Source organism: Flavobacterium erigeronis (assembly GCF_054075165.1).
Genome location: NZ_JBSKGP010000003.1, coordinates 461372 through 519042, shown reverse-complemented (window position 1 = coordinate 519042; position 57671 = coordinate 461372). Strand labels below are relative to the sequence as shown.

The window sequence follows — 57671 nt, the reverse complement described above, 5'->3', positions numbered from 1 at the left end:
TGCCCATATTTCTTTTATTGATGAAGACAGACAGTGGTTTAAATCGGAGATTGGAATAGGCGTTTCTGAGGTTCCTCGAGAAATCACTTTCTGTAATTATACTATTTTAGATACCAAAATTGTAGAGATAAACGATACACATTTAAACGATCGTTTTAAAGACGATCCCAATGTTACCGGAGGTTTTAATGTGCGATTTTATGCAGGAGTTCCGCTTACAACGCCAGATGGTTATAACATCGGAACTTTATGTGCGATTGATCACGTAGTTAAAGAACTGAATGAAAATCAGCGAAATGCGCTTTCTATTATTGCCAAACACGTTATCGCGCAATTGGAATTAGGCACAAAAAACAATCAGCTTTATGTTCAGAGAAAAATTGCAGAACGTGCTGTTTTGGCAAGAGACAGTTTTTTGGCCAATATGAGTCACGAAATCAGAACGCCTTTAAATGCAATTACTGGTTTTACAGATTTACTTGCGCAGACAGAACTCGATGATACACAGCGAGATTATATTGAAAGTGTGCAGATTGCAAGCGAAAATTTACTTCTGATTGTAAATGATATCTTGGATCTTTCTAAAATGGAATCAGGAAATTTATCTATTGAGAGCGAGCGTTTTAATCTGAAGAAAACCCTCAAACACGTTTACAATTTACTGAAAGTAAAAGCACAGAAAGATGTAGAATTTAATCTGTTTTTGGATGCCGAAATGCCCGATATGGTAATTGGCGATCAAGGGAGGTTGAATCAGATATTGGTAAACCTTATTGGCAATTCGCTCAAATTTACAAGTGAAGGAGAAGTAACCGTTTCTGTAAAGAAAATTGATGAAACGGAAGAAGATTATTCGCTTAAATTCTCCGTAAAAGATACTGGAATCGGAATTCCAAAAGATAAACTCGAAACTATTTTTGAACGTTTTACTCAGGGCGAAGAAAGTACAACACGAAAATTTGGCGGTACGGGACTCGGTCTTAATATTGTAAAACAGCTTGTTGAACTTCAAAAAGGAGAAGTTCATGTAAAAAGTACTTTAAACCGTGGTTCTGAGTTTTTCTTTGTTCTTTCGTATAAAAAAACAGATTCTGAGGAGACAGTTGTAAAAACAGTTTCTAAAAATGATTTAGGGAACCTTAAAATTTTGCTTTGCGAAGACAATGTTTTAAACCAAAAGCTCGCAAAAAGCGTAATTAATAATTTTGGGTTTGATTTGGATATTGCGCAAAATGGAGAAGAAGGCATCGAACTTTTATCTAAAAACGAATATGATCTGGTTTTAATGGACTTGCAAATGCCTATTAAAGACGGTTATCAAACCACAGAATACATTAGAAATGAGCTGAATTCGAATATTCCGATCATTGCGATGACGGCGCATTCTTTAGTGGGAGAGCAGGAGCGTTGCTACAAAGTTGGAATGAATGCTTATGTGCCAAAACCGTTTAAACAGTCGGTTCTTTTAAAAGCTATAAAAACCGTAATGACGCCAGATAGCGATGCGCACCAGAAAAGAATTTTGGATATGTCTTTTTTGGACGAAATGGCATGCGGAGATCCTGAATTTAAAAAAGATATGATCGATCTTTTTGTTGAAAAAATTCCGAATCAGTCGGCGCAGTTGGCAGAAGCTTTTAAAAATACCGATTATGAAAATGTCAAAAAACTGGCGCATAATATGAAATCAAGTATGGATATTTTTATGCTAAATGATTTGAGCGACTGTCTTACCATTATTGAAGAAGAAGCCTTGAAAGGAAAATTTACAGCCGAAACATTAGATAAAATGAATATTTTCAGCTGTGGAATTGATGAAGTCGTTAAAATTTTAAAAGAGCTATGATATAAGGGAAATAAGCAATAGCTTTACAATATATGACGTTATAATTTTAAATGTCCCCAGATAAAAAAATAAAAAATGAGAATTATTGTAGCCGAAGATAATGATATCCTACGCAAATCATTATCTTTTTTCTTAGAGTCGAAAGGATTTAATGTTGACCAGTTTTCTGACGGAAAAGAAGCTCTTGAAGCAATCGAAAAAGAAAACTATGACTTAATATTAACCGACATAAATATGCCAGGTGTGAGCGGAATGGAAATTACGCAGCATGTCAGAGAGAATCTTAAATCTGATATTCCTGTCATTATCCTGACTTCTTCGGGCGTTGAGCAGACCGAGCTTGATTCTTTTGACATTGGAGCAAACGAATTCATTGCCAAGCCTGTGAGTCCGGCCGTACTTTTAGTAAGAATCAATAAACTGCTAAAAACCCGAATCTGATGAAGTTTATCTATTATTCTATTTTTCTGCTATTTGTTTCTTCCGTTGCTATTGGACAAGAAATCAATATTGACGAAACTTTGGCAAATGTAAAACGCGAAGTTGAAAAAGAAAATTACGATAAAGCCTTATCGCTTATTGAACCTCTGCGCGCCAAATATCCAGAAAATGAAGATATACAAACGTATGCCGGACGCATTTACAGCTGGAAAAAAGATTATAAAACAGCTATAAAAATACTGTCTCCAATGGCAGACCGAAATAATCCGAATCCAGAAGCTTTACAGGCACTTGTAAACATTTATTTTTGGACAGAAGATTATGAAAAATGTATCAATTACTGCGACAAATATCTTGCTATTGATCCAAAATCGGTTGATGTTTTGAGGATTAAAGCGACTTGTCTGGAAAAACTAAACCGAGATCGGGAAGCGTTAGATTTAATAGAAAAATCAGCTTATATCGATAATAGCACACAAGCTTTCAGAGGAATCCGTACGCTTATAGGACGTAAGGCAAAAAATGCAGTTTCAGCTTCTTACCTCAATATTTCGACCTCAGATCCTGGACAATCTCCGTTTCATTATGGTTATGTGGAGTATTCGCATAAATTCAGCAAATCAGCAATTGTCGGAAGGGCAAATATTGGAAATGTCAGAAATGAAACCCAAATGTTATTTGAAACCGATTTTTATCAGACCTTTTCAAACAAAAGCTATCTGTATGCCAATGCAGGAGTTTCAACAGGAGAAACCATATTTCCTGTAGCCAAAGCAGGTTTAGAATACTATTTTGCTCCGCAGAAAAAGTTCGATTTTTCGCTTGGAGGAAGATTCATGCATTTTGAAACTGACGATATTACATTGCTTACAGGTCAAGTCGCTTATAACGCTGGAATTTATAGTTTTGCCTACAGACCGTATTACGATATTTCAAACGAATTGTTTTCTCATGTTTTAAGCGTTCAGTGTGTAAACGAAGAAAAAGAACGTCTTATTAGATTGGAATTGCAATACGGAAATGTTCCGTATTTGTATCTGTACAATAGCTTTACACAGCCTTTAAAGGCTTATCGAGCAGGAATTCAGTATCAGCATCGTTTTGGCGATTCCTTTTTTGTACGACCGATTTTTCTTTACGAATACGAAGAATATATACCTGGAGAATATAGAAATAGATTTAATATACAGTTTATTGTAACGAAACGTTTTTAAGATGACAGAAATCTGGGAACTATACAAAAGCGGTGGTTGGGAAGTGCCTTTTCTCACTTTCTCCATTTATCTGTTTGTAGCAGCGTCATTCATCCTATATCTTATTATTGTTGCCAGCAGAAACAGCAAAATAAAAAAAGAACGGTTGAGAAAAGAATACAGTGAAATGATTGACAAAGTAATGTCGGCTGTTATTTTTGAAGATGTTTCGTTTTCTAAAATCAAAGAAGACAAAAATTTTCTGGTGCTTTTTGATACTTCTTTTTTCAGAGAAGTTTTAACCGAATCACTAATCAATTTGCATAAAAATTACGAAGGCATTTATGCGCAGAAACTGGAACAGTTTTACAAAGATTCTCATTTAGTAAAAATTTCTTTTAGAAAACTTAAAAGTTTAAGGTGGGAAGAAAAATGTCAAGGAATTACAGAGTTGGCAGAGTTTAATATTAAAGAAGCATTTGTTCCAATTGTAGCCTGTTCTAAAGCCAGAAAAAAAACATTAAAAATTGTTGCAATAAATGCCGGTATCAAACTTGAAGGAACTCGGAGTATCAGATATTTAGTGGAGCATTCTGACCCGATTGACGATTGGATGCAGCTGAATATTATTGCCGCTTTTAAAAAACACGATATTGGCGATACCGAAGGAATAGAACATTTATTGGAGTCACAAAATACGACTGTAATCACGCTTGGATTAAAGCTCATAAAAGAGCTGAAGTTATCGCAGAAAGTTCCTCATGTAGCGCAATTGGCAGCTCAGACAACCAATACCATTATAAAATACGAAGCGCAGAGCATTTTGCAGACCTTAACAGCTTAAATTTAAGAAAATGACATTTTTTAATCCTGAAATAACATGGTTTTTGGATGTATATATACTCCTAATACTTGGTTACGCCATACTAATCATGTCTTCTTATTTAATCTTGGCTTATCTTTCTACAAAAGAGCTTAGAAGATATCTCAAACGCAACAGTTTTGTTGATTATGAAGTGCTTTTAACGAGCGAATATGCTCCAAAACTGTCACTTATTGCGCCTGCTTACAATGAAGGTTTGACAATCGAAGAAAATGTAAAGTCGCTGCTTTCGCTAAATTACAATAACTATCAGGTAATTGTGGTAAATGACGGAAGCAAAGACAATTCGATGGAAATTCTCACCAAAACATACGATCTTGTTTTAACCGATTTGGATTTTCATCCAAAAATTGAAACCAAAAAGATTAGAGGAATTTATACTTCTAAAAATGCTGCATTCAAAAAACTGATTGTTATTGACAAAGAAAATGGAGGTAAAGCCGATGCGCTAAACGTTGGACTGAATATTGCTCAAAATCCGTATGTGGTTTGCATTGATGTCGATTGTATTTTGGATAAAGATTCGCTTTTAAAATTGGCAAAACCATTTTTAGAATCGTACGGAAACCGAATTATTGCAACGGGTGGAGTGGTTCGAATTGCGAATCAATGCATCATCAAAAACGGACGTTTGGTCGAAGTGAATGTTCCAGATGTAATGCTGTCGAGAATTCAGGTTTTAGAATATCTAAGAGCGTTTCTTTTAGGAAGAATGGCTTGGGGAAAACTAGACGGATTATTGCTTATAAGCGGTGCTTTTGGTGCTTTTGATAAAGAAATAGCTATACTTTCTGGCGGTTACAGTACCAAAACCGTTGGTGAAGATATGGAACTTATCGTGAGAATGCGCCGTTATATGCTGGACAACAAACTGCCTTATTCGGTAAGTTATATTCCAGATCCGCTTTGTTGGACAGAAGCGCCAGAAGATTTCAAGATATTCAAAAAACAGCGCTCCCGCTGGATGAGAGGAACCATAGAAACCTTAAGCATTCATCGCAGAATGTTCTTGAATCCGAAATACAAATTGTTAGGAATGCTCAGTGTTCCGTATTGGACCTTATTCGAATTTCTAGCACCTGGAATCGAATTTATTGGTCTTCTCATAACGGTCGTTTTTATCGTTTTCGGATTGCTGAACTGGCATTTTTTCTTTTTACTGCTGTTTTTTGTGTATTCCTTTGCGGTTTTCTTTTCGGTTATTGCGCTTTACAGCGAAGAAAAAACGTACCACAAATACCCCAAACAAGCTGACTTTTTCAAACTTTTAATGGCGGCTTTTATAGAACCTTTCTATTTCCATCCGCTTACGGTTTACGCGGCTATAATTGGCTACAAAGAAAAAATTATGGGAACCAAAGGCTGGGGAGAAATGACTAGAAAGGGGTTTACTAAGAAGGAGTAGAGAATTAGATAATTTGTCAATTTGATAATTAGATAATTTGAAAATTGAAATTCTATAAAATTGATTTCACGCAGATTTTACAGATCTGAGCAAATTATTTTAAATCTAAAAAATCTTTGTAGATCTGCTAAAATCTTTATTTAATCTGCGTGAAACAAACTTTGCGCCCTTCGACTCCGCTCACGGTGACAAAAAGGAGAAAACTTTGCGCCTTTGCTCCCGATAGCTATCGGGATTGCGCGACTATATTACAAACGTTAGACGCACTGCAGTGCGTCTCTACATTCAATCTTTGAGAAAAAACTTAGCGCCTCAGCGTCTTTGCGAGAAACAAAAAAACATCTTGCGCTCTTTCTCATCAAGCAAAGCTCTTTAAAAAAAACCTTCGCGAACTTTGCGGTAAAAAAACAAACGATAAAATCTTTATTTTCGTAATATGAAAATCGAACTGAAAAAATCTTCTTTTCTCGAAAAGGAAATCAACGAACCTTATTATTACATTATAATGTTTGATGGAGAAGCCGTTTTTTCTGTTGATCTCACGGAATACGAATGCAAAGGAAAATGTCTTTTGTTTTTAACGCCGTATCAGTTATTGCAATGGAAAAGTTCTACAGCACCTTTCATTAATTCTTTAAATTTTCATGGAGATTTTTACTGCATCGAATACCATAAAAAAGAAGTAGCCTGTAACGGAATTTTGTTCAACGATATCTATAGCGAACCTTTTGTAACCGTTTCTGATTTTATTTTCGAAGAAATCACCAGCATTATAGAAAGAATGAAAAGAGTAGAAGACTCCGAATTGGATTATGACAATTCGATTCTAAAATCGTATCTACAAGTTGTTTTGGCATTGAGCAGTAAAGAAAAACAGCTGAAAATGTCGCCACAGATTCAGGAATCTATTGGAAATGCTGATATTCTGAAGTTTCAGCATTTGTTGGACACGCATTTTCTACAAGCCAAAGAAGTTGCTTTTTATGCTTCTAAATACAATCTGAGCGTGAACACTTTCAGCAAAAGAATCAAAAAACATTTCGGAAAATCGCCTTCACAGCTTATTCAAGATCGGATTGTTTTGGAAGCCAAGAAACTGTTGCATTTGACTACTAAGACCATAAAAGAAATCGCAGACGATCTTAATTTTGAAGATGAATTTTATTTCAGCAGATATTTCAAGAAAAGTGTTGGCATTTCACCAAAAGAATTCAGAAAAGAAGTTGGCATTTCTATCGTGGCAAAATAGTCCATGAAAACTCCTTTAAATCCATTTTTATCCAGACCGCGCTAAAGTAATTTTGGTATGTATTTAAAACATAATCAAAATGGAAAAATTTATAAGATTTATAGCTGGTGGACAAAACAATTTCATTCACTTTTTAAGAATTGCCATATTCATTGTAATGGCATGGATCGGCGGACTTAAAGCCTTTAAATATGAAGCAGACGGGATTGTTCCGCTTGTCGCGAATAGTCCGTTTATGAGTTTCTTTTATAAAGATGCTAATACGAAAGTCGTTAAAGAAGACGGAAAAACAGTAAAAGCTTATACACTTTACAAAAATCTAGAAGGCAAAACGGTAGAGAAAAACATCAAATGGCATGAAGCCAACGGAACGTATATTTTTTCGTATGCGTTAGGAACTGTAATTGTAACAATAGGATTATTGGTTCTTTTAGGAATCTGGTTTCCGAAAGCAGGTTTTTTAGGCGGAATTCTAACATTCATAATGGCATTTGTAACCTTATCATTTTTAATTACAACACCAGAAGTTTACGTTCCAAATCTGGGCGGAGATTTTCCGACACCGCAATTTGGGTTTCCGTATCTTTCTGTTGGTGGGCGTTTGGTTCTCAAAGACATCATCATGATGAGCGGCGGATTGATTGTAGCTTCAGACAATGCAAAAGAAATTTTGAAAAGATTTTATGCTTAATTGAAATAAAAAAAGCTGTGCAAGATTTTAAACTCGCACAGCTTTTTATAAAATGTAAAATGAATTATTCGTATTTTAAATATTTTAAAACATCTGCTTTTGTTGCCTGATACGCTTTCGCTAAAACAATGATTAAAGTAAGTGCCAATAAAAAAGCAAAAGAAATTAAGAAAGGCAAAACAGGAATTTCGATTCTAAAAGCAAAATTATTCAACCATTTTTGCAAAAAAATATAAGCTGGAACAATAGCGATTAAAAAGCCAATTATGCAATACAAAACATATTGTTTTGATAATTCTTTTAGCAGAACATTGGTGTCTGCGCCTAATGTTTTTCGAATTGCAATTTCTTTCATTCTTCTTTGAATCGAATATGAAGCCAAAGCAAACAATCCAAACAAAGCAATAAGAATTACAACAACGTTTAACAAAGAAAAAAGATTCTTTTGCTTGACATACGATTCATAACTTCGAGCATATTCCTTATCTACAAAATCATATTGAAACGGATATTCGGTATCGATTTTTGTTTTCCAAAATTTTTCGATTTCAGCAATGGAAGTTTGAATCTGATCTGCTTTTAATTTGACATAAACGCGATTCATTTCATTGGCCATATCCAAAGATTTTATGTGGTAAAAAGTAATGGGCGGAACATCAACTTCTGGGCTTAACAGATTAAAATCTTTTACTACTCCGATAATTGTCATTTTTTGATTTCCAATTTTAATCTCTTTTCCAATTGGGTCTTTAACCTGCATTAAACTCAATGATTTTTCATTGATTAAAACTGAATTAATAGTATCTGAAGCTATATTCGGACTAAGATTTCGACCTTTTATCACTTTTATATTGAGCAGATTGAGCATGTCATAATCAAGTCCGATAGCTTTTTGTTTGAAAAGCACATCTCGATACCAAATTGGCCATTGCGAATCATCAGCTCCATCAAAAGAAAGAAGACCAGTTGAAACATTCTCGACACCTTTTATCTTTTGCAATTCCTGTTTTATCGTATTGTATCTTTCGAAAATGTTCTTTCCAGCATTTTCTCCCTGATAATAGGAAGAAGGTAGATTTAACGAAATTGCCATAACCTGATCGCCTTTAAAACCAAGATCTTTATTGTTTAAATATTTAATTTGCTGATAGACAATTACAGAGCCAATAATAAAAAACGAAGCAATCGAAAATTGCAGAATCAGCATTCCGTTTCTTATCCAAACACCGCTTTTGCTTCGATTATAATTGCCTCTCAAAATTTTTAGAGTCTCAAAATTAGCGACATATAACGCGGGAAATATCCCAGCAAATAAAATGGTTGTGATAAAAACGAATATTAATTGAAGATAAAAATGGCTTTCGACTATTTTTAAATCTTTCTCCAAAAAAGAATTATAGTAAGGAAGTGCAATTTCGACAATCATTAAGGCTAGCAAAACCGAAAACGCAGTCATTAAAATGGTTTCAAAAATGAATTGCAAAACAATATTCTGTTTTGAAGCGCCCAAAACTTTACGAACTCCAACTTCTTTAGCTCTTTTTATCGAATTGGCTGTTGCCAAGTTGATGTAATTGACAATTGACAAAATAAGAATCAAGACCGATAAACAGGCCATAATAACCAAAAACTGATAATTTCCTCTTCCTTCAGGATAGCCATCGGTTACAGAATGTAATCTTGCAGACGAAAGGGGTTCCATAACAACTTTGAAACTTCCCATTTTTTTGATCATTTCAGCAGGTGTAAAACCAGCTTGTTGAGCAGCGCTCACAATAATCTCGTCGTAAAAGACCTGATCTAGCATTTTTCGGGTCGATTCTACTTTTGATGGATCTTTTAGTTTTACTAATACTTTTAAAACAAAAAGGCCAGGATTTTTAGCAGGATCTACTAAATCTTTCATTCGATTTATCACGATATTTGGCGCAATAGATGAATTTCCAGGAATGCGGTATACACCTTGAATAGTAAAGGTAGACTCTAAACATTTGATTTGTTTTCCCACAGGATTTTTATTCCCAAAAAAGCGTTCTGCAAGCTTTTCTGAAATAGCAATACTGTTTTCGTCTTTTATAGCCGATTTGGCATCCCCACAGATAAATTCAAACGGAAAAAGAGAAAAGAAATCTTTTTCGGCATTGATGATTTTATCTACAAATTCCTTTTGTCCTTTGTAAATCACTTTGTCTTTCTGATACCATTCGTCTGCGTAAACAACAGTTTCTACATTAGGATCATTTTGTAAGTGAGGCTTAAGGCGTACAGGATTATTTGCAGTTACAGGCATATCGCTTAATTGCGCCAATACCTGATAAACATTGTCTTTCTCAGGATTCCAAGAATTGTAATTGTGTTCGTCATTCCAATAAAGAAGTGCGAAAATCAAACCTGAAATTCCAATTGATAATCCGAGAATATTGAGAGCAGTAAATAGTTTACTGTGTTTTATTTGATAGATAAATATATTGATCCAGTTTCTTAACATCTATTCGTATTTTAAGTATTTTAGAACATCTACTTTGGTTACTTGGTAAGCCTTTGCTAAAACAATGGTCAGCGTTAGAAATAACAATGACACAAAAGCAACTAAAAAGGGCAGGAGCGGAATATCAATTCGAGAAGCAAAGTTTTCAAGCCATCTTTGCATCAATAAATAAGCAGGAATAATTCCGATTAAGAAACCAATTATGCAAAAAACTACGTACTGTTTAGACAATTCTTTCAGTAAAGTATTTGTTTCTGCTCCAAGCGTTTTTCTGATGGCAATCTCGCGTAATCTTCTTTCCATAGAATAAGAAGCGAGAGCAAACAATCCGAAAACGGCAATTAAGATGACGACAACATTCAGTAAAGCAAATAAGTTTCTTTGATCTTCGTATTTTTTATAAGTGCGAGCAAAGTTTTTATTTACAAAATCAAACTCAAACGGATATTCCTGATCGACTTTGGCTTTCCAGAATTTGTCAATTGCCGCAATAGTTTCGGGCATGTTTTCTGGTGATATTTTGACAGAAATAAATCGCATGTAATTTTCCATCCATGATACCGATTTAATGTGAAAGAAAATCATTGGTGCCACATTATATTCGATTCCGATATAATGGAAATTTTTGACTATTCCCACCACTTTATATTTCTGACCGCCAAAAGTGATTTCCTTATTTACAGGATCTTTTTCCATAAGCGTTTTCGCAGCAGTCTCATTCAATAAAGCGCTCGAAATAGTGTCTGTTGCCAGTTTAGGGTTTAAATCTCTTCCTTTCAATATTTTGATTCCCAATAGATCGAGTTCGCCAAAATCAACTCCCATTTGTTGCGTAATGACTTCTTTATTTGATTTGTAATGAAGTCCTTGCCAAGAGTTTTCATTGCTTCCGATAGAAAATAATCCCGCCGAAACCGCTTCAACACCTTTGATTTTTGAAAGTTCCTGTTTGATGGTTTTATATCTGTCATACTGATTTTTTCCTTTTATAGGCCTGAAAACGATATCCATAACTTGTGAACCATTGAAACCTAAATCTTTGTCAATCATGTAATTTACCTGTTTGTGAACAATAAACGACCCTATTATAAAAAGCGTGGCAATCGAGAATTGTAAAACTAGCATTCCGTTTCTAAGCCAAACCCCGCTTTTGCTTCGCGAGAAATTGCCTTTCAATACTTTAAGCGTTTCGAAATTGGAAATATATACCGCTGGAAAAACTCCTGAAACGACAATTACAAAGAAGAAAATTAAAATGAGCTGCAGGTAAAACTGAGTTCCAATAAGTGTAAGATCTTTGTTTAAAAATGCATTATAAAACGGTAGTGAAAGCTCGACGATAACTAAGGCTAACAATACAGCAAATAAAGTCATCAGAGTAGTTTCAAAAACAAATTGTGCAATAATCTGGTTTTTTGAAGCGCCCACTATTTTACGCACACCCACTTCTTTTGCTCTTTTTACTGCATTTGCCGTTGCCATATTAATATAGTTGACAATTGACAATAGTAAGATCAGGATTGATAATCCCATTATTATTTTTAAGAACTGTAAATTGGCATTTTTTTCTGGAAAAGCATAATTTCCTTGATAAAGTCTTGACTTTGTTAGTGGCAAAAGTCTCGCTTTTATTGGGTCGCCATATTGTTTGATGAATTCATCCAGCGGAAGTCCAACTTCTTTAGCCTGTACTTTATAATTTTTTTCAAGAAAAATATGATCTAGATTTTTGATTACGGCAGTAGTATCGTTCTGTTTTTTAAGCTTAAACATTAATCCGTAGCTAAAGCCCCAATTATCTTTATCCTTTTCTAATTCATCTTCAATTACGGGAGTAACAAGAGCTGGTTTTACAGACGATCTATCTGGTATTTTATATACTCCGCGAACCACAAAAATCTGATCAGCATATTTTACTTGTTTGCCCATCGGATTTTCATTCTTAAAAATCTTAGCAGCGGTCTCTTCTGAAAGTACCATGCTGTTTCGATCATGAAAAGCTGTTTTAGCATTTCCTTTAATAAATTCAAACGGAAAAAAAGAAAAGAAGCTGCGTTGGGCTGAAAAGATTTTGTCAATTAATTCAATTTTTCCGTTATACTGAATTGTTTCTGTTGTATAATTGTTTCTGAAATAGCAATATTTGTCCAAATAAGAAGTAGATGCATTTAGCGTCGGACCCGTAATAGGAGAGTTTGTTGTCCAGATATTTCCTCCTCCAAAATCATTCATTACAATAAAAACTTTATCTTTCTCAGGATTCCATTTGTCATAAGAATGTTCGTCGTTCCAGTATAGGATCGCAAAAATTAAACCTGCAATTCCGATACTTAAGCCTAATATGTTCAGCACAGTAAAGAATTTGTTATTCTTTACGTGATAAATAAATATGTTTGTCCAGTTTTTAAGCATGATCTTAGTACTTAGAATTTACCAAAACATCTACATTTCTATGATTTGCTTTTTCAGACAGTATAGCACCATCTTTCATAAAAATGGTTTTTTGAGAGAAAGAAGCATCATAATCAGAGTGTGTTACCATTAAGATTGTCGATCCGCTGGCATGAAGATCGGTTAGCAATTCCATTACTTCATTTCCGTTTTTACTGTCCAGATTTCCTGTTGGCTCATCGGCCAAAATAATTTTCGGATTATTGATTAAAGCTCTTGCAACGGCCACACGCTGTTGTTGTCCTCCCGAAAGTTGCTGCGGAAAATGTTTCAATCTGTGAGCGATTCCTAAAATTTTAGCCATTTCATTTACACGAGATTTTCTTTCGGCAGAAGGAACATTGTTGTAAATCAAAGGCAGTTCGATATTATCAAAAACAGATAATTCATCAATTAAATTGAAATTCTGGAAGATGAATCCGATGTTTTCTTTTCTAGCCTGAGATTTTTGTTTTTCTTTCAAACCAACCATTTCTTGGCCAAGAAGCTCGTAACTTCCGCTCGAAGCGCTGTCCAGAAGTCCAATGATATTCAATAACGTCGATTTTCCGCTTCCTGATGGTCCCATAATAGAAACAAAATCGCCTTGATTGATAGTTAGTGAAATTTCGCTTAAGGCGCTGGTTTCTAATTCCTCAGTTCTAAATACTTTTGAAAGTTTTGTAATGGTAATCATAATTGACTGTTTTAATTTTTGATTGATTTCTTTTAAAATTTTTATGCCTTCGGAAAATGCAAGAAACAAGTCTGAAAATTAAGATAAAATATTTTCAAATTATCGTTATTTATTTTGTTATTTGTACTTCCGAAAGCTGTTAATTATTAATGATTTACAAGTTTTAATGTGATTTTCGTGCCAATAAATTAAACCTTCTAAATGGCTTATTTTTAATGGTTTGTTTTTCGAAATAAAATTGAACTGTCCATTAATGGACACCTTTCGTCCAAAACTGAACAATAATGAAAAAGACCAACGCCTCTATTTTAATCATCGACGATCAGGAAGACATACTTTTTGCCTCAAAAGTCTATCTGAAAAAGTATTTTGAAAACATTTATACGCTCAATAATCCGAAAAATATTGTCGAATTATTGTCTAAAAATGCCATCGATGTCGTTTTGTTAGACATGAATTATAGACTGGGTTTTGAAGATGGGAGAGAGGGTTTGTATCTGTTAAAAGAAATCAAAACGCTTTCGCCAAAAACAGTTGTGATTTTAATGACGGCTTTTGGAAAAGTAGAAACGGCTGTCGAAGGCTTAAAATCGGGCGCTTTTGATTATATTTTGAAACCTTGGGAAAATAAAAAATTGTTGGAATCGGTTAAGCAAGCCGTGGATAAAGCCAGAAAAGAACAGAAGAAAACCAAAGAAGTCGAAATAAAAGACGAATTTTTTATTGGTAATTCTGAAATAATAAAAAAAGCCTATTCTTTGGCCAATAAAGTAGCAAAAACAGACGCCAATGTTCTGATTTTGGGCGAAAACGGAACAGGAAAATTTGTTCTCGCACATCATATTCATACACAATCGGAAAGGAAAAATCAGCCATTTGTTGCGGTAGACTTGGGTTCTTTAAATTCTAATATTTTCGAAAGTGAATTGTTTGGTTACGCCAAAGGTGCTTTTACCGATGCCAAAAGAGATACTGCCGGACGTTTTGAAATGGCGCAGAGTGGGACTATTTTTTTAGACGAAATAGGAAATGTTCCCCTTCATTTGCAATCGAAACTGCTTCAAGTTATTCAAACCAAAACGGTGACGCGATTGGGCGAAACAAAAGTAAGACCTCTAAATGTGCGAATTATTACGGCAACCAATTTAAATTTGAAATTAGAAGTTGCCGACAAAAACTTCCGCGAAGACTTGTATTATCGCATAAACACGATGGAAATTATTTTGCCTCCACTAAGGGAAAGACATGGAGATAAAATTCCGCTTGCCGAATATCTTTTGGATAAAATGATTGAAAAATATAGCCGAGACGAAATTACTTTTGATAAAAAAGTTTTAGAACAAATCGAAAAACACGCTTGGAACGGAAACATACGAGAAATGGAAAATAAGATTGAACGCGCCGTTATTCTTTGTGAAAACAATACGATTACCGTTTCTGATTTGGATTTGGAAATCATAACGCCTTATGACGAAAACGCAGATGATATTCAGCTTTCTTCGGTTGAAAAAGCTACAGTGGAAAAAGCACTTCTTAAAAACAATAATAATATTAGCAAAACTGCCGAAGAATTAGGCTTATCAAGAGGCGCGCTGTACAGACGTTTAGAGAAATTTAATATCAATATCGGCTAACTATGTTGAGGACTTTACAAACTTATAAACTTCTTTTCCTACGGTTAATTTTTATCGTTGTCGGGATTGAATTGTCGCTTTATTTCTTCCGAATTGGTTTGTTTTTCACTGGAATATTTGGACTGTGTATGGTTTTTCTGCTGGCGCGCGAAATGTATTTTTATGTTCGAAATCTGGTTTTGGTTTACAATAAAACCATTTCTTCGATTTTGCAGGATGATTTTAGTTCCGATTTTTCGAAACATAAATTTAATAGCACCTACAATGATTTGTTCACTTTGTACGAAACAATGAAAAGTAAACAAAATGAGCAGGTTACGAGAGATATTATTTACCGTTCGATTTTAAACAATATTGAATCTGGCGTTATTATTTTGCAGAAACAGGAAGCCGATTGGAGTATTTTTTTAATGAATGATTATTTTTCGAGTCATTTTAATGTGTCGAAAGTTTCGAAATGGAAATATCTGAAAAATCAATTGCCGGCTTTATGCGAAATTATTGAAGAAGATGATTTTCATGAAATCAAAACGTCAATCGAAATTAGTATTGATGAACAGAGCAAACAGACTTTTGTTTTGCAAGCTTCGCGAACCGAGATTTTTGGACAGGATTATTTTATTGTTCTGTTAGATTCGATTCAGAATGTCGTAGAGAAAAAAGAAAAAGATGCGTGGATTAATTTGATGAAAGTGATTTCGCATGAGTTGCTGAATTCCATAACGCCAATTCGTTCGATCTGCCAAAATCTCGAAGATTTAGTAGAGCAGGATTCGCTTTCGACAGAAGATTTAGAAGATATCAAACACAGTGTGCAAACCATGCTGAGACGAAGCGATCATTTGCAGAAATTTGTCGAAGGCTATCGAAAATTGGCAATGCTTCCGTCTCCTAAAAAAGAAAAAGCAGATCTACAGCAACTGATTGAAAACGGTATTCAAATTATGAGTCCGCTGTTTAAGAAAAATAATATAGAAGTAAGAAATACGGTTGCTCAAAATTATTGGATAAATGTTGACTCGCAGCAGACCGAACAAGTGCTGATTAATTTATTGACGAATTCGATTTATGCGGTAGAAAACAATGCTTTAAAGCAAATTTCGATTTCGGCGGAAGCCAAAAACAATCGCATTTTTATTCGAATTACAGACAACGGAAAAGGGATTGAAAAAGAAATTGAAGATAAAATTTTCCTTCCTTTTTTCACCACGCGAACAGAAGGCGCGGGAATTGGACTGACTTTATCTAAAAATATCATAGAAGCACACGGCGGATATATTTCGCATAAAAACGAAAATGGAAAAACAACTTTTGAGATTTGTTTGATTGAGGATTGACAGAAATTCTATTAAAAAAACGTTTTTATAGACAGCTATTATTTTTTTTTTAAATTTGTGAAGAGGAGCTGCCAAATAGACTCTCCTAAAATAACGATATTACAACCATGAGTACAGATTCAACTTCTACAATAGCTTCTACTTTTCTTCAAGATTTAAAAACACAAACAGCTGATTCTCATAAGAAATTAGAAGAACTTCCAGTATCTAAATCGATTATGTCGCCAGAGATGAAGATCGAAGATTATACTTATTATTTGAGTTTAATGCACGATGTTCACAACGATACAGAAGGACTTATTTTTCCTTTCTTTTCTAACCGTTTAGAAGATTTAGAGCAACGAAGAAAGAAACATCTTATAGAAGAAGATCTTATTTTTCTGAATGCACAAAAAACGAATTCTGAGAAAGTTTTTCAAAAAGAAATAACTTCAGTTCCTTTTGCTTTAGGTGTTTTATATGTAGTTGAAGGTTCTACGCTAGGCGGAAGATTTATTTTGAAAAATGTATCTAAATTTCCTGAATTGTCTGGAGAACAAGGAGTTTCTTATTTTAATGGCTATGGCGACAAAACGGGAAGCTTCTGGAAATCTTTCTTAAGTTTCTTGGCAGATTATGAGCAAGAACACAATTGTAGAGAAGAAATTATCGAAGGAGCAATTTTTGCATTTGACAGCATTTATAATCATTTTGCAGCAAAGTAATACAATGAAGATTAAAGATATAGTTAACAGGGATCTTGTTACTTTAGACAATTGTGAAAACGAGCCCATACATATACCTGGAAAAATTCAGCCTCATGGCTTTTTGTTGGGAATTACCTCAGGATGGATTATTGATTTTTGTACAGAAAATATTTCCTCCTTTTTTGATTTGGTTCACACGCAGGTTTTAGGCAAACCTTTTGCAACCATTTTTAGTACAACTTGTCAGGAAGAAATCTCAGACTATATCAATGGCGATGAAATAAAAGATGCTTTCCCTCTTGAAATAGATTTGCTCGGAAAGCTATTTCAAATCAACATACATAAAAGCGGCGAAACGTACATTTTAGAAGCCGAAGCTCTTTTTCCCGATAAAGAAAAACTGGCCGATGTGTACAAACAGACGATTCAGTTTGTTAGTCAAATGAACAAAACTGAATCGCTAAAAGAGCTGTGCGCACTTGTAGCACAGGGAACACGTGAAATAACGGGTTATGACCGTGTAATGATTTATCGTTTTGACGAACAATATAACGGAGAAGTTTTTGCAGAAGATTGCAGAGAAGATTTAGAGCCGTTTTTAGGACTTCATTACCCACATACCGATATTCCGGCGCAGGCCAGAGAATTATATATCAAAAACGAGCTTAGGCTTATTGTAGATATCAATTATGAGCCAGTACCGATTTTTACTGTAGATGATAAAGAAGGGAAAAATTTAGATTTAAGTCTTTCGATCCTTAGAAGTACATCACCAATTCATGTGGAGTATTTAAAAAACATGGGCGTTGGTGCCACACTTACAATCTCGCTAATCCATCACGGAAAATTGTGGGGATTGATAGCCTGTCATCATTATTCTGAAAAAAATATTTCGCCAGAAATTCGATTAGCCGCAAAATTGCAGGGTCAGTTTATCACTTCTCAAATTGATATCAGACAATCGAATGATGAGAATGTTAGTGCCCAAAAAACAATTCTGGCACTGGAACATATAACGGCAAAAGATTTTGAAATTTCGCAACAAGCATTAGAAACGATTGTTAAAGTACCCCAACTATTGGAGCTATGCAATGCGGCGGGTGTATCTATTGTTTCCAGAGACAAAATTTATAAAAATGGGTTAGTGCCTTCAGATGAGCAGATTATCAATCTGTTAGAAGAGATTCAGGCTCTTAATAATGAGACTTTTTCTACCAATAAACTCATTGACTTTTTTCCTGAAATAGCTAATAATTCGTCGGTTGCAGGGATTATTTATCATTCTGTTGGAAATAATGATCATATTATCTGGTACAGACCCGAAACCATTTCAGAAATTAATTGGGGAGGCGATCCTGAAAAAAGTATTATTAAAGATGCTAACGGACTTCATCCAAGAAATTCTTTTGACATCTGGAAACAGATTGTAAAAAATCAAAGCAGTCCGTGGAAACCGTACGAAATTAATGCTGCTATTCAATATGCCCACACTTTGCACAATCAGCTTATTTTGATTATGTTGAGTGAAGAAGAGGAAAAATACCGCAACCAGAGCGAAATATTAAAAGAAACAAATTCTGAACTCGAAAACATTAACTGGATTAGTACGCACGATTTGCAGGAACCATTGCGCAAAATACAGCTGATTACTTCAAAAATGCTGACAGAACTGGATGTGATTTCTACAGAATCAATTTCGAATTCTTTGCAGCGCGTTTCTAAATCTGCCAGCAGAATGAGCGGTTTATTAGAAGATATTTTAAAATATACGCGCATAAAAAATACGAGAGACACATTGCAACCAGTAGATTTAAATAAAATCTTGAAATCTACTGTTAAGGAGATGCATGAAAGCATTTCTGAAAGCAATGTCTTAATTGAGCATGAAAACCTTCCGGAAGTTCATGCTATTGGTTTTTTAATGCGTCAGCTTTTTATTAACATTCTGCAGAATTCCATAAAATATGCTTCTGCCGAAAGACAGTTAAAAATTCAAATTACAGCTTCTCAAGAACCAGTTATAATACACGATAGATATAAAGTGTATTGCCACTGGGTTTGTTTTTCTGATAACGGAATCGGTTTTGAACAGCAGTATGCAGAATCTATTTTTAAAGTTTTTACCAGACTTCATACGCAGGAGCATTACACTGGTTCAGGTATTGGTTTGGCACTTTGCAAAAAAATTATGCAGACTATTGGAGGCGATATTCGCGCAGAAGGAAAACCAGATCAAGGTGCCAATATCATTATTTATTTTCCTTGTGATTCTGAGGATACACTTTTGCCAATTTAAAATAGAGAATAGAAAATAGATTTTTAAACACATAGAAACATAGATTTTTCTCTCTCAGAAAGGAAATTGAAAGAAACTAGTTTCTAACACATAGCTGTAGTTGACGATTTCTTCGTTAGAACTTTGTCAAAGTTTACACATGCCGCATAGAACATAGCCCAAAGTTTTAACTTTGGGAGACTTTAGTAGGTCCAGTAAGCTATGTTTCTATGTGTTTAAAAATGATTAAAAATCTAATTTTATCTGCTGAAATCTTTTTGATCCCGATAGCTATCGGGAGCGTGAAACAATTTCTACACAAATCAATTTTTTACTCAACAGTTTTAATCTTTCGGCTTTTAAAATTAACTTCTGAAATAATAGTTGCCGAAAAAATCAAAGTTCCGCCCAAAAGCAAGCGCCACGAAAGATTTTCTCCCAAAATAAAGAAAGCCCCAATTGCACCAAAAACAGGCTCAAACAAATAGATAACCGCTACACGTTCTGCTGATAAATAACGCTGCGAAATATTGGAAACCGTATACATAAAAGCCGTAGAAAACAAAGCGCAATAAACGGCACCAAGCCAAAACGTAACGTTTTTAGGGAACCAAACAGCTTGCGAATCGGTGAGTGCGATACAAAAAGTAAATAAGGCACAGAACGCAAACATGGGAACAATAGAGTACAGAAGATTTTTGGCAGCCGAATGTTTTTCGACCGAAATCAGATAAACGGCAAAAGCAAATGCACCCGAAATAGTAAATAAATCGCCAATATTGATGGTAAATTTATCTGTTATGGCAATAATAAATAATCCAGTTAAAGCAGTCAGAGCCGCAATCCAGATTTTTAAAGGCGTATTGGTTCTGTAAACCGCTAATTTCAGCATCGGAATAATAATTACGGTAAGTCCGGCAATGAAAGAGCATTGAGATGCATCGGTATATTTGAGTGCTGTAGTTTGTAACTGAATCCCTAAAAACATTGGAACTGCCAACACAAAGCCTGTTTTAATAGCTTCTCGATTGATGTCTTTAACGTATTTCCAAAAAACAATGCTCAATACGGCTACAGCCAAAAGAAAACGATAAAATAAGAAAATATTAAGCGAGTAATTGCCTATGGCCATTTTGGTAACCGAGTACGAAACTCCCCAAAATGCTGTGCCAAGAATTAGTAAAAACAATAAAAGCCGTTTTCTTTCCATTTTGAAATTATATTTTTTAAATCAACGTTTTTTTCATCATTAAATCGGTTTGTTCATCATCTCCTAATTTAAAAATATGCGTGTCAAATTGTGCAAAATCATTTTTAGTATAGAAACTTACCGCTCTAAAATTCTTTTCCCAAACGCCTAGCCACATGTAAGTAGCCTTAATTTCTTCGGCAATTTTTTCTGCTTGTGCATACAAAGCCTGCGCGACTTTTTTGCCGTGAAATTCTTTGGCTACATAAATACGTTCAATTTCTAAGGCGTTTAAATCTTCCTTTTCTGTTTGTGCATTTCCAGTATTCAATTTCAAATAACCGACTACTTTTTCGTCTAAAATGGCAAGATAAAAGTAGGAAGATGTATTCTCCAATTCAGCAGTTAGTTTTGCTGTAGCGAAGCTTTCGTCCAAATACTTTTTCATGTTTTCTTCACTGTTTACATCAGCAAAGGTTTCAGAAAAAGTTTGTCTTCCAATAGACTGAAGTTTCAAAACATCATCAGTTGTTGCTTTGGTTATTTTTAAAGTATTCATCGTTTTATTTTTAGTTACGAAACCTGACAGGTTTTTAAAACCTGTCAGGTTTACTAGATTGCTATGTTTCTTAAAATAAGTGAAACGCTTTTCTGCGTCTTCCAGATCCTATGATTCTATGTGTTAAAACAATTAAACATTAATGCATTAAAAGTTATTTTTTATTCTTAATAAATGCGTAAATTGCATCAATGGATTTACAGCAGATAAAATATTTTCTAGCATTATCACGCGAACTTCATTTCTGGAATACTGCCGGAAAAATGAATATCACACAATCAGCGCTCAGCCGTCAGATTCAGTCTTTGGAGAATCAACTTGGTGTGCAGCTTTTTGAACGTAACAAACGCAATGTCAAACTTACGGCAGCTGGCCAGTTTTTAAAAGAAAAATGGGAGGTAGAATTGAGTAAATTAGAATTTATTCATCAATCTGCCCGCCAGATTCAGTTAGGGGAGAGCGGTACCATTACCATTTCTCATCCCGATTCGATTTCGGCTTCGCTTATGCCCGATATTATATCTCGTATTTCTGATGCTTTTCCAAAACTTAAAATCAAATTGGTTCAAGTTCTTTACGAGAACCAGCAGGATTTCCTTCGCAATTATAAAATAGATCTGGCCATAACCAGAGATATTAATAATGCCAAAGATATTCAGTCTCAAAAAATCTATACCGATCATTTAGCCATTGTGGTTCCCGAAAATCATCCCTATCAAACTCCAGAAGATCTGACGAAAGAAACGCTTGGCTCTCAAAAGTTTATATTGCCAACTAACGATGAAGGGAGCAGTTACAGCGATCTCATCAGAAGATTGTTCCATTCTCTAGAAAATGCTCCAGAAGTATATCTTCACTCTGAATTTGGTTCTTCTATTATTGCTTTGGTTCGAAAAGGACTCGGAATTGCAATTTTACCTGATTCTTATCTTTTTCATGAAATTCCCGGAATCCGATTTATCAAATTGCCTTTAGAAACCGATTTATATATTAATTGGAGAACCGAAGATCATAATCCTGTCTTGGCCAATGTTTTGAAACTGATTATTCCGTAAGACTTAAGCCCGCAGCATTTCGATATGCGGAATTCCGTCTTCATCGTAAACTTCGCCTTGTTCCGCAAATCCGAGCGATTGGTAAAACGAAGACAAATGATATTGCGCACTGATTCTGATTGGCGCTTTTCCAAATTTTTCTTCGCAGCCCGCTATCGAAGCTTCCATTAATTTTTTGCCTAAACCCAGTCCGCGGTGCGTTTGGGCAATTACAACTCTTCCAATCGAAATTTCATCATATGAAATTCCAGCAGGAAGCAAACGTGTTACGCCCGCCAATTCGTTATCGACGTAATATAATAAGTGAAAACTTTTCTGGTCTTTATTGTCTAAGTCAAGATAGGGACAGTTTTGTTCTACAACAAAAACATCGCATCTTAAACGAAGCATATTGTACAATTCGTGATTGGTTAATTCGTCAAAAGATTTAATGGAATGGCTGAATGTCATGTTTTAATGTATGCTTTAATTTTTTTGACAAAGATAATGTCGAGAATAATGTGGTAAAATGCTATTTTTTTATCAGGTGATGCTGAAAATGCATTAGTTTTTTAATTAGATAATTGGGGTAATTAGGAAATTAGATAATTGTGTAATTTGAAAATAGAAAATAGAAAATAGAAAATAGAAATGTAATTGTACTCCCAATTTTAAAACATAGCCCAAGGTTTCAACCTTGGGTACGCAAAGATTATAAAATATTGTGGGTTAATACATTGTGTACCCAAGGTTGAAACCTTGGGCTATGTTCTATATGAGGTGCGTAAACTTTGTCAAAGTTCGTCAATCTTTGTCGAATCGCGCGTGAGATTCCTCGTTCCTCGGAATGACAAGATTGGGCTGTGAGCGTGTATACCTATGTGTTAGAAACTAGTTTCTTTCAATTTCCTTTTTGAGAGAGAAAAACCTATGTCTTTATGTGTTTAAAACAAAAAAACTTTGTCAAAGTTCAAAACTTTGACAAAGTTGAATGTAACAATTTTAAAAGTTTCAAGTTAAGTTGAGTAACGTGAAACTTGAAACTTGAAACAAAAATATATTTTTAGTGCGAAACTGCTTTGAGACCAACAATAGAACCAACTAGAGTAGCTAAGAAGAATAATCTCCAGAAAGCTGCAGGTTCTTTAAAAACAAAGATTCCGACCAATACAGTTCCGACTGCTCCAATTCCAGTCCAGACTGCGTAGGCAGTTCCAAGCGGAAGCGTTTCTGTAGCTTTCATTAACAGTAGCATACTTACCGTTAATGAGATGAAGAAACCAATATACCAATAGTACATTTCGGTTCCTGTAGTTGCTTTTGCTTTTCCGAGACATGAGGCGAAGGCTACTTCAAACAAGCCTGCAATGATTAAAATAATCCAGTTCATATAGTTAAATTTTATGCTGCAAAGTTCTTTTATGGAGAGCAGAAATAATTTAACAAATGATAAAAAATGAAATTATTTTAACTCTGCACGTATTCTGCTCAAGCTTACTTGTGTAATGCCTAAATAAGAAGCAATATGTCCTAATTGAACTCTTTGGAGCAGTACAGGATGGTCTTTCATTAATTCCAAATAACGTTCAGAGGCATTTTTGAATTGTTTAGAGATCAAGCGTTCTTCGGTTTTGATTAATTCTTTTTCTGCAAATTTTCTTCCCCAATTCGCAATATGAACATCTTCATTAAAAAGTTTTCTCAGGTTTTCGGTTTTGAGTTCATACAATTCGCAATCTTCCAAAAGTTCAATGTTTTCGTATCCAGGCTGATCTTCGACGTAACTTTTCATCGAAATAATAGTTTCTCCTTCTTTTCCAAACCAGAAAGTTACTTCATTGTCTCGCTCAACATACGCTCTTACCAATCCTTTTTTTATAAAATAAATATTCGATTCTATTTTGTTGGCTTTTAGTAAAATATGCCCTTTCGGGAAAGCAATTTCTGAGACATTATTTTGCAGCGCCAATTTGGACTCTTCAGGAAGTTCATATATGAGATCAAGAATTTTGGAAATATCCATTAAGGGAATTTTAGTATTTTAGAATAAAGGTAAAAAGTTAACGGCGAAATGAGAGCTGTTTTAATAAAAAAAATCCCATTTCGATTAAGAAATGGGATATAAAACAGCCTCTGCGATGAGCTATTATAAACAGAAGCGATTTTTGACCAACATATAAACTAATTTATTCCTCCGCCTAAAGCTTTGTAAAGCAATACTTGAGAGTTTGCATTTCGAAGCTGGATATCGACAAAGTCCAATTCGGCCTGCAATTTATTTTTTTGTGCATTAATGATTTCCAGATAATTGGCATAACCACTCAAATAGAGGTCATTTGAGACATTTACGGCAATTTCGAGATGGTCAATTTCATTCAATTTATATTTTAAAACATCTTCATACGCTTGATTTCTATGCAATAAAGCGCTTAACTCGTTGAAAGCTGTTGTAACGGTATTTTGATATTGTAGAAATGAAATTTTCTGTCTTCTATTCGAAACATAAAATTCCTGTTTAATCTGACCTTTGTTGAAAACTGGTGCTGTCAGTCCGCCCAATAATTGCCAAGCGAAAGAACCTGCATCAAAGAAAGTGCTGAACGAAAACGAATTAAAACCCGCATAACCGCCCAAATTCACAGTAGGAAAGAATGCCGCACGAGCTGATTTTGCATCGGCGTTGCTTGCCAGTAATTCGAAATAAGCTTCAGATACGTCTGGCCTTTTGTGAATGATAGAATCTACGCTTATTTTTTGGTTTAAAACCTCCAAATGTCCAGACAAGAAATCGCTGCTTCTGTCGATTTTTCCGCCGTATTCACCTAAAAGCGTCAATAAAGCTTTTTCGGTCTGATCGATGCTTAATTTTAATTCTGAAGCTTCAGCATGAATATTACTGTTTTGTGCATTAAATTGCTGTACAGCCAATTCAGTCGCTTTTCCAACCGATCTTTGCGCCGAAACAATATCAAGCGCTCTTTCTTGCGTTTTTAAATTATCATCATAAATGGCAGCTTGTTTGTCTAAAGCAATCAATTTAAAATACAAATCGGCAACATCTCCTAAAAGACGCGTCTGTAACAAACGCATTCCTTGTTGAGAAGCAAAAAATCGTTGTTGCGCCGCTTTTTTACGATTGCTTAGTTTTCCCCAAATGTCAGCTTCCCAAGAAACTTTAGCTCCTAAAAATAGGTTTGGCGTAACATCTTCGTTGATTCTTTGTTTTTCGGTAATATTCTGGGAAAAGTTAGTGTCGTAGTTACCAACTCCATCCATCGTATATTTTCCGTAATGCGTTCCAGAAGCATCTGCTACAAGATCTAAAGAGGGAAGAAGCGCCAGTTTTGCGACTTTTAAATGCGAATTGGCAATTAAAATTCTTTCCTGCATAATTAAATAATCAGGATTTTTGGTAACGGCTTTTTTAAGCAATTCGTCTAATTTCGGATCTTTAAAAAAGGTTCCAGTTTTTAGCGGAATAAAAGGTGTCTCGCTTGAAGCTTCTTTTGTTTTTGTGTCAAAATTTTCTGGAAGCTTTGCAGCGTCTAGTTTGCTACTGACTTTTGGAGCAGAACAAGCAGTCAAAAGTAAAATTCCGGTTATTACAACGGCACTTTTGGTTGTCCTTATCACATCAGTATTTTTATATTGATTTAGTATGTTTTTCATTTTTTCGATTTATTTGTTTTGTCTGCTAAATTTTTTTGAAACACATAGAAACATAGATTTTTTTATCTCAAAAAGAGTTTAGAAAGAAACTCGTTTCTAACACATAGCTTTGTGTGGATACCAACTTTGTCAAAGTTTTAAACTTTGAGAAAGTTTAGCTATGTTTATTTAAACTAAGTGAAACGCCTTTCTGCGGTTCGCATGTCTATGTTTCTATGTGTTTAAATAAAAAAATTAAGATTTACTCATTCGTTTTTCCAATTTCGCAAACAGTATATAAAGTCCAGGAATAATCAAAAGACCAAATACTGTCCCGATTAGCATTCCGCCCGCAGCTGCTGTACCAATCGAACGGTTACCAATGGCACCCGCACCAGAAGCGATACACAACGGAATCAACCCTGAAATAAAAGCGAACGAAGTCATCAAAATAGGACGGAAACGAAGTCTAGCTCCTTCAATAGCGGCTTCGACAATATCACGGCCGAGTTTGTTCTGCGCCATGGCAAATTCAACAATCAGAATGGCGTTCTTGGCGAGCAGACCAATCAGCATGACGAGTGCTACTTGGGCGTAAATGTTATTATCCAATCCGACCATAACAAGTGCGATATAAGAACCGAAAACTCCAACCGGAAGACTCAATAATACTGGGAACGGAAGCAATAAACTTTCGTATTGCGCAGCCAATAATAAGTATACAAAAAGTATACACAGCCCAAAAATATATATCGTTTGGTTACCCGAAAGAATCTCTTCACGCGTCATGCCAGACCATTCCAATTCAAAACGGCTAGGCAATTTTTCAGCAGCGATTCTTTCCACGGCAGCAATGGCATCTCCAGAACTGTAACCTTCAGCAGGTTCACCGTTAATCATTGCCGACATGTACATGTTGTAACGCGTTAAAACTTCAGGACCGTAAACTCTTTCTAATTTTATGAAAGTAGAAAACGGAACCATTTCGCCTGCGTCATTCTTCAAATACATATCCAAAATGCTTTCTGGATTTTGACGGAACTGCGGACTTGCCTGAACCATTACTTTATACATTTGAGAGAAACGAATAAAATTGGTTGCATAAAACGAACCTAACATGGTCTGTAAAGTGCTCATGGCATTGTCAACAGAAATTCCTTTTTTCGCAGCCAAATCATAATCGATATGAATTAAATATTGCGGGAAAGTCGCATCAAAACTCGAAAATGAGTTCTGAATTTCTGGCGAAGCATTTAATTCTTTGATAAACTCTTTCGTTACTTTATCAGTATTGGTAATGCTTCCTCCGGATTTATCTAGCAAACGAAGCTCAAAACCACTCGTGTTACCAAATCCTGGAACCGTTGGCGGTGCAAAAATCTCGATTTGAGCATCAGAAATGTTTTTTGTTTTTTCTGTAAGTTCCGCCATAAAATCGGTAACCGAAATATCACGTTCGCTCCAGTCTTTCAAGTTGATCATTCCCATTCCGTACGAAGCTCCAGCGATTTCAGTTACAATGCTGTATCCTGCAAGAGTTGTAACGTTGTCAACACACTTAATTCCTCTTGCAATTTTAGTTACTTCGTCCAATGCTTTTTCAGTACGTTCTACCGTTGCTCCTTGAGGAGTTGTAACACTCACGTAAACCATTCCCTGATCTTCCGTCGGGATAAATCCTGATGCTAAAAATCTTGTAGTTCCCCAAGTTAAGATGCAGAAAAGCACTAATAAACCAACGGTGACCGTATTGCGATCAGCAAATTTCACTAATACTTTGATGTATTTTGAAGTAATATTGTCAAACCAGTGATTGAATCTGTTGAAGAAACGATCTAAAAGTGATTTTTTCTCTTTATTCGGATCGTGCGCTTTCAGCATAATAGCACAAAGGGCAGGGGTAAGCGTAAGTGCGTTAATACCCGAAATCACAATACTAATCGCCATTGTTAAAGAGAACTGTCGGTAGAAAACCCCAACTGGTCCGCTCAAGAAAGCAACGGGAATAAACACGGCAGCCATTACAATCGTAATCGCAATAACGGCACCTGTAATTTCTTTCATGGCGCTGATTGTTGCATCCATTGGCGACATGTGCTCTTCTGAGATTTTTACGTGAACGGCTTCGACAACGACAATCGCGTTATCGACCACAATTCCGATCGAAAGTACTAAGGCGAAAAGTGTCAATAAGTTAATCGAGAATCCCATCATCGACATAAAAGTAAATGCACCAATAAGCGCGACAGGAACAGCCAATACCGGAATCAACGTCGATCTCCAATCTTGAAGGAAAAGGAAAACGACAAATGCCACTAAAATAAAGGCTTCGACCAATGTTCTTAATACTTCATGAATCGAAGCATCAAGGAAACGAGAAACGTCATACGCAATGTTGAACTCCATTCCTGGAGGGAAAGAAGATCCTTTCAGCTCTGCCATTTTAGCTTTTACGCTGGCAATTACTTCAGAAGCGTTCGAACCTGGTCGCTGTTTTAGCATGATCGAAGCAGAAGGTTTTCCGTCGGTTTTAGAAACCATTCCGTAACTCATAGCACCAAATTCGATTTTCGAAATGTCTTTCAATCGTAAAATAGTTCCGTCAGGATTGGCTCTTAACGGAATTTCTTCATATTGTTTTGGTTCAAAGAATTTTCCGCCGTACTTAATTACATATTGCAGCTGATTGTTCATTTGACCTGAACCTTCACCCACTTTACCAGGCGCGGCAGAAATGTTTTGTTTTTGAAGGGAATTGATCACTTCATTAGCCGAAATATTATACGAAAGCATCTTTTCTGGATCTAGCCAGACACGCATCGAATATTCTTTCTGACCCATGATTTCGGCACGTCCGACACCATCAATACGTTTTAATTCCTGAAGAATATTAATATCTGTAAAGTTGAAGATAAACTGCTCATCCTGAGTTTTGTCGGTACTTGTAATATTCAAGTACATCAACATACTGTTTACCTCTTTTTCGGTGGTAACTCCAGCACGAATTACCTCCTCAGGAAGTTCATCCAGAATTGTAGTTACACGGTTCTGCACGTTTACGGCAGCTAGATCGGGATCGGTTCCTACTTCAAAGAAAACCTGAATTAAAGTTAAACCATCGTTGGAAGTTACGGTTGACATATACGTCATTCCGGGAACTCCATTTATGGCTCTTTCTAACGGAAGGGCAACGGCATTGGCCGAAACCTCTGCGTTTGCTCCTGTATATTTTGCTGTAACGGTTACAGACGGTGGTACAATATCTGGGAATTGGGTAATGGGAAGCTGAAACAACGCCAGCAATCCCAGAAGGACTATCATAACCGAGATGATTAATGACAATATTTTCCTTCTGATAAATAGCTCTATCATTTTAAATTTTTTAGATAAATAATTAAATAACTGTTTTACAAGTCGATAAACCTATATTTGTTTCATATTGATTTTATCGCCATCTCTCAATGATTGTGTACCTTCTTGTACAATCAGGTCGTCGCTTTTTAGACCGTCATTTAAGATGTATACATCATCTAGAGTCGTTTCAATTGTAACATTCGTCATTTTAACTACTCCATCTTTGTTCACGCGGAAAACGTATTGTTTGTCCTGAATAGAAAAAACAGCTTTCTGCGGAATTAAAATTGCATTGGTTTTTGGCTCTGAAATAATGAGTTTTCCAGAAGTTCCATGTTTGATAAATCCTTGCGGATTGTGAAATTTTGCTTTGTATTGAATAGAACCAGTCTGTCTGTCGATTTCTCCGTCAGCCGTTCTTAGTTCTCCTTTTTGACCGTAAACCATTCCGTTTGGCAATACCAGTTTAATATCGCCATGAGTGTTTAAGGTTTTGTCTTCCATCATCTGGAAATAGGTATTCTCTGGAATCGAGAAATAGGCGTACACATCATCCAGTTGAGAAACGGTTGTCAGTAAAGAACCATTTTCAACCAAACTTCCTTCTTTAAACGGAATTCTGTCTACAGTTCCGTCAAATGGCGCGCGTATAGTCGTAAAACTAATCTGCTGGTTGATGGCTTTTCTTTCTGCGGCTGCGTGAGCTAATTTCGCGGAAGCGGCATCATTTTTTGCTTTAGATAATTCTAATTCTTTGTCTGCAATTACTTTTTTATTGAAAAGTGTTTGTGCCTGTTCCAATTCGACAGTTGCAATTCTTAAGTCGGCTTTAGCACTTTTGTAAACCGCTTCGGCTTTCAGCAATTGAATCTGAAGCTCCACATCGCTTATTTTGAAAAGAAGTTGTCCTTTTTTTACTTTTTGTCCTTCACTAACGTATACTTTGTCTAATAAACCCGGAATACGAACGTGAATTTCTACATTGTTTTTAGCATGTACATCGGCAACAAATTTGCTCGAAACTATAGTGTCTTTTAAAGTAACCTTGTAAACAGGTACCGTTTTTATGTTGTTAGAATCTTTTTTTGATTTATCTCCGCACGAGACTAAAACGAATAAAGCCAAAGTGCATAAAAGAAATGGATTTTTATAAATGCTCATCATTAGGTGTATTTTTTGAATAAATAGATTTTCTCCCTTGCTTGGTGAATACAGGGAGTATGAATTTGGATTTAGAAAATAAATGGATTACGAGAACTTGTTTTTGGGAAAAGTATCGCAATAAAAAATGTTTTTATAACAATAACTACTCAATCGCATCAGCAAATGAGGTATTGTTTCTGAAATTAGAAATATAAAAACGACTAAATCTTGCAGTCTAGAAAAGCTGATACAAATGAAGATGAGGATGTCTTTCGATGTGGTATATTGAAGCTATACCATAAATTAAGCTCTTTTTATAAAGCTTGAAGTTGACTAAATTGCTGAAATACGGAGCCTTGATCGTACTTTGTTCTAAAGTAGTGGCTCTTGATTTGATTTTCTTTTTGAGTTTGTAATGAACTTCTAAATTTTTAGAAGAAGAAAAGTCAGAAGAAAAAATTTGCGTATCGTCTGCAGTAACGCTATCTAAGGTAATACAGTTGCTCGTATGATAAATCGGATGATACGTTTCGGTGCCTCTAAAAAAGCAGAGCAGCGAAAGTAAAACGATATATATGAACTTTGTGGGTTTCATTTACGTACGGCTTATAAAATTTGTCCTTAGAAAAAGAGATTAATATTGTTTAAAGTGCGCCAAATATAGTAATTTGAAAAGTAAGGTTTCTTAAAATTATTTTAAAAACCATGAAAATTAAAAATTTGATAATAATTAAAGTCGGTTTTTGAGGTTTTGATTTTTTACCGACTTTGTAATTAATAAGTTAGTATTGCTATCTTAGTAGAATAATTAAAAAACTACAAAATGGCAGACCAGTTTCAAGAAGTAATTAAAAAAGCGTACAATGCTTTTAACGAAAGAAATATCGATAATTGTTTAGCTACGATGCAGGAAGATGTGCAATGGTCAAAAGCTTGGGAAGGCGGTTATATTGTTGGACATGACGAAATCAGACAATATTGGACAAGACAATGGTCGGAGATTAATCCGAAAGTGGAGCCAGTTGGTTTTGACAAAAGAGAGAATGGAAGCCTTGAAGTTAAAGTGCACCAAAATGTAAAAGATTTGCAAGGCAATTTGATGTTTGACGGATTAGTAAAACATGTTTATACTTTTCAAGAAGGCTTGATTAAAACCATGGATATTGAGTTGGTTGAGAATTAATTTCAAGAAAGAGCACCAAATTGATACGTATAATATTAGAAATAGTTTTTAGTTAAAGCCTTATCTTTGCGTTTTAAGAATACAAGGAAACGAACTTTGTTTCCTATAATAAAAGAATTCTACGTGAATCACTTAAAGCTTTTCGGAACAAAAATACTGCTAATGCTATCTGTAATTAGTTATGGACAAAATCTAGACAAAATCATAAAAGAAAATATCGGAAAAAGGACAGATACTTTAGTGCAGTTCAAAACAGAATCACCTTATAATTATATGCCTGTAACGATTATTTCAGGAAAAGAAAAAGGGCCTGTTTTTACCGTTATTGCAGGAATACATGGTTATGAATATCCACCAATTTCAGCCGTTCAAGAGTTAATCAAAGAAATTGATCCGAAAAAATTAAAAGGAACTTTGATTGTAGTTCCCATTGCCAATGTGGGTTCGTTTTACAAAAGAACACCATTTGTAAATCCGCTTGACGGGAAAAATTTAAATAATGCTTTTCCAGGTTCAGAAACAGGAACAATTACAGAACAGATTGCCAATTATATTGCGAAAGTGATTATTCCGCAATCGGATGTTTTTCTAGACATTCATGGCGGAGATGCCAACGAAGATTTGCTTCCATTTGTCTGTTATTACAACAACACAGCAGAGGAAAAGAAAACGCTTTTAAGTGCTAAACTTTCAGAGATTTCGGGAATCAATCATATTGTTTCTTATCCATACACGATTACAAAAACCGAACGTGCAAAATATGCTTTCAAGCAAGCCTCACAAAACGAAAAAACCGCTTTAAGCATCGAAGCTGGAAAATTAGGAAATGTGCAGACAGAATCGGTTCATTTAATCAAAAAAGCAGTTTATAATATGCTCAATTATATGGAAATGTATAGCAACGGAACAGCTACTGTAAAAAATCCGTCAGCTGTTTATTTAAACAATCAGGAATATGTAAAAGCAGAAATTGCTGGAATTTTTCATAGCACTTTAAAAAGCGGTGATTATATTAAAAAAGGTGATAAAATTGGTTTTATTACAAATGAATTTGGAAAGGTTTTAATGGAAGTGAAATCACAAGCAACTGGAGTTATTTTGTATAAAATTGGCACACCGCCTGTGAATATGGGGGAGACTGTTTTTTGTATTGGGTATTGAGTTATTTTTAAAGAAATATTTATAATTCTTTAAATCGGTTAACTATGCAATCGGACTTCCCCCTGCTGGCGCGAGCGTCCCGCTCGTGCGTAATTAAGTGTCTCGTCCTGAAATAAGTTGAAACTGTTTTAGAAACTCATTTGGATTTATTTTCTTTGTGTGCACGAGCGGGACGCTCGCGCTAGCAGGAGATTTAAGTCTTTTTAAGTAACTGTATTTGAAATGTATATTTATTCTATTTTTAAATAAATTCAGAAATAATTAAAATGAAAAACTTAGTTATTGGTTTTTCATTCTTTTTTAATGTATTAAATATACTTTTATTCAATTTTCTAAGGACGCAAAGAATTAAAAAATAGATTATGAGATACTACAGAAATGAAAAATAAAATTACATTTTTTTGCCTCCTTTGTGTGTGTATTTTAAATGCGCAGGTGACAATAGAAATCTTGAACAAAAAAATAGTCAAAAATCAAACGGTTGATTTTGTATTAAAGAATAATTCAAAAGTAATGTATTGTTTTTTAATTGATACCTCATTTTCTTGTTCAGAGTATCCAGAATATTATTATAGAAACTCTTTTTTTTCGCCCAAAATTGAGCTAATTGATAAAGAAAACAAACTTGTACAGGAAATAATATATGATAATAATGGCTCTAGTAGCTTAAGTAAAAGCGATAATTCTAAAAACTTGCCCAAGGTTTTAGGAGTTACTAGAAGCAAGTGTGGAGATTTGAAATTATTTGCGGTCAAGCCTAATGAAATATTACATTTTAAAATTCCGTTAAGTTTTGTCACCTATCTAAATGATAATACTTTTAAGTATTACTCATTAAAAAGAAATGAATATTTTTTGCAATTAAATTATTTGCAAGGAGAAAAATTCATTAATGAGAAAATTTCTAAAAGGACACGTGATTCTATAGCAGATAAGGGAATAAAGTTTTTTAATGGAGAGTTAAAATCCAATAGAGTTAAATTAAAAATTGATTCTGACAAATATAATTTTGCCTTAAAAGAATTGAAAAACATGTAAAATGAAAAATTATAAAAGAGAAGTGTTTTCCAAATATATTTAAAGATTGAGTTCTAATAATTTCTGTTTTACAATTTAAAATTGAAAATAAAATACTTAATCGAAAACACTAGAAGAGCTCACAATCTTCACATCGGCATATTGCCAAGAATTATCAAAAGAGGTTTTAATTTTTAAAGCCTCTTTTTCTTTTTTCTGCAGTGTTAGAGCATTATAAAGTCCGATTAGGGCGAAACCGTTTTTTGGGAGCGTTTGTAAATCCTGTCTGTAAATTTTTTCAGCTTCGGCATGTTTTCCAGCTTTCAGGAGAACAGCTCCTAAATAGTGTCTTACAGAGAAAAACCAATCAGGAGGTTCGTTGTAATTTAAATGATCTTCAATTGCTATGGCTTTATTCAATAGTGCAATTGCTTTATCTAAGTTATTCTTTTTCGCTTTAATTCCTGCTGAAAGAACGTTATTGACAATTTGAACCAAATCATAAGTGGTATTGATATTCCAAATTGTTATGTCTTTTAAAGTTTGGTCTTTGGCTAATTTATTGAGAGAAGCGAGTTGTTTTTCGGCATTTGCAATATCATTTTTTCCAAGATACGCCATTCCTTTGGCGTAATGCCAAATTGCATTGGGATAAACGAGGTCCTTATCGGGTTGCGGAATCGCCATAATTTTATCCCACATTGAGAATTTTACGGCTATATAATATGGAATGCTGTAATAATGCTGTAAAGTTCCCCAACCAGCTTCACGCATAATTTTGGGAGAAATATGCTGTTGTAATGTCAGTGCCGATTTCCAAGCCAATTTTGAATTTCCTTCTAAAGCTGCCGTTGCCGTTAAAAAATGATAATTGTGCGGATAATAGGCGAGAGGGTAAGCACCTTGCGCATTACACGCAGTGGAGTAAAGGCTATCAATTCTCACGGCTTCAGTATTAGAAAGTGTGCCTTCATGATAATCTCCCGTTCGAATGTAAATATGAGAAGGCATGTGAACCAAATGCCCCGAACCAGGAACTAAAGTTTCTAGCAATTTAGCACTTTTTAGTCCGTTTTCTGGATGTGAAGAGGCTTCTACAGCGTGGACTAAAAAATGATGTGCACCGGGATGTTTCGGATTCTTTTTAATTAATTCGTTTAAAATAGCTAATATTTGTGGTGTCCATTTTTTCGGAATCTCCGTATCTTTTTCATACAAATCCCAAGGATGAAGATTCATAAGAGATTCGGCGTAAAGTGCTCCAATATCAGGATCTGATGAAAACTTGAGATAAACTTTTTTCATTGCCGCGGCATAAGCTGTATCTAAAGGTTTTCTGTCTGCAGGGGGATTTTTTGCGTAACGTACAGACAAAGCATCAATCATAGCAATTTCTTTCGGCGTGCATTTCGCGGAAAGTTTTTTAGCTTTTTGAACGGCATCATAAGCGCGCTGAAAATTATCTTCTTCCATTCCGCCATTATAATTCGGACCTAAAACATACGCAAAACCCCAATACGCCATAGCACAATTCGGATCTAAACGACTAACTTCATAAAACGATCTCGCGGCTTCGGCATGATTAAAACCATAAGCCAGCATTAATCCCTGATTGAAATATTCTTGCGCTTCTGGATTATTCGTAGAAATTTGAAAAGAAATGCCATCAAGGCCTTTAAACTTTGGTGCTTTTTTATTTTGCGTATACCAATCTTTGTCATTCGTTTTCGGAATGTAGCAGCCTTGTGTGGCGCTAACTTTAACAGATTTGGGTTCTGTGTTTTTTTCTTTGCAACAAACAAAAAGAAGAAAAACAGCGATTAGGAAGTAATTATATTTCATTGCAAAACGAGATTTGAAATTATATAATTCGTATAAAAGTCTGTTAAGGGAGAATAGTCAATAGATTGAATAGGAGAGTATTATGCAAATTTAGATAAAAAAGAAATATATTTTGTGTAAATGTTTGTTTTTCAGGGCTGTGTGTTTTTTTTGTTTCACGCTCCCGATAGCTATCGGGATTAAAAAGATTTAAGCTGATTAGCACAGATTTTTTATTTAATCTGCCAAATCTGCCAGATCTGCGGGAGAAAAAATAAGATAAAAATGCTTATACTTTTCGCATAAACTTTGTCTATAGAATTTTCCCGCAGATTTAGCAGATTTAGCAGATTTAGCAGATTTTTAAAAATTATCTGCCAGATCTGCTAAATCTGCGAGTGAAAAAAATAAAAAAGTTATGCTTTGGCTAAAAAAGTTTCCCGCAGATCTCGCAGATTCAGCAGATTTATCTAATTTAATCTGCTTCAATCTTTTAAATCTGCGTGAAACTATAATCGCAGCAATAAAAAAAGGTTTACACTTTTCAGCATAAACCTTAATTTTATAGTTGTAAAAACAATTTCTTAGTTTGTTCCTGCAGCAGCTTTGTCTACTAAAAACAATAATTCACCAGAAACTGGTTTGATCAATTGCATTGGGTAAAGAGTCGGATTGTATTCTCCTTTTGTAACTTCTTTTAAAGCATGTGTTTTCTTTTCTCCAAAAGCCACTACAACAATTTTTTCTGCTTTGTTGATTAATGGAGCAGTCAATGTAATTCGATACATTTTCTGTGGAGCTAAATAATAAGCATCAACCCATTTCGTTTGCTCTTCTAAAACCGCTTCACCAGGGAAAAGAGAAGCCGTATGTCCATCGTCTCCCATACCTAAAAGAATCAGGTCAAATTTTCCTTCTTCGCCTAAAATCTTTCTGATAGTCTGTTCGTAAGATGCAGCATATTCCTCAGGAGTAACGCCATCTTTGTACATTTCAAAAATATTCTCTTGCGGAATAGGAACGTGGCTCAATAATGTTGAATAAGACATTTTAGCATTGCTCAAATCATCGTTTAGCGGAACCCATCTTTCGTCTCCCCAGAAAATATAAACCTTGCTCCAGTCTATTTTGTTTTTGTAAGCATCAGAAGCCAATAATCTGTAAATTCCTGCTGGAGAAGAACCTCCTGTAAGAACAGCTGTAAATTTGCCTTTTGCAGCAATTGCTTTTTCTGCAGCTGCTACAAAAAGATCTGCAGCTGTAGTGTTAATTTCTTCTGTGTTATTATAAATCTGTATCATTTAAAACTTCTTCTTTTGTTTGTGTATTCGGAATCCATTTGTGGCCTTGGCGCGCTAACAATTCGTCCGCTTCTTCTGGTCCCCAGCTTCCTGCTTTGTAATTTGGGAAATTGGTTGGCGCTGTCGTTTTCCAAACTTGCTGAATCGTATCAATTGCATCCCAAGCTTCTTCTACCTGATCCCAACGCATAAATAGAGTAGGATCTCCCAATAATGCATCGGCAATTAAGGTTTCGTATGCTTCTGGTGACATGGTTGAACAAGCGAAATAATCAAAAATCATTTCAGCTGGTCTTAAAGACATTGATAAACCAGGCTTTTTGGTCATAAACTGCAGTTTAATGTCCATTGATGGTTGAATATTGATAATCAGTCTGTTTGGTGTCATGCCTTCTTTTCCGTAAGAAAACGAAGAATGCGGCACTGGTTTAAACTGAATGATAATCGAAGACTGTTTTTCTTCCATTCTTTTTCCTGAACGCAAATAGAACGGAATACCCTGCCATCTCCAATTGTCCAGATAAATTTTCATCGCAACATAAGTCTCTGTATTAGAATCTGGTGCGATGCCTTTATCTTGGCGGTAACCTGGAACTGGAACGCCTTTTATTGCTCCAGCATCGTATTGACCTCTAACAATATAATGATCCACTTCTTCTGGCTTGATACGGCGAATTGACTTCAAAACATCTGCTTTACGATTACGAATATCGTCAGCGTTTAAAGAAGCAGGCGCTTCCATAGCCGTCATACATAAAATCTGAAGCAAGTGGTTCTGAATCATATCTTTCAAAGCTCCGACACCTTCGTAGAATCCGCCTCGTTCTTCAACGCCGACTTCTTCTGCAACGGTAATCTGCACGAAATCAATAAAATTACGGCTCCATAAAGGCTCAAACATTGAATTTCCAAAACGGAAGGCTAAGATATTCTGAACCGTTTCTTTTCCTAAATAATGGTCAATTCTGTAAATCTGCTCTTCTTTGAAAGTCTGCGAAAGCATTTCATTCAATTCAATTGCAGAGGCTTTATCGTAACCAAATGGTTTTTCGATAATAATACGATCTTGTTTCGGATTTGCCGCAAGTCCAATTTTCTTGATATTGCTCGAAATTGTCGAAATAAAAGAAGGCGTAATCGAAAGATAGAAAAGACGGTTGGCACGTTCGCCAAAAGCCAGATCAAAATTGTTAATTTTTTCGTTCAATCCGATATACGATTCTTCTTTGTCAATATCAAGACTGTGATACGTGATATGAGAAAGGAATTTTTCTGTTTCTGGGTCCGCAATTCCTTTTTTTCTTGAAAATAGATTAAGATTTTCTAAAACATAACTGCGAAAATCTTCATTGGTTTTTTCTGCTCTTCCAAGCGCAATAATCTGGAACTTTTCAGACATACGTCCGTCAAGGTACAGATTTTGAAAAGCGGGAAAGAGTTTTCTCTTTGCCAAATCTCCGGTTCCTCCAAAAATTACAATGATAGTTGGATTCTTTAGTTTATTTTTAGTCATTGTGTGTGGTTGTGTTGTTCTTTTTTGGTTATTCAGCCCATTGTGTATGGAAAACGCCTTCTTTGTCTATTCTTTCGTAAGTATGCGCTCCAAAGTAATCACGTTGTGCCTGAATCATATTGGTTGGTAACTGAGCAGATCGGTAAGCATCAAAATAAGCTAGCGAATTCATTAATCCTGCCACTGGTAATCCTTTCAAAACAGCAAATTGAATTACAGCTCTCATTCCGCCTTGGTTTTCGGTTAATTTTGAAGCAATTCCGCTGTCTAAAAGTAAGTTTGGCAAATCTGCTTTCGCTACATAAGCCTTTCTGAAATCTTCCAAAATTGTCGCACGAATAATACATCCGCCACGCCAGATTTTAGCCACTGTTTCCAGATTTAATCCATAGTTGTATTCTTTAGAAGCCGTATGAAGTTGAGCTAATCCTTGAGCGTAAGTCACTACAATAGAAAAGTATAAAGCCGACTTCAAAGCGTCAATCGCTTCGCTTTCGTTTACACTACTTTCATTGGCATTCCAAACCAATTTCTTAGCTGCTTCAATTCTTTCTGGTTTCGTTTTAGACATATCACGCATGTTTACCGCTGCGTCGATTGTTGGAACTGGAACCTGTAAGTCCATCGCGTTTTGCGAAGTCCATTTTCCTGTACCTTTAGATCTTGCCCAATCCGAAATTTTATTGATTAAAAGACTTCCGTCTTCGTCTTTTTGTTTTAAGATATTTCCAGTGATTTCAATCAAATACGATCTCAAATCATCGGTTTCGTTCCATTCAGCAAAAGTTTTCTGAATCGTTTCATCACTTAGATTATAACCTCTTTTCATTAAGTCATAAATCTCAGAGATTAGTTGCATGATTCCGTATTCAATTCCGTTGTGCACCATTTTTACGTAGTTTCCAGCAGAACCATTTCCAAGATATTCAACGCAAGGCTCTCCCTCAACTTTTGCAGCGATTGCTTCAAAAATAGGACGAAGTCTCTCGTATGCTTTCTGATCACCGCCCGGCATCATAGCAGGTCCGCGTCTTGCGCCTTTTTCACCGCCGGAAATACCCATTCCGAAGAAATGGATTCCTTTTTCAGACAATTCTAAAAATCTTCTGTCAGTATCGGTGAAATAAGTGTTTCCACCGTCAATAATAATGTCTCCTTTATCTAAATGAGGAAGTAAGCTAGCAATAGCGCTATCAACAGGTTTTCCCGCAGGAACCAATAACATAATCGCTCTTGGCTGCTGAATAAGTTCAACGAAATGTTTTACATCTGTAGTCGCTTCGATAGTATGGTTGGCATCGGCTTCTTGTTGAAGAGAGTTGACTTTTTCGGTATCTAAGTCTAAACCTGCAGCCGCGAAGTTATGGCTGGCGATATTTAAAAGTAGGTTACGGCCCATTACACCAAGTCCTACAATTCCAAAATCAAATTTGCTCATAGTTTTTAATTAACTAAATTATTAGAAAGCTGTTTTTTGCAGAAAAAGGCACGAAAAAGCACAGTAATGTTTTTTAGTTCAATGTTTTGCAGAAAAACAATGGTTATTTTAATTTTTTTACATTCAAAATGCAGACCGCTAAGTTAGGCAAAAATGCTGAAAAAGGAGGAGTAAAATAGTTCACTTTTGGTCTTTATTGTGATACTTTTTATGTGTTAAAAACACACTTATTACAGTTGTTTTTAGTGCTTTATGGAACTATATCGTTGTAATACTGGTAATGGCAATTAACGGCTTTATATTTGATTTGTTTTTATATAATTTGCTCCACTTTGTCAAAGTTTCAAACTTTGACAAAGTTTTTTATTTCAAGCTCCGATAGCTATCGGGGTAATAGATCCATCAGATTGTTTAAAAGATTTGGCATTTTTATTATAAAGAATAATTTGCAGCATCAGAATCCGAAGGATTCAAATATTTATAGAAATTTTTTCTAGCGTTTAAAGTGCGACCCCGATGGGGTCGTATAACTATCAATGATTAATTGCTATAAATATTCGAACCTTTCAGGTTCATTTGTTGGTATTTATTTATTGCAAAAATTCTATAGTAAATAATCTAACTCGTTTTTATTGTTGATCTGCTTCAATCCCGTTATATCTGCGTGAAACAAATCGACGCTCCAACCTTTTATATTGGAGCTATGTGTTAGAAACTAGTTTCTTTTTTTATTCTTTTTTGAGGTGAATAAAATCTATGTTTCTATGTGTTTAAAAAGAATTAAGGATAAATCATCAAAAACATAAAAGCAAACAGATTCACCAAAAGCACAACACCGTATACAATATTCGATTTGCCTTTGCTTAAAGACAGCATAACCGTAAAAACAGATAAAGCCAGCAATACAATAGATTTAATGTCGAGACCTAAAACAATTGGCATTTTCATGACGATGCAGACAGCGGCGACACTCGGAATCGTTAATCCGATACTGGCTAAGGCAGATCCTAGAGCCAAATTTAAGCTCGTTTGCAGTCTATTTTTTCTCGCGGCTATAATCGCAGCAATTGCTTCTGGCAATAAAATAATAATGGCAATGATTACTCCGACCAAAGATTTCGGAAGATTATATCCAACAATAATACTTTCGATAGTAGGCGATAGCGTTTTGGCCAATAAAACTACAATTCCCAGACTTACCAGAAGAAATGCTAAACTGGTATAAAATGTTTTATTGTTGATTTCTATCGGATGCGTTTTAGCTTCTTCATCTGTTCCATTGCTGAGAAAATATTGACGATAGCCTTTAGTTTGTGCAAAAAGAAAGGAAGAATAAATGACAATACAGGCAATAGAAGCAAAGATTAGCTGTGGTGTTGAATAAAAAGAACCGTGAACGCTTTCGGTAAAAGTCGGAAATACTAAAGTGAAAACGATAATAGAAATTAGAGAAACCAGACCAATTGTTACTGACGAGGTAGAAAAATTCTGTTCATAATGTTTAATGCTTCCAATAAGAAGACATAAACCTATAATTCCGTTTAGAATAAGCATTGTTGCAGCGTAAACGGTATCTCTCGCCAGAGAAACAGCGTTTGTACCTTCAGAAAGCATTAAAGAAACAATAATAGAAACTTCAATTACGGTAATTGAAATAGCCAAAATAATCGTTCCATAAGGTTCTCCAACACGTTCTGCAATAATTTCAGAATGATGCACAGCCGACATAACGCTCAGAATAAGCAGTATACTTGCCAAAATTTGAAAAACAGTACTGTTTTCTATTAACCCGCTGAAGAGCAATATCCAAGAGAGAATCGGAATTATGATGGTCCATTGTAATAAGTGTTTCATTTTTCTAGCTTTAAAATTAGTTACAGATTCCGATAAGGCCAACAGAACCGAATTTAGTCTTCTGTAAGATAAGATTTTTATAGCTGAAAATTTCGAAACAAAGATATTTTTAAGTACTTTTTAAGTTTGTTTGCCTATTATATTTAGAGAAATCAATTAAATAAAATGAATCCGTTTTTAAGAATTTCTGATGATTTCTTTTCGGTGCGATTTTCCCCATTTGATCATTTCCTCGATTACTGGAGCAAACGATTTGCAATACGGTGTCGATTCGTATTTCACCTGAATTTCAGCATCGCGGTCTTCTGTTCTTTTAATCAGCATATTGATTTCCATTTCTTTGAGTTCGCGCGAAAGCATGCGCGTCGTGATTCCCGGAATACTGCGCTCAATTTCTCTAAAGCGATGATTTCCGTTGCAAATCGAATTGATAATCGGCAAACGCCATTTACCACCCAAAACATGTAATGTGTCTTGCAAAGCCTGTACTTCTTCTTTCTGATTTCTTTCCATTTTATAAAAGTTTTTCCGCCACGAATTCACGAATTATTTTTTTTAGTTTTTCCTCTGCGAATTGCTTATTTACGAATTACACAAATGTATATCAGTAAATCTATCAATATAATTCGTGCAATTAACCACATTTTTATTCGCACAGATTATAAAAATTAATTCGTGAATTCGTGGCTAATATTTTTTTTTGCTTGGAATTGTTTGTTTACGAATTACACGAATGTATATCAGTAAATCTATCAATACAATTCGTGCAATTAACCACATTTTTATTCGCATAGATTATAAAAATAAATTCGTGCATTCGTGGCTAATAATTTTTACCAATAAGCAAAATTTTTCCCATTGCAGTGAATGGAATTATTTAGTTTGGTATACTCCATGTAACTGGTTACAAAGTTATACCAATTTGGATTTAAATTTGCTAAATAATTTTAAAATATTAAAAAAATGGAAAATCTAAACAATAAAACAGCCGTTATCACAGGCGGAAACAGCGGAATAGGATATGCAACAGCCAAACAATTAAAAGAGCAAGGCGCGAATGTGATTATTACCGGAAGAAGAAAAGAAGCGATTGAAAAAGCGGCTTTAGAATTGGGCGTTACGGCCATCACGGCCGACCAATCGAATGTTGCGGATATTGAAAAACTGGCAGCTCAAGTAAAAGCCGATTTTGGTTCGGTCGATATTTTGTTTGTCAATGCTGGAATCGCAGGTTTGGGAACTATTGAACAAACCACAGAAGAATTGTACGACAGTATTATGAATGTCAATTTAAGAGGGGCTTTTTTCACCTTAAGCAAATTTATCCCGATTTTGAAAGATGGCGCTTCAGTAGTATTTCTTTCTTCGAATACGGCGAGTATGGCAGGGCCAGGAGCTTCGGTTTACTCGGCGAGTAAAACAGCTTTGAATTCGTTTATGAAATCGGCAGCGTTAGAATTAGCACCAAGAAAAATTAGAGTAAATTCTGTTAGTCCAGGGCCAACAGAAACCGAAGTCATGAAAAAAGTAGGATTAGACGAAGCTACCATAAACGGCATTATGGATGTCGTTGTAGAAAAAGTGCCGCTAAAACAAATGGGAAGGGCAGAAGATGTCGCTAAAATGGTGTCGCATCTAAGCAGTGAAGCTGCATTATTTATGACTGGGGCAGATATTATTATGGATGGAGGAATGGTTTTATCTTAAGGTGCTGAGTTGCTAAGGTACTATCCCGATAGCTATCGGGACTAAGTTTTTTCTATTTCGAAAAAATGCTTTATAAAAACAAAAGCGATCCGTTAAGATCGCTTTTTTGATTTCAAATAAGTTTATTTTGAAAAAACATCATTTAAGAATGATAAACGCAATATGCTCCAAAAACTACTCCATCTGCATTTACTCCATTCCGTTACGCTGTTCTTAATTATGTACGATAAGTTGGATGCTTTGGATTTTGTTTTTTATGAAAAAGATGATTTTTATTTTCATTCTAAATAATTTTGCGTTTAACAGCAAATTTGACAAAGTTCAAAACTTTGACAAAGTTTTCATTAGAAATTAAAAATAAAAACTTAGTACCTTAGCATCTCAGTACCTTAGAAACTATAAAAACATGACTATACAGCAGTTAAAATATATTGTAGCCTTAGACGAAGAACGCCATTTTGCAAGAGCTGCGGAAGTTTGTATGGTAACGCAGCCTGGATTGACCATTCAGTTAAAAAATCTAGAAGAAGAAATCGGAATTAAGATTTTTGATCGAAATAAAGTGCCGCTGACACCAACTGTTTTGGGAATTGAAATTATTAATAAAGCCAAAAAGATACTTCGTGAAGTTGATGAAATTCGAGATTTTGTAATCAACGAAAAAAATCTGCTAGAAGGGGAGTTAAAGCTTGGCATTATTTCCACTTTATCGCCTTATCTGATTCCGTTATTTATTCAGGCCATGAAAGAAGCGGCTCCAAATGTACATTTTATTATTAAAGAAGGATATACGGGGCACTTAATGCGTGATTTAGAAACAGGAGCAATTGACGTTGCGATCATGGCAACACCAACCGGAAACCCAAATTTAATTGAGCATGTTGTTTTTAAAGAGCCATTTGTTGCGTATTTAAATCAGACGCATCCTATGGCGAATGATGAATTTTACGAAATGCAGCCCGGAGACAAAACAGAATTATTATTGCTGCATCATGAATATTGCTACAACGCACAATTGCTAGACATTTGCGGACTAAAAACATCTGATAAAATAAAGGAACAGTTTACCTACGACATCAATTCCATAGAAACCTTAAAAAATCTAGTTCGCGCCCATTTAGGATTTGCCATTATTCCAAAACTTTCTACTATAAATGAATCAGGCGGACTTTTTAAACCTTTCAAAGAACCCGTTCCCGTAAGAGAAATAAGTTTAGTAGTTTCCGATTCCTTCTCCAAGAAATTATTGCTCGAAAAAATGAACGAAGCCATCTGGAACTGCATTCCCGAATCACTCAAAAAAGATTTCAATTATAAAAAAATCCGCTGGAACGATTCGCCTTATTTTATAAAGGCAATCAGTAAGATATCTTAAAATTCCAATACTGAATAAATCCCAATATAAAAATTCCAAATTCCAAGCTATACTGTAACTTGGAATTTTTACGTCCAGTTTGTCATTTCGACGAAGGAGACCCGAGCGATAGCGAACAGGCGAAGCAAATCTTCGCGAGAAACTCTACAAAGATTGGCGACATTCTTTGCAGAGCTACTTGCGTGTCCTTCGACTTCGCTCAGGAAGACAAGAGAACTTGGAATTTGGATTTTTTTATTTGAAGCTTCTCCCAATCCATTGGAATTTGGACCCGAGCGATAGCGAACAGGCGAAGCAATTTAAAATATTGGAATTTAATTCCTAGATGCATCAACAATCACATTTGCCACCTTCTCTGGCTGAGAAATAAACACCACATGACTACCTTTAATCTCCGTGATTTTGGTGTTAGAACGTTTGTACATCGCACGTTCGATATCAGGATTGATGCTTTTATCTTCAGTCGCTACGATTCCGTAAGAAGGTTTAGTTCTCCAAGCTGCTTTAGTTATTTTTGTTAAAAACCCTTGTGCATGAAAAGCGCCTTGCGAAGCATACATAAAATCGGCTTGTTCTTTGCTCAAATCACCCGCAAAACCAGCGTGGAATTTAGCTTTGTCATAATATGCAATTCCTTTTTCATCTGGAGGTAATACACCATTTTCTGGAGCTGGAGGAGCAGTCTGCAACCATTGAACAGAATTTTCGCCATTATCAGGCTGTAAAGCCGCTACGTAAACCAAAGCCGCTACTTTCGGGTGATTTCCAGCTTCCGTAATTACAGTTCCGCCCCAAGAATGTCCCACCAAAATTGTTGGTCCGTCTTGTTTGTCTAAAGCTAAGTTTGTCGCATTCACATCATCCTCCAAAGAACTCAACGGATTCTGAACGATGGTTACATTATAGCCTTTTTTAGTCAATACTTTGTATAAACCCTGCCATCCAGATCCATCTGCAAACGCACCGTGAACCAATACGACATTTTTAATTTTAGGATTAGTTTGTGCGTTTACGTTTGTGAATGCTATACTAAAAATTATTACTGCGAATGCTAAAAAGCTTTTAAATATTGTTTTCATTTTTATAAAATTTTAGATTGTTGATTTTGATTATTTGTTGAAATTCCGTTTCCCCACAGTTTTGTCATTCCGAGGAACGAGGAATCTTCGATAGAAGCTCCGCAAAGATTGGTGTATTCTTTGAAGAATTTCTAGCGTGTCCTTCGACTCCGCTCAGGAGGACAAAGCTTTACGCAAAGATTTGGAATTTGGACCCGAGCGATAGCGAACAGGCGAAGCAATTTCCGTATTGGAATTTAATTAAGTGTAACGCTTAATGTAATTTCAGTATTCAACAACTTAGAAATAGGACAAATTTCTTTTGCTTTTTGAGCTGCTTGCTGAAAATCTTCTGCAGAAATCCCAGGTACTTTTCCGGTAAGTTCTAATTGGATTAAAGTAATAGTTCCGTCTTCAAAAGTTACTTTAGCCGTAGTTTCTAAATCTTCTGGAACGAAACCAGCTTCAGACAATAAAAAGCTTAATTGCATAGTAAAACAGCCAGAATGCGCCGCTGCGATTAATTCTTCAGGATTGGTTCCAACACCTTGCTCAAAACGAGTTTTGAATGATAATTGCGCATTGTCTAAAGTGGTACTTTGTGTACTAATGGTTCCTTTTCCTTCCATTCCTGTACCTTTCCAGTTTGCGTTTGCTCTTCTTGTAAATTTCATGATTTCTAGTTTTTTAAATTATTTTTTAAGATGTTCAAATCGTTTCTTTGATTTTGATGAGACAAAGGTATAGGGAAGGTGTTTATTAATCAAATTAATAATTTTTTGTTGTTATAAAATTTGTTTATAATTATTGATTGAGATATGTGTGGAATAAATTTAGGATGAATTGTACAGGGAAATAATTTTAACCTGTAGTTATGGTTTTCCATAATTCAATCTTGAATTTATTAATGTTATTTGTTTAAGATTAGTTGGTTAAAAATCTCTAATCTATTTATAAATGTTTAATTTAAAAAACACATTAATGGAAACAATTGAAGCAATTAAACCAGGTCCAAAACCAAAAAAGGAAGATGGGACATTAGATGAAAGAAGACGTGTTACTCCTGACAAAAAGAAAGATTATCCACCTTTAAAGGAGCATGATCACAAGCCGAAGGATTAATTCAAAAAGAAAGAGACAGCATAAACTGTCTCTTTTTATAATAGTTGCAAATTTTACAAATGTTTAATTTAAAATTATAGATTAAACAGAAGTAAATTCCTTAATAATATTTCTAATTCCTTCTTGCCATTTTCGTACTTCATCTTCTACATTAATCAAGATAACACTGCATATTTTATTATCATGTTCTCCGTCTTTTTTTAAGTACACTCCTGCGGTGCTATTTTTATTATTTCCAGGATAAACCAAAGCTACTTTATTGGCATCATAGTATTCATGATAAACATACATTTGCCTTAAGTCATCGGGAGAAGGATTATAACCATTTAGATTTTTCCATTTGGTATCTAAGACAATATTTCCATCATTAGTTTCAATAAAAATGTCTGGTTTCATTGAAGTTCTTCTACCATTTTCTGGTTTCCAAAAAAACTTTGATGTCTGTGCTTTTATTTTAATAAAATCACTTGTGTTTTTCTTTAAGCTTACATATATAAATTGTTCCCATAAATGATTCATATCAAACATTAAAGCTAAGACATGATTTTTTCCCTTGGTTACATCTGGGTGATATTGGAGAAGCAATAATTTTGCAATTTCAATGGCTTTTTGATAATGCTTATTTTTTCTATTGTAAATTAATTTTTCAAAAGTAGAATCTGAAACTTTTATGTCTGGCATTTCAGGAAAATTCAATAATAAAACACCAATACGACTATGCAAGTCATGATTGCTATTTATTTGTTTTAACAACTTTAAGGTTTTGTAAATAATGAAATGTAACGTATGTTCAATATCATAGATAGAATGACGAACATAAAAGCGTTCTTTATGAATTAGATTTTGTTGAATATGTTTTCCGAATTGTAAACTACCTTTTAAGGATGTTACATTTCCTTCTTTTTTACGATACTTTTTTACTAAGCCATTATGCAGTAAATATTCTACTTCTTTGATGAATAACTCAAAATATAAATCTAAAATTGTATTAGGTTTTATTTTTAAATTACTAGTGCTGGTCGATTTAATGTCAAAACTACCTACCGCTCGCAACATTCCAATTAATAAATTACGCCACTTACTGTCTTCTGTTTCTGAATGTGGAATTCTGTCTGCCTTTGGTAAAACTTCAATTAATGTATTGCCAACTTGGATAACTCCAACATGTTCATTAAATTGAATACCATTATAAACTAATTTAAAGAAAGGCTTACCATTACCATAGTAACGTTCTAAAGCTTCGAATTGCTCTTTAGTGATTTTTTTTTCACCTCGATCAAAACGAAGAATTTCATGTTCAAAAACAACGATATTTTGTTTTATTATGCTCAAATTACTTATTCATTAAATCTTGTATGGCTTGACCAAATTTCATTTTTTCATCAAGCTTAAATCTATGGTCAATAATTTCATAAATATTTCTATCTTCAAAATCATTATCAAGATCGTCAAATTTGGCAAATATATTCGAATCTTTGTTAGACTCTTTCAAACATACAAAGCCCTTTCCTAATACTAACCCAATTTTACTATAATCTCCAAAGAAATATTCCTGAAGTAAAGGAATGATATTGTTATAAAAAGAATCTATGATAGAATTTTCATCTTTATTAAGTAAGTAGGAGTGACCTATTTTATGATCTTTATCCAATAATTTTTCGATTCTTAAATTGATTTTTTCAAGTATTTCAAATGCTTTATGACCAAAAATTTCATTTTCTAATCCTTCTAAATTATAATCAGGAGGCATTTCTTCAAAACAAAAACGTCTTCTTAAAGCAGCATCCAAAGCTTCTACACTTCTGTCTGCTGTATTCATTGTTCCAATAATGAATAAATTTGGTGGTACTGAAAAATATCTTTCTGAATATGGTAATTTTACAATTATTTCATCTTTAGTTAGTCTTTTTTCCGCTTCGATAAGTGTAATTAATTCGCCAAATATTGATGATACATTTCCTCTATTAATTTCGTCAATGAATAATCCAAAAGGTGGAGCCCCAATAAATTTTTCCTTTCTTTGCTCTTTATTATAATTTAAAATACAGTCTGACAAACTTGAAAAACCAGCCAATTTAGCTGCTTCATCACAACATTTGTAAAAAAGACCATCTCTCACAAAATAGCTTAAATCAGAGCTTTCTTGATTCTCCACGTTTAGTCTTGGTTTTATTCCTTCTATGAAATCTTCATATGTAAAGGATTGATGAAAAGTTATAAATTCATAGTTGTTTTTTGTTTCTAACTTATTCGTATAATTTTTAATCTCATTACCTAGTTCGCATATATCGGTAATAAGTTCTTTTTTTTCTGGAATTATTTTCCAAAGTGAATTAGGAAATTTATTAAAAATTAACGGATATGTACGTTTTGTGTAGTCGACAGTTTTAGATTCCTTTATTGTGTGTTGTGAAAGTTGTCCCCATAAAGTTTGGTCGATACTTTCAGTATTAGAAGCATTTAATTTTATTTTTATAAATTGATGTTCTTTTATTTGTGGGACAGACATTTGTTTGTTTTCCACATATAACGTAAGAGCAATAACTTGCCACCAAGTTAATTTGCTAATTTTTTCAATTAGAAATTCTTCTTTTGAAACAGCTTTGCTACTTTCAATAAATTGAGAAAAAAAATCATGCTTTAATTTATGAGTTTTTCCAGTTCCAGGAGGGCCGTAAAGAATTAAATTGAGATTTTTAGGCATAATTTTATTTATATTATTTGTTGTTAAAGATTGAGTTTTTACTTCAAATTGAGTATCAAAATAAGGTATAAATAATTTAGAATTTGCTTCTTCAATCTCTCTATTAGGTATTATAATACAAGTAGAATTATCATTAGGCGTCCACCATTTTTTATCATCATTATAAGGCTCTTCTTTAATTGCTTCCGAAACAATTTCGTAGGATCGTTGTAGCCAGCCATCATCGCCATAATCTTCATATTCACAATAAGAAGCATCGCTCGTTATTCTACCTATTACTTCTAAATTGTAATTACCTCTGCACATGTAAAAGTAATCTCCAATTTTCATTTCTTGTCTAAATGTTTCTCCTTGCGTTTGGGAAGAAACTCCTTTCGCTTTAGTTTGACTATGAACTATAATAAGATAGTTGTTGTTGAAGAAATTAAAGGCTTTGTCATCAATGTCTTTTGGACTCATTGAAACTTTAAAAATAGATTCGTTATGACTTAAATTAACTATATTTGATTTTGATTTTCCTTCTTTTTTTTGATAGACACGCTTGTTGAATAAAGTATCATGATATGTAAAAAAAGAGGTGAACTTAAATATACCATTATCATGAATCTCTTTCTTTATTTTTTCTATCCTTGAAACATTGTTTGATTTTACACTTTTACGTTTATAGTTTTTATTTTTTTGAAGTACTTCATCAATTACCAATCCTTCTATACTTATCTTAATATCTAATTCTTTAGGGAAATCAATTAAGCCTTCCTTTGAATTACTTTTTACATTTTGAAAACTGTGATTAGCATCTAATAGGACGATACGATCATTTTCTCTAAAAGATTGAGATAATTCAATATATTTTTCTTGTGATGATATAATATAGAAGTTTATGAAATTTTGATTTCTGGCATCTATTATAAGCTGATTTAAATCTAGTTGTATAGGATGAATGAAAGGCTGAAAGTTGGCTTTAACTCTAGAAATTAGCTCGGGGTAAGCATTATGTAATCTTAGAAATTGATCATTTTGGCAATTTATTTCCTCAATATTTATGCATAATAAACTTTTTCCATAGTTAACTTCACTAATTTTTCCAATGAGTAATTTATCATTTGAGATAAAAATTGCGTTATCATTTTCAACAAGTTGTCCATAAATATTCTCCCAGCGATTATTTGCAGGATCCTCCCAGAGTATTGTTTTATTTTTAGAATTATATTGGCTTAGAATACTAATCCTTGTAAGTAAAGTTTTCGTCATTATAGTTGTAATAGAAAATCGATTTATTAGTTTTAAGGAAATCGGTTAATGTTTTAGTTATTTGCACAATAATACTTAATTATTGTAGATTATTTATTTTTTTATCTGTTAGCAGTTTAGGAATTTTATTAGTTTACATCTCTTTCCAAAATATAATTCAAAATATAATCATTATCATAATTTAGTTTTATGGTAATTCTTCTAGTTCTTTAATTAACAAAATAATAGATAGCCATTTCTTTTGCCTTGAAAATAAACTCTGAAGATTTACTAATTAAAACTAATTTTCTCATCATATAATTATTCTTTGCCTTTGTTTTACAAAGATTTCCATTTAATTGGGTGTAATATTATGGAAATCCGTAATGTATTAATTTATTTCAGCAAGTCTAATAATTATTAAAATCCAAATATCAAGTATTTACACGGTATTTTTAAAATAACCTAAGAAACAAAACCTTTATTCTGCATCCAAATAAGGACTTAAAGTTTTGGCTAGTTAATTGAACCAATAGAAACTATATCTCAATTTGGTTTTTATATAAAAACTGATTTCCAAAAATCATTCTTCTGAAAACCAGAACCCTAGCCCTGATAGGAGCGGTATACTTTTTCTTGCTTCTTTAGCAAGGAAAAGATATAGCGGATAGCAGGAAATAGCTCCTAATAAAAATCCTCACTTCCAACCTCACTTTATAAAAGCAGATTTAAACTTTAGATCAGCATAAGAATGAAGATTTGCGTACAATTTGGTTTCAAATTACAATCTGAAACAAAGTAACGGACTGAATGCTAGTTTTTTTTGTGCGGTGAATTTAATTTTATACGAATCAATTTTATAAGACGACCGAAGAATAAATTTTTAATGAATAATCTAACTTTTAAATTTATGAGAAATGCTTTTCTACTAATTGCAGTTTGTCTGAGTACGATTTTGTTCTCCTGCAAGAAAGATAAAGATCAATTGAATGCGGAAACTGAAAAGTCTGATAGCGCCGACACTGCATTGATTGCCGATAGAGGCTGGCCACGCGAAGCTGAGAATAACGGTGCGAAACTGGTTTATTATCAGCCTCAGGTAGATGACTGGAAGGATTTTAAAGAACTTACGGCGCGTGTGGCTTTTTCGCTGACTCCAAAAGATGGGAAACAAGTTTTGGGTGTGGCTTCTTTAAAAGCGGAAACATTGGTAGACAAAGACAATAGAAGCGCTTTTATTAAAAATCTTCAGGTAACTGATGTGCGTTTTCCTGCTCTGGACAAAAAGAAGGTTCCAGAAATGGAAAAGCTGTTTAAAGAAACGCTTCCTCAAAGTGGAGATCCGATTTCTGTAGATCGTATTTTGGCAGATTTAAATCATACTAAAAGTCCGCCAAAAGGAATTGCGGGCAAAAACGATCCGCCTGCGATTTTTTACAGCACCAATCCGTCGATTTTGCTTATCGTGCAGGGAGAACCGGTTTTGGTTCCTATTGATAAATCGGATATCCAATATGTGGTGAATACCAACTGGGATTTGTTTTTTGATAAAGCGGGAAAAGATTATTATTTATTGGTAGATAATATTTGGCTGACTTCGAAAAGTGTTGAAGGCAAATGGACGAAAACGACCAAATTGCCTGCTGGTTTTAGCAGTCTGCCTTCGGGACAGAATTTTGATGATGTGATTAAAATGATTCCGCCGCCTTCTTCTGGAGGTGCGCCAGAGGTTTTTTACAGTAATAAACCTGCGGAATTGATTGCGGTAAACGGAAATCCGAAGTTTGTAAAAATTGACGGAACTAAATTGATGTATATTGATAATACCGAAAATGATGTTTTTGCCAGTGAAGCTGATGGACAGTATTATGTATTATTATCGGGAAGATGGTTTAAATCTAAAGCTTTAACGGGACCATGGTCGTACGCAAGCAATAGTCTGCCAGCTGATTTTGCTAAGATTCCGAAAGATTCTCCACGTGCCAATGTGTTGTCGTCTGTGCCAGGAACGCAGGAAGCGAATGATGCTGTAATGTTATCGCAAGTTCCGACAACTGCTATTTTGAAAAAATCGGATGCTGAAGCAAAGGTTAAAGTAACGTACGATGGTGGAACGCCTCAGTTTAAACCTATTGAAGGTACCAAAATGCAGTATGCGAGCAACACTCAAGAGAAAATTATAAAAGTTGGGGATTTGTACTATTTATGTTTTCAAGCGGTTTGGTTTATGTCGACTAGTCCAAACGGACCTTGGAAAACAGCCGATTCTGTTCCGAAAGAAATTTATACGATTCCGCCGAGTTCGCCTGTATATAATGTGACCTATGTAACGCAAACGACAACAGATACTACAGTTGAAAGCAGTTCGACTGCAGGTTATTTGGGCGCTTTTATTATAGGTGCTACGTTTGGCGCGATATTGACGTATGGTACAGGATGGTATTATCCGCCTTATATGTACTATGGCGGATTATATCCAATTTATCGTCCATGGCCTTACGCGTATGGAGGAGGAGCGGTTTACAATCCGTGGACAGGTGGTTACGCGGCCGGAAGACGTGTTTACGGGCCATATGGTGCTGCTGGAACTTCGGCTTGGTATAATCCGGCAACAGGAAGATACGGACGTTCTGCAAGTGTTCAGGGTTGGTATGGAGGCCGTACTGCGGCAAGCACTTATAACCCGTGGACTGGAAATTATGCCAGAACTAATCAAGGTCATAATGCGTATGCGCAATGGGGACATTCTGCTGCGACAAATGGCAATCAATGGGCGCAGACTGGACATATTACAACTCGACGCGGAACAGCAGTTGGTTATAAAACTTCGGGAGGACAGGAAGGTGTAATTACGCATCATCGTGGCGGAGGAACTACTATTCATACCAATAATAATCTATATGCAGGTCACGATGGTCACGTGTATAAAAGAGATGCTAATGGAAACTGGAGCCATTATAATAATGGAAACGGTGGCTGGACACAGGCAGGAACTTTAGGTTCGTCCAAAAAATCTGGTGAAGGAATTCAGAATAGAGGCAATCAGAGACTTGGTGGAGATGGCGCAGGAGAGCGTATTCAGCGTGATAAACCGAATCAAGGATTAGGAGCGAATGGAGCAGGAGAACGAATTCAGCCGAGAGCAAATCAAAATTTAGGAGGCGAAACCAGAATAGGCGACGGAGCACAACGCGGTAATTTAAGCGGCGAAACTAGAATGGGTGACGGAATCCAAAGAGATAATTTCCCTAAAGAAGATCAAACGCTTGGGCATCCTGATAAACCGCTTGGAGAAGCTGGACGCCCTGATGTGACAAACGACCTCGATCGTTCTGCTTTTTCAAGAGACCGCGGAGAAATGCAAACGCGTAACTTTCAAAACATCCAAAGAGGTGGCGGTGGAGGTGGTTTCGGCGGTGGCGGTTTTAGAGGCGGGGGAGGCTTTAGAGGAAGAAGATAAAAGAGTAAAAGGGTAATTATAATTCAGAAAAATCAGGAATGGTAGCAATACTAAACCTGATTTTTTTTATTTCAAACGCAAAGTGCGCAAGGATTTTTGCCTTAGAGAGTGTTTTAAGTTCGCTAAGCTGAGTTTTTATTAATCGCGCAAAGTCGCAAAGACGCAAAGGTTATTTTAGAATTAAGTATGTTTCACGCTCCCGATAGCTATCGGGATAAAAAGATTGCAGCAGATGCGCGCAGATTATTTATAAAAAATCTTTCTAGATCTGCTAAGATCATTTAAAATCTGCGTGAAACAAACTTTGCGTCTTTGCGCCTTTGCGAGCAATTTCCATCAGTTTTATCCACAAAGCTTTGCGTTATTTGTGTTTTTGTAGATTCCAAAAGTAAAAAATCCTTGCGCACTTTGCGGTAAAAACTCACCAGCATTAAACAACTTACAGACTGTCCGTTTCACCCTGAAGTTTGTCCGCTTGAACTATTTTCTCATTTCGTAAGAAGCATTACCGATATACTTTTGACTCAGAAATTAACTGATAACAAATAATTTAAAATCAAAAGTTATGGAAACGAAAAAACAAAAAACATGGATTGTAATCGCAATTATTATTTTAGGAATCATAGCCTTTTTAGTTCCGAATCAGATTACGGCGCAAACAGGAGTAAAACGCACCGATTTGCAAAAACACGATCTAAGTATTCCTGGACGTGAAACCATTCAAGCTAGAATCGATTTTGATGCACATTCTGCATTTGGAAAACACTTTCACCCAGGAGAAGAAGTAATTTATGTTCTGGAAGGTTCTTTAGAATATCAAATTGAAGGCGAAAAACCAGTAACGCTAAAAGCTGGAGAAGTGCTTTTTATTCCGGCAGGCGTGGTGCATTCGGCTAAAAATAATACGAATGCTAAAGCAGCTGAACTGGCGACTTATATTGTAGAAAAAGGAAAACCGACTTTGACTTTGGTGAAGTAGATTGTTTCACGCAGATTTAAAAAGATTTTGGCTGATTTAGCAGATACTGAAATATTTTTCTCCCGCAGATTTTGGAGATCAAGCAGATTATCATAAAAATAAAAATCTAAAAAAACCTGCTGTAATCTTTTTAAATCTGCGTGAAAAAGAAATTACGATATAAAAAAAACTTTGTGACTTAGTGCCTTCGTAGCAAAAACACATACTGTCCATTTCAACCCCAACTTTGTCCACTTCACCTTTTTTCTCCTTTCAAAACAAGCAATGTCAAGATACCTTTGACGAAGAAATTAACTGATAATCAAATACTAAAAAACAAATAATTATGAAAACGATTTTAAAAATTACAAACAGCATTTCAATAAAAACAATCTTAATCGCTATCCTTTTTATGGGAACAGCATTAACTCAAGCACAAACTTCAACACAAAAAACTATAGAAATAAACAACTCGCTAGGAACTTTAAAACAAATCAACGCTGGACTTTTAAATGTTGGTTATACCGAAGCAGGTCCAGCAAACGGAACTCCAGTAATATTACTTCACGGTTGGCCTTACGATATTCACAGTTACAACGAAGTCGTTCCGATTCTGGTTGCAAAAGGATACCACGTCTTTACACCTTATTTAAGAGGTTTCGGAACAACAACTTTTCTTTCAAAAGACACATTTAGAAACGGTCAGCAAGCGGCTTTAGCAAGTGATATTATAGCTTTTATGGATGCACTTAAAATTGATAAAGCTGTAATTGGCGGTTTCGATTGGGGAGCAAGAACAGCGGTTGTGGTTTCAGCACTTTGGCCAGAACGTGTAAAAGGTTTGGTTTCTGTAAGTGGCTATTTGGTAGTGAATTTAGAAGCAAATTTAAAACCGCTTCCTCCAACTGCTGAATTAGGATGGTGGTACCAATATTATTTCGCAACCGAAAGAGGAAAACAAGGTTACACTCAAAACACTTACGATTTTAATAAATTGATTTGGAAAATTGCTTCTCCGCTATGGAATTTCGACAAAGCAACTTACGATCAAACAGCTCAATCTTTTGACAATCCTGATCATGTGGCAATTGTGATTCACAATTACAGATGGAGACAATCTCTAGAAGCAGGAGAATCTAAATACGATGCTTTAGAAAAACGTCTATCAGTAAAACCAGAAATTAAAGTTCCAACCATTACAATTGGAAGTGATTTTGACGGCGCTTTCGCGGATGGAAAAGCGTATGCAAACAAATTCACAGGAAAATACGAACACAGAATCTTAAAAGGAATTGGACACAACGTTCCGCAAGAAGATCCAAAGGCGTTTGCGCAAGCGATAATTGATGTTACTCAATTGAGATAATTAGTGAATTAGATAATTAGTCAATGAGACAATTAGATAATTAACAAGTTCAATCAAAAATCAAATTTAATTACAATTTTAAAATAATCTAAAATCTAAAATCAACAATCTAAAATTTAGAATCATGAACACAAAAGTTTTATACACAGGAAAAACACACACAACAGGCGGTAGAGAAGGAGCTTCTCAAAGTTCAGACGAACAATTGAATATCAAATTAAGCGCACCGGGATCTTCGCGTCCGGGAACAAATCCAGAGCAGTTATTTGCTGCAGGATGGTCGGCTTGCTTTATCGGAGCTTTAGGAATTGCGGCAGCAAAACAAGGAGTTAAACTTCCTGCTGATACTGCGGTAGATGCCGAAGTCGATTTGTGTGTAACGGAAGGAGAATATTCGCTTCAAGCGAGATTAAATATCAGCCTTCCAGGAATAGATACTGAGACTGCAGAAGCTTTGGCGGCTCAAGCACATCAAACTTGTCCGTATTCTAAAGCTACAAGAGGAAATATTTTTGTAGAAATTAATATTCTTTAATTAGTCGTTAACCTGCAAGGTTTTCAAAACCTTGTAGGTTTTTATAATTTTTTAGAATGTTCAAATCATACCTACAAGGTTTTGAAAACCTTGCAGGAAAACAATAACTAAGGAAATGAAAGAAATTAAAAAAATAACAGCTTTATTAGTGCTGTTTCTTTTAACAGGAAACAGCATTTTCAGTCAAAACTCAGACAAAAAAGGTTTCGCCCTTTTAGAATTATATACCTCAGAAGGTTGTTCAAGCTGTCCGCCGGCAGATGAATTGTTGGGAAAAATCCAGAATGAATACCGCGATAAAAATGTTTATGTTCTGGCGTATCACGTAGATTACTGGGATAAACAAGGCTGGAAAGATATTTTCAGCAATGCTAGTTATACGCAAAGACAATACGATTACGCTCAATTCTTAGGAAAAGAACCAATTTACACGCCGCAAGTTATCATTAACGGAAAAACAGATTACATAGGTTCTCAAGAAACAAGTCTTAGGAACGGAATAAAATCGGCGCTTTCGAAACCTGCTGCAACTGATTTGTCTTTAGAAGCCAAACAGCAAAATGATAAATTAACGCTGAATTACAGTATTAATGGGACTTTGAAAAATAGCCGTTTATTGGTTGCAATAGTTCAGAAATCGGCAAAAAGCAATGTAAAAAGAGGAGAGAATGCACATCGCATTTTAT

General features: G+C 34.9%; 45 protein-coding genes (2 of these 45 running past the window's edge). 23 read left to right on the top strand and 22 right to left on the bottom strand.

Features of this window, described 5'->3' with window-relative positions; translation table 11 throughout:
- The 7 genes from ACWA1F_RS08815 to ACWA1F_RS08785 form a co-directional block, all read left to right on the top strand.
- Nucleotides 1-1846, top strand: partial view of a GAF domain-containing hybrid sensor histidine kinase/response regulator gene (locus ACWA1F_RS08815; RefSeq protein ID WP_456893374.1) — the 3' portion only. Its footprint begins 140 nt before the window's first position; the window shows 1846 of its 1986 coding nt (coding positions 141-1986); its start codon lies beyond the left edge, outside the window; it ends in the stop codon at nt 1844-1846.
- 75 nt (nt 1847-1921) lie between these two features.
- Nucleotides 1922-2287 carry a response regulator transcription factor gene (locus ACWA1F_RS08810; RefSeq protein ID WP_111369569.1) on the top strand — a complete coding sequence of 122 codons (366 nt, stop codon included), beginning with the start codon at nt 1922-1924 and terminating at the stop codon, nt 2285-2287.
- On the top strand, nt 2287-3501 hold the full coding sequence (locus ACWA1F_RS08805; protein WP_456893371.1) for a tetratricopeptide repeat protein: 1215 nt from the start codon (nt 2287-2289) through the stop codon (nt 3499-3501). Before ACWA1F_RS08810 ends, ACWA1F_RS08805 begins: the two co-directional genes overlap by 1 nt.
- Before the next feature lies 1 nt (nt 3502).
- Entirely contained in the window at nt 3503-4324 is an 822-nt protein-coding gene (locus ACWA1F_RS08800) for a hypothetical protein (RefSeq protein ID WP_456893369.1), read from the top strand.
- Nucleotides 4325-4334: 10 nt separating this feature from the next.
- Nucleotides 4335-5768 (top strand): glycosyltransferase family 2 protein, encoded by a 1434-nt coding sequence (locus ACWA1F_RS08795; RefSeq protein ID WP_456893367.1) that lies wholly within the window; start codon nt 4335-4337, stop codon nt 5766-5768.
- Nucleotides 5769-6204: 436 nt separating this feature from the next.
- Entirely contained in the window at nt 6205-7017 is an 813-nt protein-coding gene (locus ACWA1F_RS08790) for a helix-turn-helix domain-containing protein (protein WP_456893365.1), read from the top strand.
- 79 nt (nt 7018-7096) lie between these two features.
- Nucleotides 7097-7708, top strand: a complete 612-nt coding sequence (locus tag ACWA1F_RS08785; RefSeq protein WP_456893363.1) for a DUF417 family protein — start codon at nt 7097-7099, stop codon at nt 7706-7708.
- A 64-nt stretch (nt 7709-7772) separates the two neighbouring features.
- Here ACWA1F_RS08785 and ACWA1F_RS08780 read toward each other — a convergent pair whose 3' ends face one another.
- From ACWA1F_RS08780 to ACWA1F_RS08770, 3 genes are all read right to left on the bottom strand, one after another.
- Nucleotides 7773-10196, bottom strand: a complete 2424-nt coding sequence (locus ACWA1F_RS08780; protein ID WP_456893361.1) for an ABC transporter permease — start codon at nt 10194-10196, stop codon at nt 7773-7775.
- Entirely contained in the window at nt 10197-12548 is a 2352-nt protein-coding gene (locus ACWA1F_RS08775; protein WP_456893359.1) for an ABC transporter permease, read from the bottom strand.
- 64 nt (nt 12549-12612) lie between these two features.
- Nucleotides 12613-13323, bottom strand: coding sequence for an ABC transporter ATP-binding protein (locus ACWA1F_RS08770; RefSeq protein WP_456893357.1), 711 nt, complete (start codon nt 13321-13323; stop codon nt 12613-12615).
- A 284-nt stretch (nt 13324-13607) separates the two neighbouring features.
- Between ACWA1F_RS08770 and ACWA1F_RS08765 the strand changes: the two genes are divergently transcribed.
- From ACWA1F_RS08765 to ACWA1F_RS08750, 4 genes are all read left to right on the top strand, one after another.
- Nucleotides 13608-14957 (top strand): sigma-54-dependent transcriptional regulator, encoded by a 1350-nt coding sequence (locus ACWA1F_RS08765; protein WP_456893355.1) that lies wholly within the window; start codon nt 13608-13610, stop codon nt 14955-14957.
- A 2-nt stretch (nt 14958-14959) separates the two neighbouring features.
- The gene (locus tag ACWA1F_RS08760) at nt 14960-16294 is read left to right on the top strand and encodes a sensor histidine kinase (protein WP_456893353.1); all 1335 of its coding nucleotides are present in this window, start codon (nt 14960-14962) and stop codon (nt 16292-16294) included.
- Between the two features lie 107 nt (nt 16295-16401).
- Nucleotides 16402-16998: a biliverdin-producing heme oxygenase gene (locus ACWA1F_RS08755; protein ID WP_456893351.1), complete on the top strand. Its 597-nt coding sequence runs from the start codon at nt 16402-16404 to the stop codon at nt 16996-16998.
- A gap of 4 nt (nt 16999-17002) precedes the next feature.
- Complete coding sequence (locus ACWA1F_RS08750; protein ID WP_456893349.1) at nt 17003-19276, top strand: ATP-binding protein; 2274 nt, start codon at nt 17003-17005, stop codon at nt 19274-19276.
- A gap of 310 nt (nt 19277-19586) precedes the next feature.
- On the opposite strand, the gene ACWA1F_RS08745 is transcribed toward ACWA1F_RS08750, so the two are convergent.
- Together ACWA1F_RS08745 and ACWA1F_RS08740 are read right to left on the bottom strand one after the other, a co-directional pair.
- The gene (locus tag ACWA1F_RS08745; protein WP_456893347.1) at nt 19587-20465 is read right to left on the bottom strand and encodes a DMT family transporter; all 879 of its coding nucleotides are present in this window, start codon (nt 20463-20465) and stop codon (nt 19587-19589) included.
- 16 nt (nt 20466-20481) lie between these two features.
- Nucleotides 20482-21003: a GNAT family N-acetyltransferase gene (locus ACWA1F_RS08740; protein WP_456893345.1), complete on the bottom strand. Its 522-nt coding sequence runs from the start codon at nt 21001-21003 to the stop codon at nt 20482-20484.
- A gap of 191 nt (nt 21004-21194) precedes the next feature.
- On the opposite strand from ACWA1F_RS08740, the gene ACWA1F_RS08735 reads away from it, so the two are divergent.
- Nucleotides 21195-22058: a LysR family transcriptional regulator gene (locus tag ACWA1F_RS08735; RefSeq protein WP_456893343.1), complete on the top strand. Its 864-nt coding sequence runs from the start codon at nt 21195-21197 to the stop codon at nt 22056-22058.
- Between the two features lie 3 nt (nt 22059-22061).
- Here ACWA1F_RS08735 and ACWA1F_RS08730 read toward each other — a convergent pair whose 3' ends face one another.
- From ACWA1F_RS08730 to ACWA1F_RS08700, 7 genes are all read right to left on the bottom strand, one after another.
- Entirely contained in the window at nt 22062-22508 is a 447-nt protein-coding gene (locus tag ACWA1F_RS08730; protein WP_456893341.1) for a GNAT family N-acetyltransferase, read from the bottom strand.
- Between the two features lie 592 nt (nt 22509-23100).
- Nucleotides 23101-23427 (bottom strand): DMT family transporter, encoded by a 327-nt coding sequence (locus tag ACWA1F_RS08725; RefSeq protein ID WP_026728926.1) that lies wholly within the window; start codon nt 23425-23427, stop codon nt 23101-23103.
- A gap of 72 nt (nt 23428-23499) precedes the next feature.
- Complete coding sequence (locus ACWA1F_RS08720; RefSeq protein WP_456893339.1) at nt 23500-24060, bottom strand: Crp/Fnr family transcriptional regulator; 561 nt, start codon at nt 24058-24060, stop codon at nt 23500-23502.
- 158 nt (nt 24061-24218) lie between these two features.
- On the bottom strand, nt 24219-25706 hold the full coding sequence (locus ACWA1F_RS08715; RefSeq protein ID WP_456893337.1) for a TolC family protein: 1488 nt from the start codon (nt 25704-25706) through the stop codon (nt 24219-24221).
- A gap of 234 nt (nt 25707-25940) precedes the next feature.
- Entirely contained in the window at nt 25941-29057 is a 3117-nt protein-coding gene (locus tag ACWA1F_RS08710) for an efflux RND transporter permease subunit (RefSeq protein WP_456893335.1), read from the bottom strand.
- 51 nt (nt 29058-29108) lie between these two features.
- Nucleotides 29109-30203: an efflux RND transporter periplasmic adaptor subunit gene (locus ACWA1F_RS08705; protein WP_456893333.1), complete on the bottom strand. Its 1095-nt coding sequence runs from the start codon at nt 30201-30203 to the stop codon at nt 29109-29111.
- A 214-nt stretch (nt 30204-30417) separates the two neighbouring features.
- Nucleotides 30418-30777, bottom strand: a complete 360-nt coding sequence (locus tag ACWA1F_RS08700) for a hypothetical protein (protein WP_456893331.1) — start codon at nt 30775-30777, stop codon at nt 30418-30420.
- A 228-nt stretch (nt 30778-31005) separates the two neighbouring features.
- Between ACWA1F_RS08700 and ACWA1F_RS08695 the strand changes: the two genes are divergently transcribed.
- The 3 genes from ACWA1F_RS08695 to ACWA1F_RS08685 all read left to right on the top strand — a co-directional run bounded on the left by ACWA1F_RS08695 (nt 31006) and on the right by ACWA1F_RS08685 (nt 33564).
- A complete protein-coding gene (locus tag ACWA1F_RS08695) occupies nt 31006-31365 on the top strand; it encodes a nuclear transport factor 2 family protein (RefSeq protein WP_456893329.1) in 360 nt (119 codons plus the stop codon).
- Between the two features lie 162 nt (nt 31366-31527).
- Nucleotides 31528-32526 carry a succinylglutamate desuccinylase/aspartoacylase family protein gene (locus tag ACWA1F_RS08690; protein ID WP_456893327.1) on the top strand — a complete coding sequence of 333 codons (999 nt, stop codon included), beginning with the start codon at nt 31528-31530 and terminating at the stop codon, nt 32524-32526.
- Between the two features lie 378 nt (nt 32527-32904).
- Nucleotides 32905-33564: a hypothetical protein gene (locus ACWA1F_RS08685; protein ID WP_456893325.1), complete on the top strand. Its 660-nt coding sequence runs from the start codon at nt 32905-32907 to the stop codon at nt 33562-33564.
- Between the two features lie 96 nt (nt 33565-33660).
- On the opposite strand, the gene ACWA1F_RS08680 is transcribed toward ACWA1F_RS08685, so the two are convergent.
- The 6 genes from ACWA1F_RS08680 to ACWA1F_RS08655 all read right to left on the bottom strand — a co-directional run bounded on the left by ACWA1F_RS08680 (nt 33661) and on the right by ACWA1F_RS08655 (nt 41983).
- Nucleotides 33661-35385: a tetratricopeptide repeat protein gene (locus ACWA1F_RS08680; RefSeq protein ID WP_456893323.1), complete on the bottom strand. Its 1725-nt coding sequence runs from the start codon at nt 35383-35385 to the stop codon at nt 33661-33663.
- Nucleotides 35386-35948: 563 nt separating this feature from the next.
- Nucleotides 35949-36665, bottom strand: coding sequence for a 6-phosphogluconolactonase (gene pgl, locus ACWA1F_RS08675; RefSeq protein ID WP_456893321.1), 717 nt, complete (start codon nt 36663-36665; stop codon nt 35949-35951).
- Nucleotides 36649-38178, bottom strand: a complete 1530-nt coding sequence (zwf, locus tag ACWA1F_RS08670) for a glucose-6-phosphate dehydrogenase (RefSeq protein ID WP_456893319.1) — start codon at nt 38176-38178, stop codon at nt 36649-36651. The genes pgl and zwf overlap by 17 nt, the downstream gene beginning before the upstream one ends.
- Before the next feature lie 28 nt (nt 38179-38206).
- Nucleotides 38207-39616, bottom strand: a complete 1410-nt coding sequence (gndA, locus tag ACWA1F_RS08665; RefSeq protein ID WP_456893317.1) for an NADP-dependent phosphogluconate dehydrogenase — start codon at nt 39614-39616, stop codon at nt 38207-38209.
- Between the two features lie 780 nt (nt 39617-40396).
- On the bottom strand, nt 40397-41470 hold the full coding sequence (locus tag ACWA1F_RS08660; RefSeq protein ID WP_456893315.1) for a calcium:cation antiporter: 1074 nt from the start codon (nt 41468-41470) through the stop codon (nt 40397-40399).
- 177 nt (nt 41471-41647) lie between these two features.
- The gene (locus tag ACWA1F_RS08655; RefSeq protein ID WP_111290528.1) at nt 41648-41983 is read right to left on the bottom strand and encodes a winged helix-turn-helix transcriptional regulator; all 336 of its coding nucleotides are present in this window, start codon (nt 41981-41983) and stop codon (nt 41648-41650) included.
- Between the two features lie 450 nt (nt 41984-42433).
- On the opposite strand from ACWA1F_RS08655, the gene ACWA1F_RS08650 reads away from it, so the two are divergent.
- Both ACWA1F_RS08650 and ACWA1F_RS08645 read left to right on the top strand, forming a co-directional pair.
- Complete coding sequence (locus tag ACWA1F_RS08650; protein ID WP_456893312.1) at nt 42434-43177, top strand: SDR family oxidoreductase; 744 nt, start codon at nt 42434-42436, stop codon at nt 43175-43177.
- 406 nt (nt 43178-43583) lie between these two features.
- Entirely contained in the window at nt 43584-44552 is a 969-nt protein-coding gene (locus tag ACWA1F_RS08645) for a hydrogen peroxide-inducible genes activator (protein ID WP_456893310.1), read from the top strand.
- Between the two features lie 314 nt (nt 44553-44866).
- Here the strand turns inward: ACWA1F_RS08645 and ACWA1F_RS08640 are convergent, their stop codons facing one another.
- Together ACWA1F_RS08640 and ACWA1F_RS08635 are read right to left on the bottom strand one after the other, a co-directional pair.
- Nucleotides 44867-45631: an alpha/beta hydrolase gene (locus ACWA1F_RS08640; protein WP_456893308.1), complete on the bottom strand. Its 765-nt coding sequence runs from the start codon at nt 45629-45631 to the stop codon at nt 44867-44869.
- A gap of 236 nt (nt 45632-45867) precedes the next feature.
- Nucleotides 45868-46284: an OsmC family protein gene (locus ACWA1F_RS08635; RefSeq protein ID WP_456893306.1), complete on the bottom strand. Its 417-nt coding sequence runs from the start codon at nt 46282-46284 to the stop codon at nt 45868-45870.
- A 307-nt stretch (nt 46285-46591) separates the two neighbouring features.
- Here ACWA1F_RS08635 and ACWA1F_RS08630 point away from each other — a divergent pair, with 307 nt between their 5' ends.
- Nucleotides 46592-46732 (top strand): hypothetical protein, encoded by a 141-nt coding sequence (locus ACWA1F_RS08630; protein WP_308854771.1) that lies wholly within the window; start codon nt 46592-46594, stop codon nt 46730-46732.
- Nucleotides 46733-46813: 81 nt separating this feature from the next.
- Here ACWA1F_RS08630 and ACWA1F_RS08625 read toward each other — a convergent pair whose 3' ends face one another.
- Together ACWA1F_RS08625 and ACWA1F_RS08620 are read right to left on the bottom strand one after the other, a co-directional pair.
- A complete protein-coding gene (locus tag ACWA1F_RS08625) occupies nt 46814-48064 on the bottom strand; it encodes an McrC family protein (protein WP_456893304.1) in 1251 nt (416 codons plus the stop codon).
- Between the two features lies 1 nt (nt 48065).
- A complete protein-coding gene (locus tag ACWA1F_RS08620; protein WP_456893302.1) occupies nt 48066-50687 on the bottom strand; it encodes an McrB family protein in 2622 nt (873 codons plus the stop codon).
- Between the two features lie 889 nt (nt 50688-51576).
- Here ACWA1F_RS08620 and ACWA1F_RS08615 point away from each other — a divergent pair.
- The 5 genes from ACWA1F_RS08615 to ACWA1F_RS08595 form a co-directional block, all read left to right on the top strand.
- Complete coding sequence (locus ACWA1F_RS08615) at nt 51577-54126, top strand: hypothetical protein (RefSeq protein ID WP_456893300.1); 2550 nt, start codon at nt 51577-51579, stop codon at nt 54124-54126.
- 565 nt (nt 54127-54691) lie between these two features.
- Entirely contained in the window at nt 54692-55105 is a 414-nt protein-coding gene (locus tag ACWA1F_RS08610; protein ID WP_456893298.1) for a cupin domain-containing protein, read from the top strand.
- A gap of 325 nt (nt 55106-55430) precedes the next feature.
- The gene (locus tag ACWA1F_RS08605) at nt 55431-56450 is read left to right on the top strand and encodes an alpha/beta fold hydrolase (RefSeq protein ID WP_456893296.1); all 1020 of its coding nucleotides are present in this window, start codon (nt 55431-55433) and stop codon (nt 56448-56450) included.
- A 124-nt stretch (nt 56451-56574) separates the two neighbouring features.
- Nucleotides 56575-56985, top strand: a complete 411-nt coding sequence (locus tag ACWA1F_RS08600; protein WP_456893294.1) for an organic hydroperoxide resistance protein — start codon at nt 56575-56577, stop codon at nt 56983-56985.
- 115 nt (nt 56986-57100) lie between these two features.
- Nucleotides 57101-57671, top strand: partial view of a DUF1223 domain-containing protein gene (locus ACWA1F_RS08595; protein ID WP_456893292.1) — the 5' portion only. 164 nt of this gene lie beyond the right edge of the window; the window shows 571 of its 735 coding nt (coding positions 1-571); the start codon lies at nt 57101-57103; the stop codon falls past the right edge of the window.

Coding starts and splice junctions, on each gene's coding strand:
- ACWA1F_RS08810 (WP_111369569.1), top strand. CDS start 1,922: ATGAGAATTATTGTAGCCGAAGATAATGATATCCTACGCAAATCATTA.
- ACWA1F_RS08805 (WP_456893371.1), top strand. CDS start 2,287: ATGAAGTTTATCTATTATTCTATTTTTCTGCTATTTGTTTCTTCCGTT.
- ACWA1F_RS08800 (WP_456893369.1), top strand. CDS start 3,503: ATGACAGAAATCTGGGAACTATACAAAAGCGGTGGTTGGGAAGTGCCT.
- ACWA1F_RS08795 (WP_456893367.1), top strand. CDS start 4,335: ATGACATTTTTTAATCCTGAAATAACATGGTTTTTGGATGTATATATA.
- ACWA1F_RS08790 (WP_456893365.1), top strand. CDS start 6,205: ATGAAAATCGAACTGAAAAAATCTTCTTTTCTCGAAAAGGAAATCAAC.
- ACWA1F_RS08785 (WP_456893363.1), top strand. CDS start 7,097: ATGGAAAAATTTATAAGATTTATAGCTGGTGGACAAAACAATTTCATT.
- ACWA1F_RS08780 (WP_456893361.1), bottom strand. CDS start 10,196: ATGTTAAGAAACTGGATCAATATATTTATCTATCAAATAAAACACAGT.
- ACWA1F_RS08770 (WP_456893357.1), bottom strand. CDS start 13,323: ATGATTACCATTACAAAACTTTCAAAAGTATTTAGAACTGAGGAATTA.
- ACWA1F_RS08765 (WP_456893355.1), top strand. CDS start 13,608: ATGAAAAAGACCAACGCCTCTATTTTAATCATCGACGATCAGGAAGAC.
- ACWA1F_RS08760 (WP_456893353.1), top strand. CDS start 14,960: ATGTTGAGGACTTTACAAACTTATAAACTTCTTTTCCTACGGTTAATT.
- ACWA1F_RS08755 (WP_456893351.1), top strand. CDS start 16,402: ATGAGTACAGATTCAACTTCTACAATAGCTTCTACTTTTCTTCAAGAT.
- ACWA1F_RS08750 (WP_456893349.1), top strand. CDS start 17,003: ATGAAGATTAAAGATATAGTTAACAGGGATCTTGTTACTTTAGACAAT.
- ACWA1F_RS08745 (WP_456893347.1), bottom strand. CDS start 20,465: ATGGAAAGAAAACGGCTTTTATTGTTTTTACTAATTCTTGGCACAGCA.
- ACWA1F_RS08740 (WP_456893345.1), bottom strand. CDS start 21,003: ATGAATACTTTAAAAATAACCAAAGCAACAACTGATGATGTTTTGAAA.
- ACWA1F_RS08735 (WP_456893343.1), top strand. CDS start 21,195: ATGGATTTACAGCAGATAAAATATTTTCTAGCATTATCACGCGAACTT.
- ACWA1F_RS08730 (WP_456893341.1), bottom strand. CDS start 22,508: ATGACATTCAGCCATTCCATTAAATCTTTTGACGAATTAACCAATCAC.
- ACWA1F_RS08725 (WP_026728926.1), bottom strand. CDS start 23,427: ATGAACTGGATTATTTTAATCATTGCAGGCTTGTTTGAAGTAGCCTTC.
- ACWA1F_RS08720 (WP_456893339.1), bottom strand. CDS start 24,060: ATGGATATTTCCAAAATTCTTGATCTCATATATGAACTTCCTGAAGAG.
- ACWA1F_RS08715 (WP_456893337.1), bottom strand. CDS start 25,706: ATGAAAAACATACTAAATCAATATAAAAATACTGATGTGATAAGGACA.
- ACWA1F_RS08710 (WP_456893335.1), bottom strand. CDS start 29,057: ATGATAGAGCTATTTATCAGAAGGAAAATATTGTCATTAATCATCTCG.
- ACWA1F_RS08705 (WP_456893333.1), bottom strand. CDS start 30,203: ATGATGAGCATTTATAAAAATCCATTTCTTTTATGCACTTTGGCTTTA.
- ACWA1F_RS08700 (WP_456893331.1), bottom strand. CDS start 30,777: ATGAAACCCACAAAGTTCATATATATCGTTTTACTTTCGCTGCTCTGC.
- ACWA1F_RS08695 (WP_456893329.1), top strand. CDS start 31,006: ATGGCAGACCAGTTTCAAGAAGTAATTAAAAAAGCGTACAATGCTTTT.
- ACWA1F_RS08690 (WP_456893327.1), top strand. CDS start 31,528: ATGCTATCTGTAATTAGTTATGGACAAAATCTAGACAAAATCATAAAA.
- ACWA1F_RS08685 (WP_456893325.1), top strand. CDS start 32,905: ATGAAAAATAAAATTACATTTTTTTGCCTCCTTTGTGTGTGTATTTTA.
- ACWA1F_RS08680 (WP_456893323.1), bottom strand. CDS start 35,385: ATGAAATATAATTACTTCCTAATCGCTGTTTTTCTTCTTTTTGTTTGT.
- pgl (WP_456893321.1), bottom strand. CDS start 36,665: ATGATACAGATTTATAATAACACAGAAGAAATTAACACTACAGCTGCA.
- zwf (WP_456893319.1), bottom strand. CDS start 38,178: ATGACTAAAAATAAACTAAAGAATCCAACTATCATTGTAATTTTTGGA.
- gndA (WP_456893317.1), bottom strand. CDS start 39,616: ATGAGCAAATTTGATTTTGGAATTGTAGGACTTGGTGTAATGGGCCGT.
- ACWA1F_RS08660 (WP_456893315.1), bottom strand. CDS start 41,470: ATGAAACACTTATTACAATGGACCATCATAATTCCGATTCTCTCTTGG.
- ACWA1F_RS08655 (WP_111290528.1), bottom strand. CDS start 41,983: ATGGAAAGAAATCAGAAAGAAGAAGTACAGGCTTTGCAAGACACATTA.
- ACWA1F_RS08650 (WP_456893312.1), top strand. CDS start 42,434: ATGGAAAATCTAAACAATAAAACAGCCGTTATCACAGGCGGAAACAGC.
- ACWA1F_RS08645 (WP_456893310.1), top strand. CDS start 43,584: ATGACTATACAGCAGTTAAAATATATTGTAGCCTTAGACGAAGAACGC.
- ACWA1F_RS08640 (WP_456893308.1), bottom strand. CDS start 45,631: ATGAAAACAATATTTAAAAGCTTTTTAGCATTCGCAGTAATAATTTTT.
- ACWA1F_RS08635 (WP_456893306.1), bottom strand. CDS start 46,284: ATGAAATTTACAAGAAGAGCAAACGCAAACTGGAAAGGTACAGGAATG.
- ACWA1F_RS08630 (WP_308854771.1), top strand. CDS start 46,592: ATGGAAACAATTGAAGCAATTAAACCAGGTCCAAAACCAAAAAAGGAA.
- ACWA1F_RS08620 (WP_456893302.1), bottom strand. CDS start 50,687: ATGACGAAAACTTTACTTACAAGGATTAGTATTCTAAGCCAATATAAT.
- ACWA1F_RS08615 (WP_456893300.1), top strand. CDS start 51,577: ATGAGAAATGCTTTTCTACTAATTGCAGTTTGTCTGAGTACGATTTTG.
- ACWA1F_RS08610 (WP_456893298.1), top strand. CDS start 54,692: ATGGAAACGAAAAAACAAAAAACATGGATTGTAATCGCAATTATTATT.
- ACWA1F_RS08605 (WP_456893296.1), top strand. CDS start 55,431: ATGAAAACGATTTTAAAAATTACAAACAGCATTTCAATAAAAACAATC.
- ACWA1F_RS08600 (WP_456893294.1), top strand. CDS start 56,575: ATGAACACAAAAGTTTTATACACAGGAAAAACACACACAACAGGCGGT.